The organism is Stenotrophomonas sp. GD03794, from assembly GCF_029842145.1.
Classification (GTDB): domain Bacteria; phylum Pseudomonadota; class Gammaproteobacteria; order Xanthomonadales; family Xanthomonadaceae; genus Stenotrophomonas; species Stenotrophomonas riyadhensis.
Genome location: NZ_JAOCFV010000007.1, coordinates 56,358 through 113,139, shown reverse-complemented (window position 1 = coordinate 113,139; position 56,782 = coordinate 56,358). Strand labels below are relative to the sequence as shown.

Annotated in this window: 51 protein-coding genes and 4 pseudogenes (1 of these 55 running past the window's edge); 26 read left to right on the top strand and 29 right to left on the bottom strand. The window is 61.1% G+C overall.

Annotated features, from left to right (window positions below):
• The first annotated feature begins 42 nt into the window (after positions 1-42).
• Positions 43-567: a hypothetical protein gene (locus N5D91_RS06320; RefSeq protein WP_180854240.1), complete on the top strand. Its 525-nt coding sequence runs from the start codon at positions 43-45 to the stop codon at positions 565-567.
• Positions 568-745: 178 nt separating this feature from the next.
• On the opposite strand, the gene N5D91_RS06315 is transcribed toward N5D91_RS06320, so the two are convergent.
• Positions 746-1,387, bottom strand: a complete 642-nt coding sequence (locus N5D91_RS06315; RefSeq protein ID WP_003158902.1) for a substrate-binding domain-containing protein — start codon at positions 1,385-1,387, stop codon at positions 746-748.
• A 121-nt stretch (positions 1,388-1,508) separates the two neighbouring features.
• On the opposite strand from N5D91_RS06315, the gene N5D91_RS06310 reads away from it, so the two are divergent.
• Positions 1,509-1,814 (top strand): helix-turn-helix transcriptional regulator, encoded by a 306-nt coding sequence (locus tag N5D91_RS06310; RefSeq protein ID WP_003158903.1) that lies wholly within the window; start codon positions 1,509-1,511, stop codon positions 1,812-1,814.
• A gap of 98 nt (positions 1,815-1,912) precedes the next feature.
• Here the strand turns inward: N5D91_RS06310 and N5D91_RS06305 are convergent, their stop codons facing one another.
• From N5D91_RS06305 to N5D91_RS06290, 4 genes are all read right to left on the bottom strand, one after another.
• A complete protein-coding gene (locus N5D91_RS06305; protein ID WP_176031468.1) occupies positions 1,913-4,261 on the bottom strand; it encodes a S8 family peptidase in 2,349 nt (782 codons plus the stop codon).
• Between the two features lie 139 nt (positions 4,262-4,400).
• Complete coding sequence (locus tag N5D91_RS06300) at positions 4,401-5,432, bottom strand: AAA family ATPase (protein WP_003158906.1); 1,032 nt, start codon at positions 5,430-5,432, stop codon at positions 4,401-4,403.
• Positions 5,425-5,742 carry a helix-turn-helix transcriptional regulator gene (locus N5D91_RS06295; RefSeq protein WP_023464296.1) on the bottom strand — a complete coding sequence of 106 codons (318 nt, stop codon included), beginning with the start codon at positions 5,740-5,742 and terminating at the stop codon, positions 5,425-5,427. Before N5D91_RS06295 ends, N5D91_RS06300 begins: the two co-directional genes overlap by 8 nt.
• A gap of 134 nt (positions 5,743-5,876) precedes the next feature.
• A complete protein-coding gene (locus tag N5D91_RS06290) occupies positions 5,877-6,767 on the bottom strand; it encodes a LysR family transcriptional regulator (RefSeq protein ID WP_003158908.1) in 891 nt (296 codons plus the stop codon).
• Positions 6,768-7,046: 279 nt separating this feature from the next.
• Here N5D91_RS06290 and N5D91_RS06285 point away from each other — a divergent pair, with 279 nt between their 5' ends.
• From N5D91_RS06285 to N5D91_RS06250, 8 genes are read left to right on the top strand one after another with little or no spacing between them, the layout of a single operon-like run.
• Positions 7,047-7,955, top strand: coding sequence for a WYL domain-containing protein (locus N5D91_RS06285; protein ID WP_003158909.1), 909 nt, complete (start codon positions 7,047-7,049; stop codon positions 7,953-7,955).
• Positions 7,956-7,967: 12 nt separating this feature from the next.
• Positions 7,968-11,189: a helicase-related protein gene (locus N5D91_RS06280; protein ID WP_003160812.1), complete on the top strand. Its 3,222-nt coding sequence runs from the start codon at positions 7,968-7,970 to the stop codon at positions 11,187-11,189.
• Positions 11,186-11,992 (top strand): DUF4391 domain-containing protein, encoded by an 807-nt coding sequence (locus N5D91_RS06275; RefSeq protein ID WP_003158911.1) that lies wholly within the window; start codon positions 11,186-11,188, stop codon positions 11,990-11,992. Before N5D91_RS06280 ends, N5D91_RS06275 begins: the two co-directional genes overlap by 4 nt.
• A gap of 9 nt (positions 11,993-12,001) precedes the next feature.
• Positions 12,002-14,125 (top strand): DUF262 domain-containing protein, encoded by a 2,124-nt coding sequence (locus tag N5D91_RS06270; RefSeq protein ID WP_003158912.1) that lies wholly within the window; start codon positions 12,002-12,004, stop codon positions 14,123-14,125.
• A complete protein-coding gene (locus tag N5D91_RS06265; RefSeq protein ID WP_003158913.1) occupies positions 14,125-16,281 on the top strand; it encodes a site-specific DNA-methyltransferase in 2,157 nt (718 codons plus the stop codon). Before N5D91_RS06270 ends, N5D91_RS06265 begins: the two co-directional genes overlap by 1 nt.
• 12 nt (positions 16,282-16,293) lie before the next feature.
• Entirely contained in the window at positions 16,294-19,299 is a 3,006-nt protein-coding gene (locus tag N5D91_RS06260; RefSeq protein WP_003160810.1) for a DEAD/DEAH box helicase family protein, read from the top strand.
• A gap of 56 nt (positions 19,300-19,355) precedes the next feature.
• The gene (locus N5D91_RS06255; RefSeq protein ID WP_003158915.1) at positions 19,356-21,236 is read left to right on the top strand and encodes an ATP-dependent endonuclease; all 1,881 of its coding nucleotides are present in this window, start codon (positions 19,356-19,358) and stop codon (positions 21,234-21,236) included.
• 2 nt (positions 21,237-21,238) lie between these two features.
• Positions 21,239-21,946, top strand: coding sequence for a DUF2130 domain-containing protein (locus tag N5D91_RS06250; RefSeq protein ID WP_003158916.1), 708 nt, complete (start codon positions 21,239-21,241; stop codon positions 21,944-21,946).
• 6 nt (positions 21,947-21,952) lie between these two features.
• Here N5D91_RS06250 and N5D91_RS06245 read toward each other — a convergent pair whose 3' ends face one another.
• Entirely contained in the window at positions 21,953-22,387 is a 435-nt protein-coding gene (locus N5D91_RS06245; RefSeq protein WP_003131969.1) for a mercury resistance transcriptional regulator MerR, read from the bottom strand.
• 71 nt (positions 22,388-22,458) lie between these two features.
• Between N5D91_RS06245 and merT the strand changes: the two genes are divergently transcribed.
• The 6 genes and pseudogenes from merT to N5D91_RS06215 form a co-directional block, all read left to right on the top strand.
• On the top strand, positions 22,459-22,809 hold the full coding sequence (gene merT, locus N5D91_RS06240; RefSeq protein ID WP_003131974.1) for a mercuric ion transporter MerT: 351 nt from the start codon (positions 22,459-22,461) through the stop codon (positions 22,807-22,809).
• A gap of 12 nt (positions 22,810-22,821) precedes the next feature.
• Positions 22,822-23,097 (top strand): mercury resistance system periplasmic binding protein MerP, encoded by a 276-nt coding sequence (merP, locus tag N5D91_RS06235; RefSeq protein WP_003131987.1) that lies wholly within the window; start codon positions 22,822-22,824, stop codon positions 23,095-23,097.
• A 71-nt stretch (positions 23,098-23,168) separates the two neighbouring features.
• A complete protein-coding gene (merA, locus tag N5D91_RS06230) occupies positions 23,169-24,854 on the top strand; it encodes a mercury(II) reductase (RefSeq protein WP_003158917.1) in 1,686 nt (561 codons plus the stop codon).
• A gap of 17 nt (positions 24,855-24,871) precedes the next feature.
• Positions 24,872-25,237, top strand: coding sequence for a mercury resistance co-regulator MerD (gene merD, locus N5D91_RS06225; protein WP_000995360.1), 366 nt, complete (start codon positions 24,872-24,874; stop codon positions 25,235-25,237).
• A complete protein-coding gene (gene merE / locus N5D91_RS06220; protein ID WP_003132004.1) occupies positions 25,234-25,470 on the top strand; it encodes a broad-spectrum mercury transporter MerE in 237 nt (78 codons plus the stop codon). Before merD ends, merE begins: the two co-directional genes overlap by 4 nt.
• Positions 25,467-26,270 (top strand): annotated as a pseudogene (locus tag N5D91_RS06215) (cyclic diguanylate phosphodiesterase); the annotation flags it as partial. The gene merE and the pseudogene N5D91_RS06215, both read left to right, overlap by 4 nt.
• A 205-nt stretch (positions 26,271-26,475) precedes the next feature.
• On the opposite strand, the gene N5D91_RS06210 reads toward N5D91_RS06215, so the two are convergent.
• From N5D91_RS06210 to N5D91_RS06180, 7 genes and pseudogenes are all read right to left on the bottom strand, one after another.
• The gene (locus N5D91_RS06210) at positions 26,476-27,240 is read right to left on the bottom strand and encodes an IS6-like element IS6100 family transposase (protein WP_023464298.1); all 765 of its coding nucleotides are present in this window, start codon (positions 27,238-27,240) and stop codon (positions 26,476-26,478) included.
• 63 nt (positions 27,241-27,303) lie between these two features.
• Positions 27,304-27,486 (bottom strand): annotated as a pseudogene (locus tag N5D91_RS06205) (GNAT family N-acetyltransferase); the annotation flags it as partial.
• Positions 27,487-27,613: 127 nt separating this feature from the next.
• Entirely contained in the window at positions 27,614-28,453 is an 840-nt protein-coding gene (gene sul1 / locus N5D91_RS06200; protein WP_000259031.1) for a sulfonamide-resistant dihydropteroate synthase Sul1, read from the bottom strand.
• Entirely contained in the window at positions 28,447-28,794 is a 348-nt protein-coding gene (locus N5D91_RS06195; RefSeq protein ID WP_000679427.1) for a quaternary ammonium compound efflux SMR transporter QacE delta 1, read from the bottom strand. The genes sul1 and N5D91_RS06195 overlap by 7 nt, the downstream gene beginning before the upstream one ends.
• A 123-nt stretch (positions 28,795-28,917) precedes the next feature.
• Entirely contained in the window at positions 28,918-29,709 is a 792-nt protein-coding gene (locus tag N5D91_RS06190) for an ANT(3'')-Ia family aminoglycoside nucleotidyltransferase AadA2 (protein ID WP_001261740.1), read from the bottom strand.
• A 69-nt stretch (positions 29,710-29,778) separates the two neighbouring features.
• On the bottom strand, positions 29,779-30,333 hold the full coding sequence (locus tag N5D91_RS06185) for an aminoglycoside N-acetyltransferase AAC(6')-Ib4 (protein WP_003159191.1): 555 nt from the start codon (positions 30,331-30,333) through the stop codon (positions 29,779-29,781).
• A gap of 127 nt (positions 30,334-30,460) precedes the next feature.
• Positions 30,461-30,778 (bottom strand): multidrug efflux SMR transporter, encoded by a 318-nt coding sequence (locus N5D91_RS06180; protein ID WP_279907095.1) that lies wholly within the window; start codon positions 30,776-30,778, stop codon positions 30,461-30,463.
• A gap of 177 nt (positions 30,779-30,955) precedes the next feature.
• On the opposite strand from N5D91_RS06180, the gene intI1 reads away from it, so the two are divergent.
• The 7 genes and pseudogenes from intI1 (at position 30,956) to N5D91_RS06145 (ending at position 40,000) form a co-directional block, all read left to right on the top strand.
• Positions 30,956-31,969 (top strand): class 1 integron integrase IntI1, encoded by a 1,014-nt coding sequence (intI1, locus tag N5D91_RS06175; protein ID WP_000845048.1) that lies wholly within the window; start codon positions 30,956-30,958, stop codon positions 31,967-31,969.
• Positions 31,970-32,159: 190 nt separating this feature from the next.
• Positions 32,160-32,363: a DUF3330 domain-containing protein gene (locus N5D91_RS06170; RefSeq protein WP_033865223.1), complete on the top strand. Its 204-nt coding sequence runs from the start codon at positions 32,160-32,162 to the stop codon at positions 32,361-32,363.
• Between the two features lie 130 nt (positions 32,364-32,493).
• Complete coding sequence (locus tag N5D91_RS06165) at positions 32,494-33,054, top strand: recombinase family protein (RefSeq protein ID WP_003124096.1); 561 nt, start codon at positions 32,494-32,496, stop codon at positions 33,052-33,054.
• A 2-nt stretch (positions 33,055-33,056) separates the two neighbouring features.
• Positions 33,057-35,789: pseudogene (locus N5D91_RS06160) on the top strand (Tn3 family transposase); the annotation flags it as partial.
• A 145-nt stretch (positions 35,790-35,934) separates the two neighbouring features.
• Complete coding sequence (locus N5D91_RS06155; RefSeq protein ID WP_003158660.1) at positions 35,935-38,850, top strand: Tn3-like element IS1071 family transposase; 2,916 nt, start codon at positions 35,935-35,937, stop codon at positions 38,848-38,850.
• 155 nt (positions 38,851-39,005) lie between these two features.
• Positions 39,006-39,233, top strand: a pseudogene (locus N5D91_RS06150) (Tn3 family transposase); the annotation flags it as partial.
• Positions 39,134-40,000: a DUF2130 domain-containing protein gene (locus tag N5D91_RS06145; protein WP_023465076.1), complete on the top strand. Its 867-nt coding sequence runs from the start codon at positions 39,134-39,136 to the stop codon at positions 39,998-40,000. The pseudogene N5D91_RS06150 and the gene N5D91_RS06145, both read left to right, overlap by 100 nt.
• Positions 40,001-40,010: 10 nt before the next feature.
• Here the strand turns inward: N5D91_RS06145 and mobH are convergent, their stop codons facing one another.
• On the bottom strand, positions 40,011-41,873 hold the full coding sequence (gene mobH / locus N5D91_RS06140) for a MobH family relaxase (protein WP_003158656.1): 1,863 nt from the start codon (positions 41,871-41,873) through the stop codon (positions 40,011-40,013).
• 311 nt (positions 41,874-42,184) lie between these two features.
• On the opposite strand from mobH, the gene N5D91_RS06135 reads away from it, so the two are divergent.
• From N5D91_RS06135 to N5D91_RS06125, 3 genes are read left to right on the top strand one after another with little or no spacing between them, the layout of a single operon-like run.
• Positions 42,185-42,502 carry a type II toxin-antitoxin system PrlF family antitoxin gene (locus tag N5D91_RS06135; protein ID WP_003158655.1) on the top strand — a complete coding sequence of 106 codons (318 nt, stop codon included), beginning with the start codon at positions 42,185-42,187 and terminating at the stop codon, positions 42,500-42,502.
• Positions 42,502-42,960, top strand: coding sequence for a type II toxin-antitoxin system YhaV family toxin (locus tag N5D91_RS06130; RefSeq protein WP_003158654.1), 459 nt, complete (start codon positions 42,502-42,504; stop codon positions 42,958-42,960). The genes N5D91_RS06135 and N5D91_RS06130 overlap by 1 nt, the downstream gene beginning before the upstream one ends.
• A 27-nt stretch (positions 42,961-42,987) precedes the next feature.
• The gene (locus N5D91_RS06125) at positions 42,988-43,350 is read left to right on the top strand and encodes a DUF3742 family protein (protein ID WP_003158653.1); all 363 of its coding nucleotides are present in this window, start codon (positions 42,988-42,990) and stop codon (positions 43,348-43,350) included.
• 6 nt (positions 43,351-43,356) lie between these two features.
• Here the strand turns inward: N5D91_RS06125 and N5D91_RS06120 are convergent, their stop codons facing one another.
• The 15 genes from N5D91_RS06120 to N5D91_RS06050 form a co-directional block, all read right to left on the bottom strand.
• Entirely contained in the window at positions 43,357-44,880 is a 1,524-nt protein-coding gene (locus N5D91_RS06120) for a conjugal transfer protein TraG N-terminal domain-containing protein (RefSeq protein ID WP_003158652.1), read from the bottom strand.
• 15 nt (positions 44,881-44,895) lie between these two features.
• Positions 44,896-45,255 (bottom strand): hypothetical protein, encoded by a 360-nt coding sequence (locus N5D91_RS06115; RefSeq protein WP_003158651.1) that lies wholly within the window; start codon positions 45,253-45,255, stop codon positions 44,896-44,898.
• Positions 45,252-46,646, bottom strand: coding sequence for an integrating conjugative element protein (locus N5D91_RS06110; RefSeq protein ID WP_003158650.1), 1,395 nt, complete (start codon positions 46,644-46,646; stop codon positions 45,252-45,254). The genes N5D91_RS06115 and N5D91_RS06110 overlap by 4 nt, the downstream gene beginning before the upstream one ends.
• A 10-nt stretch (positions 46,647-46,656) precedes the next feature.
• Entirely contained in the window at positions 46,657-47,604 is a 948-nt protein-coding gene (locus tag N5D91_RS06105) for a TIGR03756 family integrating conjugative element protein (protein ID WP_003158649.1), read from the bottom strand.
• Entirely contained in the window at positions 47,601-48,047 is a 447-nt protein-coding gene (locus N5D91_RS06100) for a TIGR03757 family integrating conjugative element protein (protein ID WP_003158648.1), read from the bottom strand. The genes N5D91_RS06105 and N5D91_RS06100 overlap by 4 nt, the downstream gene beginning before the upstream one ends.
• 143 nt (positions 48,048-48,190) lie before the next feature.
• Positions 48,191-48,685 carry a DNA repair protein RadC gene (radC, locus tag N5D91_RS06095; RefSeq protein ID WP_003158647.1) on the bottom strand — a complete coding sequence of 165 codons (495 nt, stop codon included), beginning with the start codon at positions 48,683-48,685 and terminating at the stop codon, positions 48,191-48,193.
• A 186-nt stretch (positions 48,686-48,871) separates the two neighbouring features.
• A complete protein-coding gene (locus N5D91_RS06090) occupies positions 48,872-49,624 on the bottom strand; it encodes a thioredoxin domain-containing protein (RefSeq protein WP_031299380.1) in 753 nt (250 codons plus the stop codon).
• A 15-nt stretch (positions 49,625-49,639) separates the two neighbouring features.
• On the bottom strand, positions 49,640-52,510 hold the full coding sequence (locus N5D91_RS06085) for a conjugative transfer ATPase (protein WP_003158645.1): 2,871 nt from the start codon (positions 52,508-52,510) through the stop codon (positions 49,640-49,642).
• Complete coding sequence (locus N5D91_RS06080; protein WP_003158644.1) at positions 52,510-52,950, bottom strand: TIGR03751 family conjugal transfer lipoprotein; 441 nt, start codon at positions 52,948-52,950, stop codon at positions 52,510-52,512. The genes N5D91_RS06085 and N5D91_RS06080 overlap by 1 nt, the downstream gene beginning before the upstream one ends.
• Complete coding sequence (locus tag N5D91_RS06075) at positions 52,931-54,349, bottom strand: TIGR03752 family integrating conjugative element protein (protein ID WP_003158643.1); 1,419 nt, start codon at positions 54,347-54,349, stop codon at positions 52,931-52,933. The genes N5D91_RS06080 and N5D91_RS06075 overlap by 20 nt, the downstream gene beginning before the upstream one ends.
• Complete coding sequence (locus N5D91_RS06070; RefSeq protein ID WP_003158641.1) at positions 54,339-55,271, bottom strand: TIGR03749 family integrating conjugative element protein; 933 nt, start codon at positions 55,269-55,271, stop codon at positions 54,339-54,341. Before N5D91_RS06070 ends, N5D91_RS06075 begins: the two co-directional genes overlap by 11 nt.
• Entirely contained in the window at positions 55,268-55,957 is a 690-nt protein-coding gene (locus tag N5D91_RS06065) for a PFL_4703 family integrating conjugative element protein (protein ID WP_003158640.1), read from the bottom strand. Before N5D91_RS06065 ends, N5D91_RS06070 begins: the two co-directional genes overlap by 4 nt.
• On the bottom strand, positions 55,954-56,364 hold the full coding sequence (locus N5D91_RS06060; RefSeq protein WP_003158639.1) for a TIGR03750 family conjugal transfer protein: 411 nt from the start codon (positions 56,362-56,364) through the stop codon (positions 55,954-55,956). Before N5D91_RS06060 ends, N5D91_RS06065 begins: the two co-directional genes overlap by 4 nt.
• 12 nt (positions 56,365-56,376) lie before the next feature.
• A complete protein-coding gene (locus tag N5D91_RS06055; protein WP_003158638.1) occupies positions 56,377-56,736 on the bottom strand; it encodes a TIGR03745 family integrating conjugative element membrane protein in 360 nt (119 codons plus the stop codon).
• Positions 56,737-56,752: 16 nt separating this feature from the next.
• Positions 56,753-56,782, bottom strand: partial view of a TIGR03758 family integrating conjugative element protein gene (locus N5D91_RS06050; RefSeq protein ID WP_003050225.1) — the end only. It continues 204 nt past the right edge of the window; the window shows 30 of its 234 coding nt (coding positions 205-234); its start codon lies beyond the right edge, outside the window; the stop codon is at positions 56,753-56,755.

Sequence of the window (56,782 nt, the reverse complement as noted above, 5' to 3'; positions counted from 1 at the left end):
CGTGCTTTGGCACCTTCGATCACTCAACCGCGGACGGACACGATGGCGGAATGGACCGGCTATCCCACGATCATCTACACCAACCGCCCCCTCCTTGATCTGGCCAAGGACCTCATGGCCTGTTTCCGGGATACGTTCGGCTATCAGATGGAGGTGGACCGCCTCGGGAACGGCCTGGGCTTCCTGTTCTACCGCGACAGGGACATGCTGGATCACCACCTCGACGTAGGATTCAACGTTGACCGGGCCGGTCGCGGATGTGTTGGCATTGAAGTGGACGAAGTCGACTTCTACGCCAGGCTTTCCCTGTTCGAGTTCGAGGGCGAATCGGACTTCGACCCCTACGACGTCGGCATGATGCTGAGCGGGGTTCTTCATGTCACCGTGGTGCTGCCCGCAGCAACCGAGGAGAACACGTTCTGCTCGCAGGTGCTCAGTGACGTTGAAAATCTGACGAAAATGCCGGCGGGCAGTTCCCGGCAGGAGCGCCTCAAGGAACATCTTTCCGTGATCAAAGCGCTTTCAGCCGAAGCGGATCGGCTGGGTGACCTGCTCGATCAGGAGTGATCGAGAGGCGGGATGGAGCGGGTGAAGGGAATCACCCAAGGCAGCCAACCCATTGATTAATAAAGATTTTTTCTGGTTATTAAAACCAGAAGTGGCCTCTGAATGTACCACATCACCCCTCTTGGCGAAAGGCATAAATCCACCGCCTTCTGCTGGCAGCTACCGACAGCCACTGCGATCAGGAAGGGAGCGCTTTTGCGATCTGCAGTGCCCTGCGCTCGAACCGTTCGGAAACAGGGTTCGCTTGCCCCTGGGGCCTATGCAGGTGCGCCACGATTTCGTAGGGGCCGTCGTCCAGTGGTCGCATGCTGACTCCCCATCCAGGGGCGTGCTTGATACGCGATTGTGCGGATACCCCGACACCGTAGCCGGCAGAAACCCATAGCGCCATCATCTCGAAGGAAGTCACGTACTGAAGGTTCTGCGGGTCAGCAGGCAGACGCGCGAGCAGCCGACGATCCAGCGAAGAACAGGTCTCAGCCTCCCAGCGAAAGATCGGATAGTTCTGGAGGTCGGCGATGGTGAGCGATGCCTGCTCAAGCAAGGGAAGCCTCAGCGGTATCGCAACGGCCATGTGCTCAATCCACAAGGGCTGGGTTTCCAGGGCCGGATCGCTCGCTCCTTGAAGCGACATTCCCACGTCGTAGCGGCCTTCACGAAGCCCATCAAGCAGCTCGTCACCTGCCACTTCAAAGAACGTGATGCTGACCTCGGGTTCTTCCGCTCGTTGCAGCGCGAGCAGCGCCGAGAGCTGAGATGACGATACGCCTGGCGCAATCGCAAGCCTGAGGTGGGCGGGTTGGCTGGTGATGTTGTCCACGGAGAACCTACAGAAGCGACGAAGCAGGTCAAGGGCAAACCAGCATCATAGTAAAGAGAGAAGTTTAACGTCTATATGTTTAACGTGGTTAATTTAAGAGGATTGTTTGACGCTTCTGTTGATGCAGAAGCTTACTATTCAGCCAGGTCGTCCACCTGGCACACCCACATATGAATCCGAACCAGCATTAGCTTTCGGGCGGGCCGTGCGTGCCGCTCGCGTCGCGCAGGGGGTCGCTCAAGACGATTTTGCGTATCAGGCGGGAATATCGCGTTCGCACATGGGCAAGATCGAACGCGGGGAGCATGTGCCGACGCTGCCTTTGATACTGAAAATCGCTGCCGCACTCGGGATAAGCGCCAGCGAATTGATGGCCGCGACTGAAAAGAACCTCAGCGCGGGCAGTGAGCCGCAAGATTCGGCATAGCGGTCGTAAGTGTCTTTTCGGATATTGGCAGCGCAAGCTGTCGCAGCCAACGGCGCCGGGCGGGTGCTTAGCCCGACAGCGGAACACTGGAATGCCTCTTACGTATCGACAACCACAACATTAGCCACAGGGATTTTCTGGGAAATAGCAGCGTAAAGATCAACGTCCGTCTGCTGGGTCTGAATGGATACCACCAAGCTATATCGCGCCGGCAGGCCATAACGTTCCAGCGCAGGCCGTGTCCGCCACCACCCAGCCGAAGGATACACAGCAATGAAGCCACGGCTGGCCAAGTCAGCCGCCGTACCTTTCCAGACATCCTGATGCAGCGAACCACGATGCCGCTGCCGTTCGCCCAACAGCCAATTGGGATCTGAGGGGTTCACAGGGTCACCCTCATCCTCGCGCTGCGCTGCCGCATTCACCCGTGCGACAAAATGCTCGGTGGATGCATCCAGCGGACGCTGCACATCGAATCGCAGGCGATGCGAAGGGTAGTGATACTTCGAGGCCACACCACGTGCCGAAGGATTGGGTTCGATGAAGTAGGAGAGCGTGACACGCATCTCGACGGGCGTGTCCTGCAATGCCTCCAACTCATCCTTCGGCCAAGGCAAGGAATGCAAATTCATGTCGCGCGTCACGACCTTGCCTGAAACCTTCGCGTAAGGCTGTACCACGTCCTCAACCAGCAAGGTCAGCGAGTCTCCCGCGCTCCATAGTGCCCGGTTCAAATCCGGGACTCCCCAGCCGCAATGGCGAATCAAGTGAACGTAATCGTCCTTGTTCGGCACCACGGGCAGGAACATCCCGCGCATGGCCTCGCTCCATTGCGCAGAATGCACCAGCAACGCACGCACGGTTTCCGGCCGGAGGTGCGGATAGGCCGCCATGATCTGAGCCACCATTCCCGCACACAATGCCGACGCGGCACTGGTGGCGTTGCTGGTGGTGAACAGGCGATCCAGCGGCTGGTTGTGGGTCGTCAGCAAGTTCAGGCTGGCCATACCGACCGCACCCAGTTCATCCTTGGCCGTATTGCCTCCTTCCAGCACAACCTCGGGCTTCAACGGCCATGCCCGATCCCACGTTCTGGTTGTCGTCGTGAAGGGGCTGAGGCCGCCGGCTTCGGCGACGGGGCTCAAGGAAGGATGACCTTCCGTGTCGATCTTGTCAGTACAAGCACCCACCGTGATTGCGTTCCATGCCTGGCCGGGGTCATGCACGAGATTGGTGGAAAGGCTATCGGGATATCCAGCCCACGCATTGGGGTCGCGCGTGTTGCCGGCGGACAGCACGAACAGGCGCGGACTTTCACCAGCCCCATCGGTATCCGCAGCAAGGCCATCGACAGCAGCAGACCACGAGGAAGGACGGCCACGGTCACGGTAGTCCGAAGCCGTCACCGCCGAAGCAAACACGCGCGACCGATTCGGCGCAGAGATTTCAGGCCGCGCGACGCCTTCCGTGAAAAGATAAGCGTGGTGGCGCGCATCACCTTCATTCGCACCTTCCGCCGGTATCAGCTTCACCGACTCCAGTCGATGAGGGACATTGATTGAATCAGCAGAGGCCAGAGCATCCGTGAGATCGCCATAGGCAGCCAAGCCCGCCAGGCCGGTGCCATGATCAGCCTCATCATCCACGCCCCAGGCCGGCTCCACGGTATGCAAATCGCTCGCATCCATCAAAGGCGCCAAGAGCGGATGCGCACGAGTCACTCCGGAATCCAACAGGCAGACGCGGGGAGCCGTATCGTCCGACGGCTGCAACCGGGCACGACGCAGCAAGTCGTCCGCCCACGCCTGCTGCTCGCGTACGCCCATGCCATCGAAGAACTCAGCAGTCTCCTTGGCATAGCGAAGTTCAGCCACACAGTTCAGCGTCATCACCGACCGCGAGAACTGCTGCTGCGATCCATACATCAACAGCACCGTGCGTTCGGGGAAATTGACCTGCTTGTCACTGACGACACATTCCGCCAATCGAGCAAGTTTCTTGAAGTCCTCTACAACGATTTGCCGCTGTCCCGCCCCTCGAACCGGAAGCCAGACCTCCCACCAGAAGGCGGTCGCGAGATCGTCAGGCAGCAATTCGGGGGCGTCAGTCCACAGAGCCCTGATTTCTGCTGCCCGGATGGATTCGATGGCATCGATCAGCTTGCGGTGATCTCGCGCCTTGCCGTTACGATCCTTTTTCTCTTCGAGGTAGTCGGAAATGTATTTCTCGAAATGCGCCAGCTTTCCATCAGGGACAAAGACATTGGCGAAGGTCCGGTTGCCCTCGTGACGAACACTGAGAAGCTCAATCCTCTTGCGAGCATCCGCCAAGCTCTCGAACGCCAGCTCAACATCCGGTTGACTGGAAAACTGGATTTGCAAGCCAAGGCCACTTTCCAGTTGCAGTTCCCCTTGAACTCGCACCGCCTCTGCCACAGCAGGCTTCAAGATCTCGATTTGTGCTCGGAGGGACGCACTCTGTTGCGGCCGAGGCAAGGCCGGTACGTTTTGCGTTGGGCCACCGCCCGGAGAATGTGCGGTAAACCCGACGGTCTTTGATGTATTTCGAAGAATGAAGTGTGGGCGTTTAGCTTGTGGCTGATCCGGCATGGTTCGGTACGGCCTTCTTGTGATTCATTCTGAAGCTTAATTTGCGGCGCTCATCGAGAGCGCGTGTCAGCATATCCACCTTCACACACGCCTCGTCGTGCATCACCGCTTCCTTGATGGACTCATCCACTGCACGTTTAATCTCTGCGTAGCTCAAACCCTCCGCTCTGCTTGTAAGCGCCTTGAGTGGAAAAGGTTTGGGCGCGAACTTCCCAAGCCGCGACTGGATCAGCCTGGCGGCTTGCGGCGCACCTGGAAACCGATACTCGATCACATCATCAAACCGGCGGAAAAGTGCGTAGTCAAGGATCTCCACATGGTTCGTCGCTGCGACGATCAGGCTATGGGATTGATCGCTTTCAATCATTTGCAGAAAGCTGTTCAGTACCCGCCGAATCTCACCCACGTCATTGGCCAGCCCTCTTTGCGAGCCGATGGCATCGAACTCATCAAAGAAGTAAACACCCCGCACATCATTGATGGCATCGAATATTTGACGCAGCTTGGCGGCGGTCTCTCCCATGAACTTGGTAATCAGGGCATCCAGCCGAACAGAAAACAGCGGGATACCCAGTTCACCGGCCAGCACAGAGGCCGTCATCGTTTTGCCGGTGCCAGGCGGGCCGACCAGCAACAATTTACGTCTCGGCGACAGGCCATGCTCGCGGATACGCGAATGGTGCTTCTGTTCCTTCATGATGCGGCCAAGCTGTTCGGCCATCTCCGCATCGAGCACCATGTCCGACAGTCGATTCTTTGGGTAGGACACCGTCAGCAAGTTCGCCAGTTCACCGCGTGGACGGGCCAATGGCACCAGTTTGCCCTCGGTGCCATGCGATGAGACACGGGCTTTCGCCGCGTCGATCATGTCGCGCAGTTCTTCGGCAAGCTTGCCATGCCCCACCTTGGCTTCACGAGCCGCGACCTGCATGGCGACGGAATAGAAGTGCTGGTCATCCCGCTCGATATGGGATTTCACCAACGCCTTGAGTTGTTCGGCATTAGCCATAGTGGCCTCCCACCTGCGCTGTCATGTTGGCCGATGCTCCCAGTGATGCCAGCGCAGACTGCATTAACTGATCGGCGACGTGCTCGTCTATCGCACCCAGTTCGCTTTGGTCGGCAGCCAGAACGAACAGCAGGCCGACAGGCACATGCAATGCCTCGGCAATTCTTGTAACCGTCGAAAGTGTCGGGTCGCGCTTATTGTTCTCAAGCATCGACAAGTACGACACGGAGCAATTGGCTCGGTTCGCAATGGTGCTTTGAGAGACGCCCCGTTGCGTTCGGCACAGTCGAATGGCTTGTCCAACATTCATGGCGCTTGCTTTCTCACGGGTTGCGACGAGCGTAAGTACCCTGGAATTTTACCACCAGTGAACATTATTGACGAGACTTCTCCTCCGGATACCGCACTGGCAGGCTTCAGGCAGCCAGTCCTGGCCGCTGCGGATCAATCGTCCGAGTGCGCGCGCAGGCGCGCGATGAATCGTTCCACCGACACCGGCGAGTCCTCGCCGGCGGGCCGTAGCAAGTAGGTCGTGATGACTGCGGAATCCATGGCCAGAGGGCGGATCACCACGTCGGGGCGCAGGCTCGCCGCGATCCTGGTTTCGGTGATGAAGCCTACCCCGTAGCCGGCACCGACCAGGGTGAGCATCATGTCCAATGACGACACGTGCTCGGCGACGTCGGGTGGACGCTCCAAAGGCCGCAGCAGCCGCGCCAGTTCACGATGGTAGCCTTCGCATGCCTGCGGGTCACATAAGACCAGTGGGTAGATCGCAAGCTGATGCAGCGGAACAGCCTTGTGTGAAAGTAAAGGATGCCGGGCGGGCACGGCTACCACCAGCGGATCGTGCCAGAGTGGCTCGGTAACGATGTCGTCGCCGACTTCCGCCGTGTGCGCAAACCCGATCGAGAAGTCACCTGAGCGCAAACCACGCAACTGATCGGCCAACGGCACTTCGGACAGGCGAATCTCGATCTCCGGCTCTTCCTCGCGGCAGCGGGCCAGGAGGGCCGACAGCCTGGGATCGATTGCACCGTCGGATACGGCAATGCGAAGGCTTCCGCTCAGGCCCGCAGCGACCGCCTGTACGTTCTCCTGAGCCTGTTTGAGGACGGCGAACACTCTGCGCACATCTTGCAGGAACGTTGCTCCCGCCTCGGTCAGTACCGTGCCTCGGCGGTTGCGCTCGAAGAGCACCACACCCAGATCATCCTCAAGCTCTTTGATGGCGCGGGACAAGGGTGGCTGTTCGATATGCAGGCGCTCTGCGGCCCGTGTGAAGTGCAGCTCTTCTGCGAGAGCCACAAAGCAGCGAAGGTGTCGCAGTTCCATGGGTCGTGCTCCTGTTCCGTATCAGCGATCTATTCGCACCAGCTCTCGTCCGCAGTGACCTGCTGGATGCACGTCCAGTCCACGTCACTCCTGGCGCGCTGCGCTGGACTGAAGCGCCTGCCAGTCCACGCCGGATCACTCATTTGCGCCTCAAAAATGGTTATCATAATACAGCTAACTAGTGAATCAACTTAGATTTATAGACGTCTTTCCACACAGACCATATACTTTCTGCAGAAATTTACACGAGCATTCGCTAACCCGAACGAGCCAGTCAGGATGCCCCACCAACAGCTTGCCGATCTCACCCAGCCACAGCGTGACCGCCTCGCGTTCGTGGAATTGCGTCTGCGCTTCATTGGGGAGATGCGCCGCCAGGACTTGGTCGCGCGTTTTGGTATCCAGTCCGCTGCCGCGTCCAGGGATCTGGCGCTGTACAAGGACTTGGCTCCGGGCAATATCGACTACGACGGCAAAGGCAAGTTCTACGTCCTGGGTTCGAGCTTCCAGCCGATCTTCGATTTCCCACCCGAGCGGGTGTTGTCGTGGCTGACCCAGGGGTTTGGCGACGGTGAACCGATGCACATCAAGGCGTGGGTGGCCAGCGAGAGCCCGTCCCGGCTCACTCACCCTGACCTGGCAATCTTGGCGAGCGTCACTCGGGCCATTCATTACGAGTGCCCGCTCGGCATCGAGTACCACTCCATCTCAAGCGGTCGCACGGAGCGCGAGATCGTTCCGTTTGCGCTGATCGACAACGGTCTGCGCTGGCACGTTCGCGCGTTCGACCGCAAATCCCAGGATTTCCGGGATTTCGTCATCACCCGGATCAGACGCCCTGTCGTGCTCAAGGGCCAGCCAGTGGCGGCTCACGAGATGAGCGATCAGGACATTCAGTGGACACGGATCGTCGAGCTGGAACTGGTTCCCCATCCGGACCAGCCCCGGCCAGAGATCACCGAAATGGACTACGGCATGCAGGGCGGCGTGCTGCGGATGAAGCTGCGTGCAGCCACGGCCGGGTACATCCTGCGCAAATGGAGTGTCGATTGTTCCCCCGACCATAGCCTGCGCGGCCCCGAGTACCGGCTTTGGTTGAAAGACCACCTTGCCATCTACGGTGTGCGCAATGCTGTGCTGGCGCCGGGATATGCATCGCCAAGTACAGAGGCGTCGATAGACGACTGAACGGGAACGACCATGAAGCTGATCCACAACACCGGTTCGCAGCGCGTCATCGATTTGATCCGCCCTCATCTCAAGCGTGGCAATCAGCTCGGTTGCGTGACGCCTTCGTTCTCTCTTTACGCCTTCGCTGAAGTCCGAGAGGCTCTGTCCACCCTGGAACGGGTCCAATTGATTGTGCCTCCCGACGATGCGGTGCTTGAACTCCTTGGTTCGGAAGGTGACCGTGCCGCGCGCAATCGTCTGCAGGCACGCTGGTTGGCCAATCAGTGCGCGAAGTGGATCAGTGAGAAGGTTGATCTGCGGCGGGCATCAAGATCAGTGCCTCAAGGTGCAGCAGTCATGCGCAGGCTCGATGGAACGCCTGAACAAGTGGTGCTGGGGTCGTTCGCCTTCAGCACATCAGGCCTTGGCCTGACGCCAGGCAACCCATTGAGCTTGATTCAGGCATCGGAATCTGCTGACGAGGCCGCGCAGCTTGCCCAATGGTTCGATCACCAGTGGGCAAATCTGCAAAGCGTTTCTGCCACCGATTCGGAGGACAAGAGCAAAGGGCGTGATGCCGTTCTCGAAGCGCTGCGAGCCCTTGGTGAGCACCGCGACCCGTTCACCATCTACACATTGATGTTGCATCACCTGTTTCGTGACAGTGGCGACGAGATGGATGAAGAGCGCATCGTCAAGTCCGCCACCGGCATTCGCAATACCGTGGTGTGGAAGAAGCTCTTCAAGTTCCAGCGCGACGGCGTGGTGGGCGCGATCGACAAACTCAACCGCTTTGGCGGCTGCATCATTGCCGACAGTGTCGGCTTAGGCAAAACCTTCGAAGCCCTGGCCATCATCAAGTACCACGAACTGCGCAACGACCGCGTGCTGGTGCTGGCGCCCAAGCGCCTGCGCGATAACTGGACGCTTTACAAGGCCAACGACAAGCGCAACGTCCTTGCAGGCGACCGTTTCAACTACGACGTCCTCAACCACACCGACCTGTCACGCGATGGCGGCACATCCGGCGATATCGATCTGTCGCATGTGAATTGGGGCAACTACGACCTGGTGGTGATCGACGAATCGCACAACTTCCGCAACAAGGCCACCCACAAAGGCAAGGAGTCGCGCTACGACCGCCTGATGCGGCGGATCATCCGCGAAGGCGTCAAGACCCGCGTGCTGATGCTCTCGGCCACACCGGTCAACAACCGCCTGGCCGACCTGCGCAACCAGATTGCCTTTGCCACCGAAGGCGATGACACCGCCCTGATGGAGCACGGCATCGCCAGCATCGAGGCCACGACCCGCAAGGCGCAGGCGCAGTTCAACCGCTGGCTGGCGCTGGACGAAGCTGAAAAAACACCGACCCGGCTGGTGGAGATGCTGGGTTTCGACTACTTCACCTTGCTGGACCATCTCACCATCGCCCGCTCTCGGCGGCACGTGGAGAAATACTACGGCACCAGCGAGACAGGCCGCTTCCCGGATCGCCTGCCACCGATCAACATCAAGGCCGACGTTGACCTTGCGGGCGAGTTCCGCGCCATCCGCGACATCAATCAGGAAATCCGCCGACTCACCTTGGCCAGTTATGCGCCGCTGCGCTATGTCCTGCCCCACAAACAGGAAGCCTACGACGCCAAGTACAGCACGCAGATTCGCGGCGGAGAAAGCTTCTTCCGCCAAGCGGACCGCGAAGAAAGCCTGATTCATCTCCTGCGTGTGAACGTGCTCAAACGCATGGAAAGCGCCGTTTCTTCCTTCACCCTGACACTGCAAAGGCAGCTCAAGGACGTGGAGGCCACGCTGGGCCGCATTGAGTCGCATGCCGATGCACTGGAGGAAATCGACATTGCCGACGTCGATATCGACGACCCCGCGTTCGAGTCCTTGTTGGTCGGGCGCAAAGTCAAGGTGCTGCTGGATGACGTGGATCTGATCCGCTGGAAGCAGGATCTGCTGGAAGACCGCAACCGCCTGGCAACCCTGCTGGCGGCTGCCAAACAAATCGATGCCGCCCGCGACGCCAAGCTGACCGCACTGCGCGACTTGATCCAACGCAAGTGCCACGATCCGATCAACCCCGGCAACCGCAAGATCATCGTGTTCACTGCTTTTTCCGATACGGCGCACTATCTCTATGCGCAGCTCGCTCCCTGGGCCAAAAGCACGTTGGGTGTCGATGCTGCGCTGGTCACCGGGAGCGCCGGCATACAGACCACCTTGCCCGGTCTGCGCAAAGGCATGAGCGATGTGCTGTCGGCATTTGCGCCGCGCGCCAAGGAGCGCCCGGCCGAACTGGCCGCTGAAGGCGAGATTGACTTGTTGATCGCCACCGACTGCATTTCCGAAGGGCAGAACCTGCAAGACTGCGACTGGCTGATCAACTACGACATCCACTGGAACCCGGTGCGCATCATCCAGCGCTTCGGACGCATCGACCGCATCGGCTCGCCCAACCAGCGCATCCAGCTCGTGAACTTCTGGCCCAACATGGAGTTGGAGGAATACATCAACCTGGAACAGCGCGTCAGCGGTCGCATGGTGCTGCTCGATGTCTCGGCCACAGGGGAAGAAAACCTGATCGAGCAACAATCCGGCAACGCCATGAACGATCTGGAATACCGGCGCAAGCAGTTGCTCAAATTGCAGGACACCGTCATCGACATGGAAGACCTGTCCACCGGCGTGTCGATCACCGACCTCACCCTGACCGACTTCCGCATCGATCTGGCGCAATATCTGAAGGCGCACCCCGGCAAGCTCGACACCCAGCCCCTTGGAGCCTATGCGGTGACCACGACACTGGATGCCGATATTCCCCCCGGCGTGATCTTCTGCTTGCAAGCCTGCGGCCCGGCAGCAAAGCCCGCCGCATCGTCCGACTACCCGCTCGCGCCGCACTACCTGGTGCATGTCGGCGATGACGGAACCGTATTGCTGCCTTACCCCCAGGCCAAACGCATCCTGGACCGCCTCAAGCGCCTTTCGCTGGGGCGCGAACGACCTGATGAAAGTGCCTGCGCGCGGTTCGACAAGGCCACCAAAGGGGGCGAAGACATGCGCCATGCCCAGAAGCTGCTCGCGGCGGCAGTGGCATCCGTCGCCGGCAAGCACGAGGAACGGGCCGTGGCCAGTCTATTCACGCCCGGCGGCACGCACGCCATGAAAGGCGAATTCGCCGGCAGCGGTGATTTTGAGGTGGTGGCATTCCTGGTGGTGCTGCCGGAAAGGGAGGCAGCATGACGGTCATCGACGCGCACGCCGTTATCCAGGCATTGGGCCTGCCCGACAGTTGCCGGGTAGAGCAGCGCGTCCCCAAGAAACTGCTGTTGGAGAATGGTGTGCCTACGGCGTCCGACAAACGCTTGATCACCGATGCCATTGAAGAAATCCAGTGGTTCGCCGCGCTCAAGCCCAACACCATCGGCGTGCCTGACTACCGGGACGCGCAGCGCGAGTACCTTGAGATCGCAGTGCTGGTTGTGACCTTGCGGGGTACCGTCAAACCCGCCAGTTGCTCGCGGCTGGCTGAACTGGTGCACCGTGCGGTGCCTTATCCGGTGCTGTTGCTGTTGGTTGAAGGACAAACGGTGGCCTTGTCCCTGGCCCACAAGCGCTGGGCGCAGAACGAGGCCAGCAAAGTGGTGCTCGACGGCAGCCTTACGTTGGCCTTGCTATCCCACGCAACCGCCAATGCCACGGCGACCGATGCCGCAGCACGCTCCGAAGCCGAGCATGCCTTCGTGCAATCCCTGTCGATTGCACACCAGCCCCAGACCTCGTTGCACGCCCTCTATCAAGGCTGGATGGATTGCGTGCAGGCCCTGCAGGCTGCGCGGCGGACAGGAAACTACCGAACCACGGCAACGCCGGAGCAGGCGGCGGCGCGTCGGCAGGCGCTGGCCGATTGCGAGCGGCTTGAAGGCGAGATCAGCCGCCTGCGGGCACAAGGCGCGAAGGAAAAGCAGATGGCACGCCAAGTCGAAATCAATCTCCAATTAAAAGCACTGTTGGCCGAGCGTCAGCAGATCGCTCAATATCTCTGAGGAATAGAAGTGAAGGCCACAGAAACCAACCTGCTCAAGTTCTTGAAGAAATCTCCGCAGTTCGTCATTCCCATCTATCAGCGCAATTACTCCTGGACGGAAGCCCAGTGCCAACAGCTGTGGTCAGATTTGCTGAGGTCGGGTCGTGACGAGCAGATTAATGGCCATTTCATCGGTTCCATCGTTTATGTGGAGCGTGGTCTGTCCACCGTCACCACCCAGGAAGCACTGCTGGTCATCGACGGACAACAACGTCTTACCACGTGCACCTTGTTGATTGCAGCACTGGCCAAGCACTTTGAAGCCAATCAGCTGCCTGAATTGCTGGACAGTTTCTCCGCGCGAAAGCTGCACAATTACTACCTGCTCAATCCTGAAGAGGACGGCGAGCGCCACTACAAACTCATTCTGTCGGAAACTGATAAGAAGACGTTGTTGGCCATCATCAAATCCGCACCGATGCCTGCGGAGATCAGTACCCGCATAGAGCAGAACTACACGCTCTTTCAGGCGCTGATAAACAAGCATCAGGACGAGCTCAAAGCCATCTGCCAAGGGTTGGCCAAATTGCTCATCGTCGAGGTGTCGCTCGATCGCACTCAGGACAATCCTCAGCTCATCTTCGAGAGCATGAATTCCACCGGCCTTGAGCTCAGCCAGGCCGATCTGATTCGCAACTACATCCTGATGGGATTGGAGCCAAAGCTCCAGACTGAGCTTTACCAGAGTTACTGGCGGCCGATGGAAAAATCGTTCGGCCAGAAGGCCTACGTGACGCACTTCGATCCCTTTATGCGTCACTATCTCACTGCCAAAACAGGTGAGATTCCCAACGTGCGCGAAGTGTATGCTGCCTTCAAGGCTTTCGCTCGCGCCAGCCAGCTTGATACCACTGCGCTTGTTGCTGATATCCACGCCTATGCCAGCTACTACTGCGCCATGGCGCTTGGTGCGGAAACGGAGTCGAAACTAAAAGAAGCTTTTCACGATCTGCGTGAGCTGAAGGTAGACGTAGCCTATCCCTTCCTGCTTGATGTCTATCACGACTACAAGCAAGCACGGTTGGCTGCGGACGAATTGGTGAGCATCGTTCGCTTGGTTGAAAGCTACGTGTTTCGCCGCGCCATCTGCGCCATTCCCACCAACTCGCTGAACAAGACCTTCCCAGGCCTGAGCCGGACACTGAAAAAAGACCGTTATCTGGAGAGTGTGCGGGCGGCGTTCCTGTTGTTGCCGTCCTATCGCCGCTTCCCAGGCGATGAGGAGTTCCAGCGCGAGCTCAAACAACGCGACCTGTACAACTTCCGCAGCCGTAGCTATTGGTTGCGTCGTCTCGAAAACCATGGACGCAAGGAACGCATCGTGGTTGAGGACTACACCATCGAGCACATCCTGCCGCAGAACGAAGTACTTTCATCAGCGTGGCAGGCGGAACTCGGCCCCGATTGGCAACAGACTCAGCAGAAGTATCTGCATACCTTGGGCAATCTCACCTTGACGGGATACAACAGCGAGTACAGCGACTATCCATTCGCCTACAAGCGCGATCAGGTCATCAATGCCGATGGCAAGAAAATCGGCTTCAAATACAGCGCCCTCAACATCAACGAAGGATTGGGTGAGGTAGAAAAGTGGGATGAAAGTGCCATCAAAACACGTGCCGAGCGCCTTGCTAGAGAAGCCGCCAAAGTATGGGCTGCACCGCAGCTGGATAGCAGCGTCCTTGATGCCTATCGCCCTTCAGCAACCAACGCAGGGCAACACTACGGCATCGACGATCATCCGCACCTGACCAGCGGCACCATTCGCACACTGTTTGATGCCTTGCGCAAAGAAATTTTGGAGTTGGACCCGTGCATCTACGAGGAATACCTCAAGCTCTATGTCGCCTATAAGGCAGAGACAAATTTCGTGGATGTTGTCCCTCAGGCCAGACGCTTGCGCCTGTCGCTGAATATGCCATTCAGCGAGATCGATGACCCCAAAGGGCTGTGCACCGATGTCACCAACCTTGGCCGCTGGGGCAATGGCGATGTAGAAGTCGGCTTGTCCAGCCTGGATGAGCTTCCCTACGTCATGGGCCTGATTCGCCAGTCTTTTGATCGCCAGATGGGCGACCTGCAGGATGCCTGATGCCAAAGAATACCGAGTTTGAGGAGAGTCTCACCATGACCATTAAAAAAATCGATACCACCAGCCCAGAAGCCCAATCCGCCGATCTGGTGGCGGGAAATATCGAACAGCTCAAAGCGCTGTTCCCGGAGCTGATCACCGAGGGCGCGGGCGGCGTGGCCGTGAATGTGGACGTACTCAAGGCGCTGGTGGGCGATGCCACCGTCACCGATGCCGACGAGAAATACGGCCTCAACTGGCATGGCAAGCGCCGCGCCCGGCAATTGGCGCTCACGCCCAGCACGGGCACCCTGCGCCCCTGCCCGGAAGACAGCGTGGACTGGGATACCACCCAGAACCTGATGATCGAGGGCGACAACCTTGAAGTGCTCAAGCTGCTGCAAAAAAGCTATGCCAGCAAGGTCAAGCTGATCTATATCGACCCGCCGTACAACACCGGCAAGGATTTTGTGTATCCGGACAATTTTCAGGACAACATCAAGAACTATCTGGAGCTGACCGGGCAGATCGAGGGTGGAGAGAAGATTAGCAGCAATACCGAGGCCAGCGGGCGCTTTCATACCGACTGGTTGAACATGATGTATCCAAGGTTGAAGCTGGCGAGGAATTTACTGCGAGAGGATGGGGTAATCCTGCTCAGTATCGACGAGCATGAGATCACGAACCTGCGCTCCGTGATGGATGAAGCCTTCGGTGAAGAAAATTTTCTATCCTGCCTTACATGGGAAAAAGGCAGAAAAAATGATGCCAAGTTTTTTTCCAATGGACATGAGTACGTTCTTGTCTACGCAAAATCGCAGAGCTACCTTCGAGAGCAGAAAACGCTGTGGCGTGAAGAAAAGCCGGGTGCCCGAGATATCTGGAATAAATACCTCGAACTGCGCGTTCAGCATGGAATCCAAGACAACCTGATCGAAGAGGGGCTGCAAGCTTGGTATTCCGACTTGCCCAAAGCACACCCCGCTAAAAAGTGGAGCCGCTACAAGCGAGTGGATCAAAACGGGCCGTGGCGGGATCGTGACATCTCCTGGCCGGGCGGTGGTGGGCCGCGCTATGACGTCCTTCATCCCGTTACAAATCAACCGTGCGTTGTGCCGGAGGCCGGTTGGAGATACTCATCTTCCGATGAAATGCAACGCCAGATAAAACTTGGGCTTGTTGAGTTTCGCCAAGACCACACGGAGCCGCCCTTCCGAAAGGCACATATCCGCCCGATTCCTCAGGAGCTTGATTCGGACAGTTCGACTGATGTTGATGCGCCTGAGGAACCAGCCGATATCGAGGATGAAGAAGAATTCGCAACTCAGGTTAGGGGTAGCTACTTCTACAAGCAATCCCAGGTTTCGGTGAAATATCTCCGGACCCTATTGGGGAAGAAAGTCTTCAACAATCCAAAGGATCTGGACGAGATTGCGAAACTGATCCGCTACACCACGTCTGATGACCCTCACGCCGTTGTGCTGGATTTTTTTGCGGGCAGCGGCACGACGGGCGAGGCGACGATGCAGTTGAACAGTCAGGATAACGGGAGCAGACGTTACATTCTTGTCCAACTTCCAGAGTCGCTTGACGCAAGCGACAAGCAGCAAAAGATTGCTGCAAAGTACTGTGGAGACCTTGGACGGCCGCTGAATATCGCTGAGCTCACTAAAGAACGCCTACGCCGTTCCGGAACCAAGATCAAAGCCGATAACCTCGACTGGCAGGGCGACACCGGCTTCCGCGTATTCAAGCTCGACACCTCTAATATCCGAGCCTGGAATCCCAAACCACACGATCTGGAAGCCACACTGTTCGACCATCAGGATCACCTGCTCGAAGGCCGCAGCGAGGCCGATGTGTTGTACGAACTGCTGCTCAAGCTCGGCCTTGATCTTTGCGTACCCATCGAAAAGCGCGGCATTGAAGGGCTAGATGTACATGCCGTAGGCGGCGGCGTGCTGTTGGCTTGCCTGGCCGAAAAAATCACCCGTGAGCAGGTGGAGCCACTGGCCCAAGGCATCATCGCCTGGCACAAGGAGCTGGCACCCGCTGGCCCTGCTGGAAAAGAAAGCACCTGCGTGTTCCGCGACAGCGCCTTTGCCGACGACGTTGCCAAAACCAACCTCGCCGCGATTCTGGAGCAGCACGGCATCCAGAACGTGCGTAGCTTGTAAGGGAGGTTCGCAATGAAACTCCACTTCGAGCCCAACCTCGACTATCAGATGCAGGCCATCGAGGCCGTGTGCGATCTTTTCCGTGGTCAGGAGGTCTGCCGCACCGAATTTACGGTGACCATGAAACTGCCCGATGAGGTGCAGATGTCACTGGGTGTGGCGCAGTCCGACCTTGGCGTTGGCAACCGCTTGACCCTGCTGGACGATGAACTGCTCAAGAACCTCGCGGACATCCAGTTGCGCGGTGGCCTGCCGCCTTCCGGCTCGCTGACTTCCGGCGACTTCACGGTGGAAATGGAGACCGGCACCGGTAAGACCTATGTATACCTGCGCTCGATCTTCGAGCTGAACAAGCGCTACGGTTTCAGCAAGTTCGTGATCGTGGTGCCCTCGGTGGCGATCAAGGAAGGCGTCTACAAGACCCTGCAAATCACCGAGGAACACTTCAAGGGGCTCTACGCGGGCGTGCCCTTCGATTACTTCCTGTACGACTCGGGCAAGCCCGGGCCGGTGCGCAATTTCGCCACTAGTTCCAACATCCAGATCATGGTGGTGACGGTGGGCGCCATCAACAAGAAGGATGTGAACAACCTCTACAAAGAGACCGAGAAGACGGGCGGCGAGAAGCCCATCGACCTGATCAAGGCCACCCGGCCGATCATCATCGTGGATGAACCGCAAAGTGTGGACGGCGGCCTTGAAGGACGCGGCAAGGAAGCGCTGGATGCCATGAACCCGCTCTGCACGCTGCGCTATTCCGCTACCCATGTGGACAAGCACCACATGGTGTTCCGCCTGGATGCCGTGGATGCTTATGAGCGCAAGCTGGTCAAGCAGATCGAGGTGGCGTCGGCCACGGTGGAGGATGCGCACAACAAGCCTTTCGTGCGCCTGGTGAAGGTGGAAAACAAGCGCGGCCGCATCAGCGCCAAGGTCGAGCTGGATAAACAGACCGCCACTGGCGTGCAAAGGACTGAGGTGACGGTCAGCGATGGCGACGACCTTCAGCAGAGCGCCGATGGCCGTGCGATCTACGCCGATTTTCGGGTGGGCGAGATCAATACGGCCAAGGGCGAAGCGTTCATGGAGCTGCGCTACCCCGGCGGCGAAGTGTTTTTGCAGCCGGGTCAGGCCCACGGTGATGTGGATGCGCTGGCCGTGCAACGCGAGATGATCCGCCGCACGATCAAGGAGCATCTGGACAAGGAAAAGCACCTGCGTCCATTGGGGATCAAGGTGTTGAGCCTGTTCTTCATCGACGCGGTGGACAAGTACCGTCAGTACGATGCGGACGGCCAGCCGGTCAAGGGCGTGTATGCGCAGATGTTCGAGGAAGAATATCGCCGTGCCGCCAAGTTGCCGGCCTACCAGAGTTTGTTTGCCGAGATCGACCTGGAGTCCGCCGCCGAAGAAGTGCACAACGGCTATTTCTCCATCGACAAGAAGGGCGGCTGGCTTGATACCGCCGAGAACAATGCGGGTAACCGGGAGAATGCCGAACGCGCCTACAACCTGATCATGAAAGAGAAGGAGAAGCTGCTGTCCTTCAGCACGCCGCTGAAGTTCATCTTCTCCCACTCCGCCCTCAAGGAAGGCTGGGACAACCCCAACGTGTTCCAGATTTGCACCTTGCGCGACATCCAGACCGAGCGCGAGCGCCGCCAGACCATTGGTCGCGGCCTGCGCCTGTGCGTCAACCAGGATGGCGAGCGGGTACGGGGCTTCGAGGTCAACACCCTGACCGTGGTGGCCACGGAAAACTACGAACAGTTTGCCGAAAACCTGCAGAAGGAAATCGAGAAAGACACAGGCATCCGCTTTGGCATTGTGGAGCAGCATCAATTTGCCGCCATTGCCGTGACTGGCGCTGATGGGCACGCCGCACCGCTGGGCATCGAGCAATCAAAGGCACTGTGGGAGCACCTGAAAGCCGCCGGCCATATAGATGCCAAAGGCAAGGTGCAGGATTCACTGAAAACGGCGCTGAAGAACGGCACCTTGGAACTGCCGGCCGAGTTTGATGCGCAGAAAGCCCAGATTGCTGAAGTGCTGCGCAAGGTGTCGGGCCGGCTGGACATCAAGAATGCCGATGAGCGCAGGCAAGTGCCGCTGCGCAAGGGTAAGGATGGCAAGGTCGTTTATCTTAGCGACGAGTTCAAGGCACTGTGGGACCGCATCAAGCACCAGACAACGTACCGCGTGCAGTTCGATAACGCCAAGCTGGTGACGGATTGCATCGCAGCGTTGCAGAAGGCCCCGGTGATTGCCAAAGCACGGCTGCAATGGCGCAAGGCCGACATCTCTATCGGCAAGGCGGGTGTCGCCGCGACGGAGAAAGCGGGCGCGGCGACCGTGGTGCTGGACGAGGCGGATATTGAGCTGCCGGATTTGCTGACCGACCTGCAGGATCGCACCCAGCTCACCCGACGCACCATCGTCAGCATCCTGACGGGAAGCGGCCGCCTGGACGACTTCAAGCGCAATCCGCAGCAGTTCATCGAATTGACCGCCGAAACCATCAACCGTTGCAAGCGCTTGGCCCTGGTCGATGGCATCAAGTACCAGAAGCTCGGCGACCAGCATGTCTATGCGCAGGAGCTGTTCGAGAAGGAGGAACTGACCGGTTATCTGAAGAACATGCTGTTGGATACCCAGAAGTCGATCTACGAGCACGTGGTGTACGACTCGACCCCAGAGCGGGATTTTGCCAACGGGCTGGAGAAGAACGAGGCCATCAAGCTCTACGCCAAGCTGCCGGGCTGGTTCAAGGTGCCCACCCCACTGGGCAGCTACAACCCCGACTGGGCCGTGCTGGTGGAAGAAGACGGTGCTCAGCGCCTGTACTTCGTGGTGGAAACCAAGAGCAGCCTGTTCACCGACGACCTGCGCGACAAGGAAAGCGCCAAGATCGAATGCGGCAAGGCGCATTTCACTGCGCTGGCGGTTGGTGAGAACCCCGCCCGGTATGTGGTTGCGCGCTCCGTTGACGATCTTTTGACCGAGGCGGCAAAAGGATAGGTTCTGTCGCTGTCACGGCGAGAGACGACACAAAACACAAGGAGCAGAGACCCGAAATGAAGATCCAATCCGTTCGCATCCGAAACTTTCGCACGTTGAAAGACGTGACGATTCCGTTCGATTCCGTCACGACCTTCATCGGGCCGAACGGTGCCGGCAAGTCAACGGTGCTTCGTGCGCTCGACTGGTTCTTCAACGGCAAACCCGGCTCGCTGACGGAGAAGGATTGCTCTTTTGGGGCGACTGACGAAGACATCGAGGTTCAGGTCACCTTCGCAGACCTCACCGAAAAGGATCGCGAGGCACTTGGCAAGTACGCGCCGGAAGGAGTTGCCACGTTCACCGCATGGAAGCGCCGATCTCCCGATGGCACCGATGTGCTCTCCGCCAATGCAAAGGGATTTCCGGCTTTAAATGCCATCAAGGCAGCAGGCGGTGCGACTGCGAAGAAAGAGCTGTATGCCACTCTCCGGCGCGAGCGCCCGGAGCTTGACCTTCCTGCGGCGAATACTGGTCCAGCCGTCGAGCAGGCGATGACAACTTGGGAGGCGGCTCACACTGATCAACTGCTCGATGCGCCCGAGGCTTTGCAAACCAATTTCTTCGGTTTCAACAGCGGCGGCAAGATGAGCGGGCTCTTCGACTTCGTCCTGGTTACGGCAGACCTTCGGGCAAGTGAAGAGTCCATCGACGGCAAGGCAAGCATCATTGGGCGAATCCTTGAGCGCTCGATTGACCGAACTGCCGCTGATGAGGCAATCGCGGAAATCGTTGCGGAGTCACGGGCAAAGCAGCAACAAGTCTACGAAGAGAAGTTCAAGGAGCAACTTGGGGCCATCACAACGCAGCTCAACGAGGTCGTCACAACCTATGCGCCAGGCCGGGCAATCACGGTTTCTCCGGCTGAGGTGGAACTCAAGGCACCTCGCACGACGTTCGACGTGGCCGTGCTCGACGGCACCACCGAGACTGCGGTGGAGCGGCAGGGACACGGCTTTCAGCGCACGCTGCTGATCTCGGCTCTGCAACTCTTGGCGCAGTCGGGCGCAGCCTCGGCCGAGGGAGTCATCTGCCTGGCGATCGAGGAGCCGGAACTTTTCCAGCACCCGATCCAGGCGCAGACCTTTGCGAAGGTGCTCAGGTCGCTCGCCGAAGATGCTGGCAAGCGCATCCAGGTGACCTATGCGACGCATAGCCCCTACTTCCTGGAGGCTCGACATTTCCATCAAGTCAGACGGCTGACGAGATCCGCTGACGAAGTCCCGGTGGTGACGGTCCACTTTGCCACGGTTGAGGATGTGAAGGCCAGGCTGAATGGAACAGTGGATGGCGATGTGGTCGATCGCAGGCTCGACCATAACGTGGCCGACCAGCTTGCCATAGCACTCTTCGCGAATCGCGCATTTCTTGTGGAGGGGACAACCGAATCTGCTGTGTTCTACGGTATTGGAGATAGAACTTCCCCCGGCGCCCTTGAGGCAGCAGGAATTTCTATCGTTTCTGTGGGCAGCAAGACATCGATACCCCTCGCGCATGCGATTTTGAAATCTATTGGTGTGCCAGTCTACGCACTGTTTGATGCAGACGGTGGATTTGAAGCGCGAGCCAAAGCCAAAAACAAAAAGCAAGATGACATAGATCGGGAGCGCAACAATCATGCGGTAGAGAACTGCAGATTAATGCGGTACTTCGGCTTGCCTGAAGAAGATTTTCCATCCGCCACCATTTCCGACGTCGCGGCCATTTTTGATGATCATCTTGAAGCGTTTCTGTCTGCGAACTGGGGTGAGTGGATAACTGCCTGCAATAGTGTTGAGGCTGATACCGGAATAAATCTATCGAAAAACCAACTCGCATACCGGACTGCAACACTCCGGTCGGGAGGAGTGGTGCCAGAAATGCTTAAGCAGATTCTTGTCAAGGTGGAGGGTAAGTAATCATGCATGAAATCATCTGCCCTCACTGCGGGAAGGCATTCAAGATCGATGAAGTTGGGTACGCGGACATTCTGAAGCAGGTTCGAGATAGCGATTTCGAGAAGCAGTTGCATGAGCGGCTAGAGTTGGCCGAGCAGGGAAAGCGCAATGCGGTCGAACTAGCTGAAGCCAAGATTGCCAACGAATTGCAGAAGACCTCGTCTGCCAAGGACGCCGAGATCCAGGAGCTGAAGGCCAGGCTTGATGCTGGCGAAGTTGCGCGGCAACTTGCCGTGGCCGAGGCTTTGAGCGCGGTGGAAAAAGAGCGTGACACGCTTGCAAATGAATTGGAACAAGCGAAGCGTGACAAGCAAGCCGTATCCAAGTTGGCAGAGGTCACGCTCATGAGCGAAGTGCAAAAAGCCGCTGCAGCGAAGGAGTCGGAGATACAGGAACTCAAGGCGAAGCTTGACGCTGTTGTCATCGAGAAGAAGCTCGCGATTACCGAAGCAGTCGGCGCGGTCGAGAAAGAACGTGACGAATTGAAGAGCGGCTTGCAGCGGGTAGAACTTGAAAAGCATCTCGCCGAGAAATCTTTGAAAGAAAAGTACGAGACGCAGATCAAGGATCGTGATGACGCAATCGAGCGCCTACGGGACATGAAGGCGCGACTATCGACCAAGATGGTGGGCGAAACTCTTGAGGGGGTCGTCTCAGAAAACGGAAAATAAAGCACGCTAAGGCATAGCCGAACCTGCCAAGCTTGCTCCACCCTGTAGTGACGCGATCAGCGGGCAGGAAACGTTCCCCCTTCGCGCATGGCAGGCGCACACCAACTCAGACAGCACGGCCTCCATGCGCGCCAGGTCAGCCATTTTCTCGCGCACGTCCTTGAGCTTGTGCTCGGCCAGACTGCTGGCTTCCTCGCAATGGGTGCCATCCTCCAGCCGCAGCAGCTCGGCGATCTCATCCAGGCTGAAGCCCAGCCGCTGGGCTGATTTCACGAAGCGCACCCGCGTTACATCCGCCTCGCCATAGCGGCGGATGCTGCCATAGGGCTTGTCAGGCTCCAGCAACAAGCCCTTGCGCTGATAGAAACGGATGGTCTCCACATTGACCCCGGCCGCCTTGGCGAAAACGCCAATGGTCAGGTTCTCCAAATTGTTTTCCATATCGCTTGACTCCGTACATGAGTACGGAAGTAAGGTTACGCTATCCAATTTCAATTCGAAAGGACAAGCGCATGTCTGAACCAAAAACCGGGCGCGGCGCGCTCTTCACTGGAGGGCTTGCCGCCATCCTCGCCTCGGCTTGCTGCCTCGGGCCGTTGGTTCTGATCGCCTTGGGGTTCAGCGGCGCTTGGATCGGCAACTTGGCGGTGTTGGAACCCTATCGCCCCATCTTTATCGGCGTGGCGCTGGTGGCGTTGTTCTTCGCCTGGCGGCGCATCTACCGGCAGGCAGCGGCCTGCAAACCGGGTGAGGTCTGCGCGATTCCCCAAGTGCGAGCTACTTACAAGCTCATTTTCTGGATCGTGGCCGCGCTGGTTCTGGTCGCGCTCGGATTTCCCTACGTCATGCCATTTTTCTACTGATCGGAGTTCACCATGAAGAAACTGTTTGCCTCCCTCGCCCTCGCCGCCGTTGTTGCCCCCGTCTGGGCCGCCACCCAGACCGTCACGCTGTCCGTACCGGGCATGACCTGCTCCGCCTGCCCGATCACTGTCAAGAAGGCGATTTCCAAGGTCGAAGGCGTCAGCAAAGTTGACGTGACTTTCGAGACACGCCAAGCGGTCGTCACCTTCGACGATGCCAAGACCAGCGTGCAGAAGCTGACCAAGGCAACCGCAGACGCGGGCTATCCGTCCAGCGTCAAGCAGTGAGTCACTGAAAACGGCACCGCAGCACAACGGACGTCATTGTCTGGCGCCACAAACGATAAAGGATCTGTTGCATGACCCATCTAAAAATCACCGGCATGACTTGCGACTCGTGCGCGGCGCACGTCAAGGAAGCGCTGGAAAAAGTGCCAGGCGTGCAGTCGGCGCTGGTGTCCTATCCGAAGGGCACAGCGCAACTCGCCATCGTGCCGGGCACATCGCCGGACGCGCTGACTGCCGCCGTGGCCGGACTGGGCTACAAGGCAACGCTAGCCGATGCGCCACTGGCGGACAACCGCGTCGGACTGCTCGACAAGGTGCGGGGATGGATGGCCGCCGCCGAAAAGCACAGTGGCAACGAGCCCCCGGTGCAGGTAGCGGTCATTGGCAGCGGTGGAGCCGCGATGGCGGCGGCGCTGAAAGCCGTCGAGCAAGGCGCGCAGGTCACGCTGATCGAGCGCGGCACCATCGGCGGCACCTGCGTCAATGTCGGCTGTGTGCCGTCCAAGATCATGATCCGCGCCGCCCACATCGCCCATCTGCGCCGGGAAAGCCCGTTCGATGGCGGTATTGCGGCAACTGTGCCTACGATTGACCGCAGTAAGCTGCTGGCCCAGCAGCAGGCCCGCGTCGACGAACTGCGGCACGCCAAGTACGAAGGCATCCTGGGCGGTAATCCGGCCATCACCGTTGTGCACGGTGAGGCGCGCTTCAAGGACGACCAGAGCCTTACCGTCCGTTTGAACGAGGGTGGCGAGCGCGTCGTGATGTTCGACCGCTGCCTGGTCGCCACGGGTGCCAGCCCGGCGGTCCCGCCGATTCCGGGCTTGAAAGAGTCACCCTACTGGACTTCCACCGAGGCCCTGGCGAGCGACACCATTCCCGAACGCCTTGCCGTAATCGGCTCGTCGGTGGTGGCGCTGGAGCTGGCGCAAGCCTTTGCCCGGCTGGGCAGCAAGGTCACGGTCCTGGCGCGCAATACCTTGTTCTTCCGTGAAGACCCGGCCATCGGCGAGGCGGTGACAGCCGCTTTCCGTGCCGAGGGCATCGAGGTGCTGGAGCACACGCAAGCCAGCCAGGTCGCCCATATGGACGGTGAATTCGTGCTGACCACCACGCACGGTGAATTGCGCGCCGACAAACTGCTGGTTGCCACCGGTCGGACACCGAACACGCGCAGCCTCGCGCTGGACGCAGCGGGGGTCACTGTCAATGCGCAAGGTGCCATCGCCATCGACCAAGGCATGCGCACGAGCAACCCGAACATCTACGCGGCCGGCGACTGCACCGACCAGCCGCAGTTCGTCTATGTGGCGGCAGCGGCCGGCACCCGTGCCGCGATCAACATGACCGGCGGCGATGCGGCGCTCGACCTGACCGCAATGCCGGCCGTGGTGTTCACCGATCCGCAAGTGGCGACCGTGGGCTACAGCGAGGCGGAAGCCCACCACGACGGGATCGAGACCGACAGCCGCACCTTGACCTTGGACAACGTGCCGCGTGCGCTCGCCAACTTCGACACACGCGGCTTCATCAAGTTGGTTATCGAGGAAGGCAGCCATCGGCTGATCGGCGTACAGGCGGTCGCGCCGGAAGCGGGTGAACTGATCCAGACGGCGGCTCTGGCCATTCGCAACCGCATGACGGTGCAGGAACTGGCCGACCAGTTGTTCCCCTACCTGACGATGGTCGAGGGGTTGAAGCTCGCGGCGCAGACCTTCAACAAGGATGTGAAGCAGCTTTCCTGCTGCGCCGGGTGAGAAAAAGGAGGTGTTCAATGAACGCCTACACGGTGTCCCGGCTGGCTCTTGATGCCGGGGTGAGCGTGCATATCGTGCGCGACTACCTGCTGCGCGGATTGCTGCGCCCGGTGGCGTGCACACCAGGCGGCTACGGCTTGTTCGATGACGCCGCCTTGCAACGGCTGTGCTTCGTGCGGGCGGCCTTCGAGGCGGGCATCGGCCTCGACGCGCTGGCGCGGCTGTGCCGGGCGCTGGATGCGGCGGACGGCGACGAAGCGGCCGCGCAGCTTGCCCTGCTGCGTCAGTTCGTCGAGCGTCGGCGCGAAGCGTTGGCCGATCTGGAAGTGCAGTTGGCCACCCTGCCGACCGAGCCGGCACAGCACGCGGAGAGTCTGCCATGAACAACCCCGAGCGCTTGCCGTCCGAGACGCACAAACCGATCACCGGCTACCTGTGGGGCGGACTGGCTGTGCTGACTTGCCCCTGCCACCTGCCCATCCTCGCTGTCGTGCTGGCCGGCACAACCGCCGGTGCTTTCCTCGGCGAGCATTGGGTCATCGCGGCGCTCGGTTTGACCGGCCTGTTCCTTCTGTCCCTGTCGCGGGCGTTGCGGGCATTCAGGGAAAGAGAATGAGCGCTTTCCGGCCGGATGGATGGACGACGCCGGAACTGGCCCAAGCGGTCGAGCGCGGGCAGCTTGAACTGCACTACCAGCCCGTCGTCGATCTGCGCAGTGGTGGGATTGTCGGCGCGGAAGCCCTGTTGCGCTGGCGTCATCCGACGCTTGGACTATTGCCACCGGGCCAGTTCCTGCCCGTGGTCGAATCGTCCGGCCTGATGCCTGAAATCGGCGCTTGGGTGCTGGGCGAAGCCTGCCGCCAGATGCGTGACTGGCGAATGCTGGCATGGCGACCGTTCCGGCTGGCCGTCAATGTTTCGGCGAGCCAAGTGGGACCGGACTTCGACGGGTGGGTAAAGGGCGTGCTGGCTGATGCCGAGTTGCCCGCCGAGTATCTCGAAATCGAGCTGACCGAATCGGTCGCGTTTGGTGATCCGGCGATCTTCCCCGCCCTGGACGCCTTGCGGCAGATCGGTGTGCGCTTCGCCGCCGATGACTTCGGGACGGGGTATTCCTGTCTGCAACATCTGAAGTGCTGCCCAATCAGCACGCTCAAGATCGACCAATCGTTTGTCGCCGGGCTCGCCAACGACCGCCGCGACCAAACCATCGTGCACACCGTGATTCAGCTTGCGCACGGGCTGGGCATGGATGTGGTGGCTGAAGGCGTGGAAACATCGGCGAGTCTTGATCTATTGCGACAAGCGGACTGCGACACAGGACAAGGCTTCCTGTTCGCGAAGCCAATGCCGGCGGCGGCATTCGCCGTCTTCGTCAGTCAATGGAGGGGTGCCACCATGAATGCAAGTGACTCTGTCATTTTCAGAAGACGACTGCACCAGTTGATTGGGCGTAATGGCTGTTGTGCAGCCAGCTCCTGACAGTTCAATATCAGAAGTGATCTGCACCAATCTCGACTATGCTCAATACTCGTGTGCACCAAAGCGAGGTGAGCATGGCGACGGAGGCTCTGTTGCAAAGATTGGCGGCAGTCAGAGGTAGGCTGTCGCTCTGCGCCGATCAGGCGGCTGCTGCGAAATGGTGGTTGAGCATGCCCATGGCCTCCGTCAGCGCCGAGGGCCCAATGCCAAAAGCTCTCTCCACAAGGCGCACCTCGCCCCTGATGCCGGGCTGCAGGCACCAGGGGCGAGCCTGTCCTTTGCGCAGGGCTCGCATGACTTCGAATCCCTTGATCGTGGCATAGGCCGTGGGGATCGATTTGAAACCGCGCACCGGCTTGATCAGTATCTTGAGCTTTCCGTGATCGGCCTCGATCACGTTATTGAGATACTTCACCTGCCGGTGGGCCGTCTCCCGGTCCAGCTTTCCTTCGCGCTTCAATTCGGTGATCGCTGCACCATAGCTCGGCGCTTTGTCGGTATTGAGCGTGGCAGGCTTTTCCCAGTGCTTCAGGCCTCGCAGGGCCTTGCCCAGGAACCGCTTCGCTGCCTTGGCGCTGCGGGTCGGCGACAGGTAGAAATCGATCGTGTCGCCCCGCTTGTCGACTGCCCGGTACAGGTAGGTCCACTTGCCCCGCACCTTGACGTAGGTTTCATCCAGGCGCCAGCTCGGATCAAAGCCACGCCGCCAGAACCAGCGCAGCCGCTTCTCCATCTCCGGGGCGTAGCGCTGGACCCAGCGATAGATCGTCGTATGGTCGACCGAAATGCCGCGTTCCGCCAGCATTTCCTCAAGGTCGCGATAGCTGATCGGATAGCGACAATACCAGCGCACCGCCCACAGGATCACATCACCCTGGAAATGGCGCCACTTGAAATCCGTCATCGTTCCGTCCGTCCAATCTCCGCCAAGCATGCTCAAGCTTCACGATTTTTGCAACAGAGCCCTCGCGACTAGGAGCTCGGATCTCAGGACGAAGGTCTCCGCGAATGTCCGGTCGATCCGCGCGACGTCCCAGGCGGGCGTTCCCTTGGCGGACATCCACGCCGCAGCGTCGTGCATCAGCCGCACAACCTCGTCGATATCACCCGAGCAGGCGACCCGAACGTTCGGAGGCTCCTCGCTGTCCATTCGCTCCCCTGGCGCGGTATGAACCGCCGCCTCATAGTGCAGTTTGATCCTGACGAGCCCAGCATGTCTGCGCCCACCTTCGCGGAACCTGACCAGGGTCCGCTAGCGGGCGGCCGGAAGGTGAATGCTAGGCATGATCTAACCCTCGGTCTCTGGCGTCGCGACTGCGAAATTTCGCGAGGGTTTCCGAGAAGGTGATTGCGCTTCGCAGATCTCCAGGCGCGTGGGTGCGGACGTAGTCAGCGCCATTGCCGATCGCGTGAAGTTCCGCCGCAAGGCTCGCTGGACCCAGATCCTTTACAGGAAGGCCAACGGTGGCGCCCAAGAAGGATTTCCGCGACACCGAGACCAATAGCGGAAGCCCCAACGCCGACTTCAGCTTTTGAAGGTTCGACAGCACGTGCAGCGATGTTTCCGGTGCGGGGCTCAAGAAAAATCCCATCCCCGGATCGAGGATGAGCCGGTCGGCAGCGACCCCGCTCCGTCGCAAGGCGGAAACCCGCGCCTCGAAGAACCGCACAATCTCGTCGAGCGCGTCTTCGGGTCGAAGGTGACCGGTGCGGGTGGCGATGCCATCCCGCTGCGCTGAGTGCATAACCACCAGCCTGCAGTCCGCCTCAGCAATATCGGGATAGAGCGCAGGGTCAGGAAATCCTTGGATATCGTTCAGGTAGCCCACGCCGCGCTTGAGCGCATAGCGCTGGGTTTCCGGTTGGAAGCTGTCGATTGAAACACGGTGCATCTGATCGGACAGGGCGTCTAAGAGCGGCGCAATACGTCTGATCTCATCGGCCGGCGATACAGGCCTCGCGTCCGGATGGCTGGCGGCCGGTCCGACATCCACGACGTCTGATCCGACTCGCAGCATTTCGATCGCCGCGGTGACAGCGCCGGCGGGGTCTAGCCGCCGGCTCTCATCGAAGAAGGAGTCCTCGGTGAGATTCAGAATGCCGAACACCGTCACCATGGCGTCGGCCTCCGCAGCGACTTCCACGATGGGGATCGGGCGAGCAAAAAGGCAGCAATTATGAGCCCCATACCTACAAAGCCCCACGCATCAAGCTTTTGCCCATGAAGCAACCAGGCAATGGCTGTAATTATGACGACGCCGAGTCCCGACCAGACTGCATAAGCAACACCGACAGGGATGGATTTCAGAACCAGAGAAAGAAAATAAAATGCGATGCCATAACCGATTATGACAACGGCGGAAGGGGCAAGCTTAGTAAAGCCCTCGCTAGATTTTAATGCGGATGTTGCGATTACTTCGCCAACTATTGCGATAACAAGAAAAAGCCAGCCTTTCATGATATATCTCCCAATTTGTGTAGGGCTTATTATGCACGCTTAAAAATAATAAAAGCAGACTTGACCTGATAGTTTGGCTGTGAGCAATTATGTGCTTAGTGCATCTAACGCCGGAGTTAGACATCATTTACCAACTGACTTGATGATCTCGCCTTTCACAAAGCGAATAAATTCTTCCAAGTGATCTGCGCGTGAGGCCAAGTGATCTTCTTTTTGTCCCAGATAAGCTTGCTTAGCTTCAAGTAAGACGGGCTGATACTGGGCAGGTAGGCGTTTTATTGCCCAGTCGGCAGCGACATCCTTCGGCGCGATTTTGCCGGTTATTGCGCTGTACCAAATGCGGGACAACGTAAGCACTACATTTCGCTCATCGCCGGCCCAGTCGGGCTGCGAGTTCCATAGCTTCAAGGTTTCCCTCAGCGCCTCGAATAGATCCTGTTCAGGAACCGGGTCAAAGAATTCCTCCGCTGCCGGACCTACCAAGGCAACGCTATGTTCTCTTGCTTTTGTAAGCAGGATAGCTAGATCAATGTCGATCATGGCTGGCTCGAAGATACCCGCAAGAATGTCATTGCGCTGCCATTCTCCAAATTGCAGCTCGCGCTTAGCCGGATAACGCCACGGGATGATGTCGTCATGCACGACAAGGGTGACTTCTATAGCGCGGAGCGTCTCGCTCTCGCCAGGGAAAGCCGAAGCCTCCATAAGGTCATTGAGCAATGCTCGCCGCGTCGTTTCATCAAGCTTTACGGCCACAGTAACCAACAAATCAATATCGCTGTATGGCTTCAGGCCGCCATCCACTGCGGAGCCGTACAAATGCACGGCCAGCAACGTTGATTCCAGATGGCGCTCAATGACGCTTAGCACCTCTGATAGTTGGTTCGAAATTTCGATGGTCACCGCTACCCTCATGATGTCTAACGTTTGACATGAGGGGCGGCCAAGGGCGCCAGCCCTTGGACGTCCCCCTCGATGGAAGGGTTAGGCATCACTGCGTGTTCGCTCGAATGCCTGGCGTGTTTGAACCATGTACACGGCTGGACCATCTGGGGTGGTTACGGTACCTTGCCTCTCAAACCCCGCTTTCTCGTAGCATCGGATCGCTCGCAAGTTGCTCGGCGACGGGTCCGTTTGGATCTTGGTGACCTCGGGATCATTGAACAGCAACTCAACCAGAGCTCGAACCAGCTTGGTTCCCAAGCCTTTGCCCAGTTGTGATGCATTCGCCAGTGACTGGTCTATTCCGCGTACTCCTGGATCGGTTTCTTCTTCCCACCATCCGTCCCCGCTTCCAAGAGCAACGTACGACTGGGCATACCCAATCGGCTCTCCATTCAGCATTGCAATGTATGGAGTGACGGACTCTTGCGCTAAAACGCTTGGCAAGTACTGTTCCTGTACGTCAGCAAGTGTCGGGCGTGCTTCTTCTCCGCCCCACCACTCGACGATATGAGATCGATTTAGCCACTCATAGAGCATCGCAAGGTCATGCTCAGTCATGAGGCGCAGTGTGACGGAATCGTTGCTGTTGGTCACGATGCTGTACTTTGTGATGCCTAACGTAGAGCTAACCGGCGCTGCGCGGCTTTATCGCGCAGCGTCCAGAGAGCGAAGCGAACGAGGTTGAGCGCCGGGTTAGCGCGCTGGAACAACATAGACGGTTTTAGTGGGAGAGTTTAAGGGTTGCAACACCTGCAACGATTAGTGCGACGCCCAAGTAACGCCCGATGCTGCTTGGATCACCATAAAAAAGAACGCCAACAACGAACGTACCCGCAGCGCCGATGCCCGTCCAAATTGCATAGGAGGTGCCAATCGGGATCTCTTTTTGCGCAAGCCATAAGAGAAACCCGCTAATCGCCATAAAGGCCAAGGCAACAATGATGCCGGTGACTCTTGTTTCAGCTTCTTGCGCCATTTTGAGACCGACAGGCCAGCCTATTTCAAAAACTCCTGCGAGGAGCAAATACACCCAAGCCATGGCTTTTCTCCTTTTTCTGATATGGAAACTGTAAGCGCTAACTTTGTTTTAGGGCGACTGCCCTGCTGCGTAACATCGTTGCTGCTCCATAACATCAAACATCGACCCACGGCGTAACGCGCTTGCTGCTTGGATGCCCGAGGCATAGACTGTACAAAAAAACAGTCATAACAAGCCATGAAAACCGCCACTGCGCCGTTACCACCGCTGCGTTCGGTCAAGGTTCTGGACCAGTTGCGTGAGCGCATACGCTACTTGCATTACAGTTTACGAACCGAACAGGCTTATGTCCACTGGGTTCGTGCCTTCATCCGTTTCCACGGTGTGCGTCACCCGGCAACCTTGGGCAGCAGCGAAGTCGAGGCATTTCTGTCCTGGCTGGCGAACGAGCGCAAGGTTTCGGTCTCCACGCATCGTCAGGCATTGGCGGCCTTGCTGTTCTTCTACGGCAAGGTGCTGTGCACGGATCTGCCCTGGCTTCAGGAGATCGGAAGACCTCGGCCGTCGCGGCGCTTGCCGGTGGTGCTGACCCCGGATGAAGTGGTTCGCATCCTCGGTTTTCTGGAAGGCGAGCATCGTTTGTTCGCCCAGCTTCTGTATGGAACGGGCATGCGGATCAGTGAGGGTTTGCAACTGCGGGTCAAGGATCTGGATTTCGATCACGGCACGATCATCGTGCGGGAGGGCAAGGGCTCCAAGGATCGGGCCTTGATGTTACCCGAGAGCTTGGCACCCAGCCTGCGCGAGCAGCTGTCGCGTGCACGGGCATGGTGGCTGAAGGACCAGGCCGAGGGCCGCAGCGGCGTTGCGCTTCCCGACGCCCTTGAGCGGAAGTATCCGCGCGCCGGGCATTCCTGGCCGTGGTTCTGGGTTTTTGCGCAGCACACGCATTCGACCGATCCACGGAGCGGTGTCGTGCGTCGCCATCACATGTATGACCAGACCTTTCAGCGCGCCTTCAAACGTGCCGTAGAACAAGCAGGCATCACGAAGCCCGCCACACCGCACACCCTCCGCCACTCGTTCGCGACGGCCTTGCTCCGCAGCGGTTACGACATTCGAACCGTGCAGGATCTGCTCGGCCATTCCGACGTCTCTACGACGATGATTTACACGCATGTGCTGAAAGTTGGCGGTGCCGGAGTGCGCTCACCGCTTGATGCGCTGCCGCCCCTCACTAGTGAGAGGTAGGGCAGCGCAAGTCAATCCTGGCGGATTCACTACCCCTGCGCGAAGGCCATCGGTGCCGCATCGAACGGCCGGTTGCGGAAAGTCCTCCCTGCGTCCGCTGATGGCCGGCAGCAGCCCGTCGTTGCCTGATGGATCCAACCCCTCCGCTGCTATAGTGCAGTCGGCTTCTGACGTTCAGTGCAGCCGTCTTCTGAAAACGACAGACTCGACCACCACCAGTTGCTGCGTGTGCTGCAAGGAAATCCCGCTCGATGCCGCCTTCACCCCGGAAGGCGCGGAATACGTCGAGCACTTCTGCGGGTTGGAGTGTTATCAACGCTTCGAAGCGCGTGCCAAGACAGGGAACGAAACCGATGCCGATCCGAACGCCTGCGACTCGCTACCGTCAGATTGAGGCATACCCTAACTTGGCGTCAGACCATCCGGCGCTAAATCGTCAGAATAGAGTTGCCTTCCGAATTGATTGACATGCGCCGTCAAGGGTCATAGATTTCTTCCTGACACATTTCCCTCAGGAGGATACCTTGCACGGTCAGCGCATCGGTTACGTCCGCGTCAGCAGCTTCGACCAGAACCCAGAACGGCAGCTCGAACAGATCCAGGTGGATAAAGTGTTCACCGACAAGGCGTCGGGCAAGGACACACGGCGGCCCGAACTGGAACGGCTGCTCGCCTTCGTGCGCGAAGGCGACACGGTCGTGGTGCACAGCATGGATCGTCTGGCGCGCAACCTCGACGACCTGCGCCGCCTGGTGCAGGGCCTCACCCAGCGCGGCGTACGCATCGAGTTCCTTAAGGAGCATTTGACCTTCACCGGCGAGGACTCGCCGATGGCGAACCTGATGCTGTCGGTAATGGGCGCGTTCGCCGAGTTCGAACGCGCCTTGATCCGCGAGCGGCAGCGCGAGGGCATCGCGCTCGCCAAGCAGCGCGGGGCCTACCGTGGCAGGAAGAAATCCCTGTCGTCTGAGCGTATTGCCGAACTGCGCCAACGTGTCGAGGCTGGCGAGCAAAAGACCAAGCTGGCTCGTGAATTCGGAATCAGTCGCGAAACCCTGTATCAATACTTGAGAACGGATCAGTAAATATGCCACGTCGTTCAATCCTGTCCGCCGCCGAGCGCGAAAGCCTGCTGGCGTTGCCGGACACCAAGGATGAGTTGATCCGTCACTACACGTTCAGCGAAACCGACCTCTCCATCATCCGGCAGCGGCGCGGCCCGGCCAACCGGCTGGGCTTCGCCGTGCAGCTCTGTTACCTGCGCTTTCCTGGTGTCATCCTGGGCGTCGATGAGCCGCCGTTTCCGCCCTTGTTGAAACTGGTCGCCGACCAGCTCAAGGTCAGCGTCGAAAGCTGGGACGAATACGGGCAGCGGGAGCAGACCCGGCGCGAGCACCTGGTCGAACTGCAAACGGTGTTCGGCTTCCAGCCCTTTACCATGGGCCACTACCGGCAGGCCGTCCAGTTGCTGACCGAGATGGCCTTGCAGACCGACAAGGGCATCGTGCTGGCCAGCACCTTGATCGAGCACCTGCGGCAGCAGTCGGTCATTCTGCCTGCCCTCAACGCCGTCGAGCGGGCGAGCGCCGAAGCAATCACCCGCGCCAACCGGCGCATCTACGATGCCTTGGCCGAACCGCTGTCGGACGCGCATCGCCGCCGCCTCGACGATCTGCTCAAGCGTCGGGACAACGGCAAAACGACCTGGCTGGCCTGGCTGCGCCAATCGCCCGTCAAACCGAATTCGCGGCACATGCTGGAACACATCGAACGCCTCAAAGCGTGGCAGGCGCTCGACCTGCCTTCTGGCATCGAGCGGTCGGTGCACCAGAACCGCCTGCTCAAGATCGCCCGTGAGGGTGGCCAGATGACGCCCGCCGACCTGGCCAAGTTCGAGGCGCAGCGACGCTATGCCACCCTGGTGGCGCTTGCCATCGAGGGCATGGCCACCGTCACCGACGAAATCATCGACCTGCACGACCGCATCCTGGGCAAGCTGTTCAACGCCGCCAAGAACAAGCATCAGCAGCAATTCCAGGCGTCCGGCAAGGCGATCAACGCCAAGGTGCGGTTGTTCGGCCGCATCGGCCAGGCGCTGATCGAGGCCAAGCAGGCGGGCCGCGATCCGTTCGCCGCCATCGAGGCCGTCATGTCCTGGGATGCCTTCGCCGAGAGCGTCACCGAAGCGCAGAAGCTTGCGCAGCCCGAGGACTTCGATTTCCTGCACCGCATCGGCGAAAGCTACGCCACGCTGCGCCGCTACGCGCCGGAATTCCTTGCCGTGCTCAAGCTGCGGGCCGCTCCCGCCGCGAAGGACGTGCTCGACGCCATCGAGGTGCTGCGCGGCATGAACAGCGACAACGCCCGCAAGGTGCCCGCCGACGCGCCGACCGAGTTCATCAAGCCGCGCTGGCAGAAGCTGGTCATGACCGACACCGGCATCGACCGGCGCTACTACGAACTGTGCGCGCTGTCGGAGATGAAGAACGCGTTGCGTTCCGGCGACATCTGGGTGCAGGGGTCGCGCCAGTTCAAGGACTTCGAGGACTACCTGGTGCCGCCCGCGAAATTCGCCAGCCTCAAGCAGGCCAGCGAATTGCCGCTGGCCGTGGCCACCGACTGCAACCGGTACCTGAACGACCGGCTGACGCTGCTGGAAACACAGCTTGCCACCGTCAACCGTATGGCGACGGCCAACGAGCTGCCGGACGCCATCATCACCGAGTCAGGCTTGAAGATCACGCCGCTCGACGCGGCGGTACCCGACACCGCCCAAGCGCTGATCGACCAGACGGCAATGATCCTGCCGCACGTCAAGATCACCGAACTGCTGCTGGAGGTGGACGAATGGACGGGCTTCACTCGGCATTTCGCGCATCTGAAATCGGGCGACCCGGCCAAAGACAAGAACCTGTTGCTGACCACGATCCTCGCCGACGCGATCAACCTGGGCCTGACCAAGATGGCGGAGTCTTGCCCCGGCACGACCTACGCCAAGCTGGCTTGGCTGCAAGCCTGGCACATCCGCGACGAAACCTACGGGGCGGCGCTGGCCGATCTGGTCAACGCACAGTTCCGCCATCCCTTCGCCGAGCACTGGGGCGACGGCACCACCTCATCGTCGGACGGCCAGAACTTCCGCACCGGCAGCAAGGCCGAGAGCACCGGCCACATCAACCCGAAATACGGGAGCAGCCCAGGGCGGACGTTCTACACCCACATTTCTGACCAGTACGCGCCATTTCACACCAAGGTCGTGAACGTCGGCGTGCGCGATTCGACCTACGTGCTCGACGGCCTGCTGTACCACGAGTCCGACTTGCGGATCGAGGAGCATTACACCGACACGGCGGGCTTCACCGATCACGTCTTCGCCCTGATGCACCTCCTGGGCTTCCGCTTCGCGCCGCGCATCCGCGACCTGGGCGACACCAAGCTCTACATCCCGAAGGGCGACGCCGCCTATGACGCGCTGAAACCCATGATCGGCGGCACGCTCAACATCAAGCACGTCCGCGCCCATTGGGACGAAATCCTGCGGCTGGCCACCTCGATCAAGCAGGGCACGGTGACGGCCTCCCTGATGCTCCGAAAGCTCGGCAGCTACCCACGCCAGAACGGCCTGGCCGTGGCGCTCCGCGAGCTGGGCCGCATCGAGCGCACGCTGTTCATCCTGGACTGGCTGCAAAGCGTGGAACTGCGCCGCCGCGTGCATGCCGGCCTGAACAAGGGCGAGGCGCGCAATGCGCTGGCCAGGGCAGTGTTTTTCAACCGCCTGGGTGAAATCCGCGACCGCAGTTTCGAGCAGCAGCGCTACCGGGGGGTCTCCTCGTTTTCAGTGCAATAAGTGACGGTACGCAAAGCTAGCACTGGCGCGGGGGTGGTCTGGGTAGACCGTTGATTTCATTGACTTTCCTGTTCGCTTTGTAAACGGGTATGGTGGCCTCCCACTTTTGAGGTTCACGATGCAGGGTTGGCACACAACGTTTTTGGGGATGCGTGGGCTCCCCCGCGATATCAGCGACTTCGAGATGAAGGCATTTTTCACCTTCGATGGTGCCGAGCGCGACGCAATCAATGCACGCCGAGGTGATTCCCACAAGCTTGGTCTGGCGCTCCATATTGGTTTCCTGCGCATGAGTGGGCGTTTGCTCGGTGCCTTTCGGGTAATTCCAGTAGCCTTGTGGCGCCACCTTGGCAACGAGCTTGGCATTGCAGCACCAGAAGTCGCCTCGCTGAGAGCCATGTATGAACGCGGGCGCACGCTATTCGATCACCAACAAGTAGCCTGCACGGTCCTTGGATTCCAGTGGATGAGCGAGCACCAGCGCCGCTCACTGGTACGTGAACTGCGCGACGAAGTGGCGCGCTGCGCCGACCGCGATCAGCTACTCGTGCGGGCGCGTCAATGGCTGTACAAGAACAAGCTGGTGATCGTGCACGAGCGGGCAATTCGGACACTGATTGCGGCGGCACTTGCCCAGCTTGAAGTTGAAACAGGCACCGCCATCGCCGCCAGCGTTGATCCAGCAACACTTGATCGCTGGCGAGCCTCAGTTTCAGAGCTGCGCCCAGATGGACAAACCCAGCAGAGTTGGCTATGGGCTGCACCGGCGAAACACTCAACCCGCCAAATCAGCGAGGTACTGGAGCGCATCGACCTGCTTTACACGCTGGACGTTCATAAGCACCTGGCAGACATCCCCGATCTCATCTTGCGCCGCTACGCGCGCCGACTTGTCTCCAGGCCGCCCTCAGCCGGAGCCAAGATCAAAGAGCCAGCGCGCACCGTGGAGGTCGCATGCTTTCTTCGGTATTGCCTGTTCACCACCACAGACCAGTTGATCCTTATGGTGCAGCGCCGGATCGCCGATCTGTGGCGTCAGGCTGCCGCCGATGTCCCCGCTACCGTCAATTGGGCCGCAATGTACAAAACGCTGCTCGGCGAACTTGTTGCCTTGAGCGCGCAAGGTGCGGTGCCAGATGCTGAGTTGCGTGCCCGTCTTGAAGCCTTGATCACCGAAACCCAGAAACGCAAACCACCGAGCAGGGCCTCCCTGGTCCGCGAGGGATTGATTGATGGAATTCGCCCCGTGCGGTCGTTGCTCGTCGCCATTGCAAAGCTGCCCTGGCAGGCCACCGGCGAGCATCCTGCCATCGAGTACCTTGCCAAGCTGCAAGCTTTATATCTCAAAGGATCCAGAAAGCTGCCAGTTGAAGTGGTGGCACCAAGTCTGGGAATGATCTGGCAGGTTTCGATCTCCAGCCCAGACCGGGAACGGGCGTTTCAGGCGTTGGAGGTGGCCACCCTGTTTGCCCTGCGCCGCGCGGTGCGCAATGGCTCGGTCTGGATTGAGCACAGCCTGAGCTTTCGGGGTCGTGCGCGCTTGTTCTTCACGGACGAGCGTTGGCAGGCAGAGTCCAAGAAACACTATGCCCGTCTATCGTTACCCAGCAAGGCTGCCACTTTCTTGAAGCCTTTGCTGGCCAGAGTAACTGCCGGTGTCGATGCGGTGGCCGCTGCAGCCCGCAGTGGCGTACTGCGCGTGGATGATGAACTCCATTTGTCGCCATTGCCCGCAGAGGACGAAGACCCAGAAGTGACCAAGCTGCGCGCGGCTTTGGATCACCGCATCGGTGAGGTTCAATTGCCGGAAGTGATTCTGGCCGTTGACGCCCAGGTGCGCTTTAGCTGGATCATGCTCGGACGTGAGCCGCGCTCTACCGACGAGCTGCTGATGGTCTATGCCGGCATCATGGCCCACGGCACCAGTCTGACTGCGGTCGAATGCGCGCGCATGATTCCGCAATTGTCTGCCACCAGCATTCGCCAGGCCATGCGCTGGGCGCGGGACGAACGGCGTCTGAGCCAGGCCTGCCAGGCTGTGCTGGAATTCATGCAGCGACACCCGATTGCCGCCACCTGGGGGCGGTCCGATTTGGCATCTTCTGACATGATGACCATGGAGACCACCAAACGGGTGTGGCAAGCCCGGCTTGATCCTCGGCGCAACACACCTTCCATTGGAATCTACTCCCATGTAAAAGACCGGTGGGGCATCTTCCATGCGCAGCCCTTTGTGCTCAATGAGCGCCAGGCGGGCGTGGCCATTGAAGGTGTCATCCGCCAAGAAAAGCTGGAGACCAGCCAGCTTGCTGTGGATACCCATGGCTACACCGACTTTGCCATGTCACATGCCCGTTTGCTTGGTTTTGATCTTTGCCCGCGGTTGAAGGAACTCAAACAGCGCCACCTCTTTGTGCCACGCGGCACCAAAGTGCCCGCAGAAATCGCTGCGGTGTGCGAAGCCAATGTCGACGTCGCTTTGATCGAAAAGCATTGGGATAGTCTGGTGCACCTGGCAGCCTCGGTCATGAGCGGACATGCCAGTGCGGTGGCAGCTCTTGCGCGGTTCGGTTCTGCCGCCCAGGGCGATCCAATCTATGAGGCTGGCGTGCAATTGGGGCGGTTGCTGCGTACGGCGTTTTTGGCTGACTACTTTGTCAAGGACGCTTTCAGGAACGAGTTGCGCCGGGTGCTCAATCGGGGCGAGGCTGTTAACGCCCTCAAGCGCGCCATTTATACCGGCCGGATCAGCCCGGCGCAGGCCAAACGTGTCGATGAAATGCAGGCTGTGGCCGATGCGTTGAGCCTGATGGCCAACATCGTGATGGCGTGGAATACCTCACAGATGCAGGCGGTCCTGGATCGCTGGTCGAACCGCCGCCAGGTCATTCCACCGGAACTGATCGGGAAGATTGCGCCCACCAGGCTGGAGAGCATCAACTTGCGGGGTGTGTTTCGCTTCCCGGTTGACCGCTATGCTGACCAAATCCTGCCTTCGCGGCCAAATGCATCGATAACTGGCACCAATGGATGAAACCGACCACGGTTTGACGCCACGAATCGCAGATTTGAAAGTGAACAGGAAAGTCAATGAAATCAACGATCTACCAACACCACCTCCGCGCCAGTGCTAGCTTTTCGTACCGTCACTTATTGCACTGAAAACGAGGAGACCCCTACCGGGCTAGCGGCCTCAATCTGGTAACGGCTGCCGTCGTGTTGTGGAACACGGTCTATCTGGAACGGGCTGCGCACGCGCTGCGTGGCAACGGCCATGCCGTTGATGACGCGCTGTTGCAGTACCTGTCGCCGCTCGGTTGGGAGCACATCAACCTCACCGGCGATTACCTCTGGCGCAGCAGCGCCAAGATCGGCGCGGGCAAGTTCAGGCCGCTACGACCGCTGCAACCGGCTTAGCGTGCTTTATTTTCCGTTTTCTGAGGCGACCCCTTGAGCAACATTGCGAGACCGAGTTCAATCGAATTCGCGCCACCGCATTTCCGAGGGCGTATTTCGAGAAGGACAACGATGCGCGCAGCGGCAGCAAGGGAGACTACATCTTTCGCGACTCCGATGAAGCTGGCACCGAGATCGTCTCGATCATGTTCGAGATGAAGAACGAGAATGACGAAACTGCCACCAAGAAGAAGAACGAAGACTTCCTGAAGGAGCTCGACAAGGATCGCACCGAGAAGGGCTGTGAGTATGCGGTGCTAGTTTCTCTACTCGAACCGGACAGTGAGTTATATAACACTGGGATCATTGATATGTCCCACCGCCACCCGAAGATGTACATTGTTCGGCCGCAATTTTTCATTCCCATCATCACGCTGCTGCGAAATGCGGCGATGAATTCGCTCAAGTACAAATTGGAACTGGCGCTCGTGAAGGCGCAAAACATCGATATCACGAACTTCGAGACCCAGCTGGATACGTTCAAGACCGCATTCGCGAAAAACTACGACCTCGCCTCCAGGCGATTTCAGACAGCAATCGATGAAATTGACAAGTCGATCGACCACCTACAGAAGACGAAGGAGGCCCTGCTTGGCACCGACAGGAATCTTCGACTTGCGAACGACAAGGCGCAGGACGTGACGATCAAGAAGTTGACTCGGGGTAACCCAACAATGGCTGCGAAGTTCGCCGAACTCAAGGACGGCGGATCTTCTGATGCTGAATGAGTCTGGTCATTCACGTCGGAAGCACGGCCAAGTAGGGATTGTTTGGTGGCACGTCACCGAATACCGATTGCGGCTGAAGAAGCAGGTAGCCGTGTAGCTTGCGCGATTTTCGCGGCCCGGTGACTTCGCAAGTCCAAATATTCAGTCCGCTAGCTTGTTTGCGATGCAGTTGCAGCCGCTCGAAGCGTTTTTGCACCCACCGCCAATCTTGCTGGTTCTCCTGCTTGGCGAATGCGCCTACCTGTGGGTGCTCCTGCGCATAGCGCTGGAAGACGCCTGGGCTGACCAGGTAAGCGGTATCGCTCACCGTATGCACGAGCGCCTTCGCATCGTTGATGATAAGCCGGCGTGATGCGATGCCCTGTTGCAGCCATGTCATGAAGTGCTCGCCGGAGGGCCGCGCCGTTGAGGGCGATGTCGCAGCCGTGGGCATAGACGTCGGTGAAACCGTGACCATCGCTGGCATGGACGCCTCGGGGCGCGTGGCAGGCGTCATGCTCGAAACGACTTCCGCATCTTGCTGGGTGCCGCTCGAATCACCCATGCCAACCATCGTGAGCATGTCCTCCAGCGCGTCGGGCAAGGCCTGGTGGGCCGTGGGCGGCGGAGCCAAGGCAGCGGCGCTGCCGCCTTCCCAAGGTCGGGGCCCCTGGTCTTCCTGGGCGGGCTTCATCACGACCGCAGGCGGGGTAGCTGGCGCACTGGCGTCGTTTTCTGCGAGCGTCGCGTCGATCGCCACCGTACCGGCAAAAGGTGCTGGCCGCTCGCCGGATTCCCAGATCAGCGCCGGCGCCAGTCGCAACAAGGTGAATGAATGGGACCAGCCCGTCGTGCTGATCACGGTCGCGCGCCAGACTGCCTTCCCGTCCGGCGTGGGCTTCAACATGCCGTGATCCTGCAGCACGTTGAACACGGCGGTGTTGTTCGCAGGGATGCCGTCGATGCCCTGGGACAGCAGGTGTGCGCGCAGCTTGTCCGAGACCGTCTTGCTCACCAGCCACAAGCCGTCTTCGGTGAGCCAGCCATCGGAGGCCTCGGGTTGGTTCAGCTTCAGCTCCTCCTTGAGCAGGTAACGCAACCCGTCCAGCAGCTTGCGTTGCAGTGCGTGCTTGGGCGCGACCATGGCGCGGGCAGGATCGCCGCCCAGTTCCAGGGCGACCGAAGCGCGATCGGCCTGCACGACGAGTTCGCCAAGCACCCCAGCGTGTTCGTATTGGCCGGCAAGAACATAAAGCAGCGGTCCCCAGAGCGCGGGGTAGCCGCTGAGCCAGTCCAGGATTTGGCGATCGAGCAGTTGGTGGTGGAGCAATCCCGTCGCGGCGCTGTGCAGGCGGTACTCGCGATCATCGCGGTAGCGGAAGCGGTACGGCTGCTGCAACGGGCCGTGCCAAGGGTGCCAAGTGCTGCCGTCGGCCAGTTCGACATGCAGATCGACGGCGATCTTGCCGATGTCATGCAGCAGCGCAGCGTAGGCGACGGCGGCGGTCCAGGCCTCGGACTGCGCCGCTTGGTCTTCGGGGTTGGCGCCGATAGGTAGCAGATGGGACTGCCGTAGCTTCAGGCTGTAGGCGACGATCTCCAGGCCATGGTCGAGCATGCCGCCGGGGTACGCATGGTGATGGGCCTCCGATGCAGGGAACTGCTGGACCAACTCGGCGTAGCACTCCAGCGGAGCGCGATAGAGGATGGCGAACTGCTTGCGCGACAGCGATGTGCGCTGCCAGATGTGTTCCAGCAGCTTTTGCCGGCGCGGTATCGCCAGTAGGGATGCGGCCGACTCGGGCCGCAGCAGCCCTTTCGGAAGATCAGTGGCTGGCGTTGGCGACGGAGCGGCAGCGACCGAGGCCCGTTTTCGCTGGAACAGGGAGAGCATGAGGGTGTCCTGATGGCGGGCCGACCGGGAGGCCTTTTTGCTTTTTCGAGGTAGGGCCTTTCCCCTTGCACTCCATTCCCTTCCCCTTTCGGCCTTTTGGCCCTTAACAGCCTTTGGGTATAGGGCGCCAGGCGTTGATCGTCCACCACCAATGCGGGTTGCAGCGGGGCCGGATTGATGCGGGAAGGCGGGCTGTTCCCAGCCTACGATGGGCCGATTCTTGGACTCGGGAGGACGCCATGAGGCCCCACCGCATTGACGATGTAAGGAAGTTTCCTTACAATGCAGGCATTGCCTCCAGGAGAACCGCCATGCCTGCCATTCATGAAGTTGCCACGCTGACCTCCAAAGGCCAGATCACGCTACCCAAGTCAATCCGGCAGGCGCTTGGCGCCGATACCGGCAGCAAGCTCGCGTTCGAGCTGCGTGGCAGTGAAGTCGTCGTGACCCGTGCTGATGCCGAGCACGAAGACCCCGCCATTGCCGCGTTCCTGACCCTTCTGGCCCGCGATATTGAGGCTGGCCGGAACATTCGCGGGTTGCCGAAGGATCTGGCTCGCACGATGCTAGAGCATGCGGGCCACAAGGTGAGCCTGGCCGACGATTTCGATGAGGACGTGGAAATTTGATGCAACAGCATGGCTGGACGCTGCTGTTCCACGACAACTTGATCGAGCAGATGATGAAACTGCGCGCAGCTGTGCTGCGTGCGCAAGAGAGCGACCCGGAGCGCTTCGGGTCCAACGCCAACGTCAAGTTCTTCCGGGCCTTGGTCCAGTTGATGCAAGATGTGGTGCCGGGCGATCCAGCCCGCGACGAATATCGTCAGGGCAACACCATGGGGCCGGCTTATCGCCATTGGCGGCGGGCCAAACTTGGAAGACGGTACCGGCTGTTCTTCCGGTACGACTCGAAGGCGAAGGTCATCGTATATGCCTGGGTCAACGACGAGCAGACCTTGCGGTCATCGGGCAGCAAGTCAGATCCATACGCAGTGTTCGAGAAGATGCTCGGGCGGGGAAATCCGCCAGACGACTGGAACGCATTGGTACAGGTAAGCAGGCAGGATTGGAGCAAACTGGAGTAGGCATTCCTCACGTAGCAGGAGACGACCATGAACACGACGACCCGAATCAGCACCTCGGAGCGCCTCGGCCGCACCGTCGGTCGTGGATGGCGCACTTATGTGCGTGGCGAGCGACGGTTGTCGAACTGGCTCGCCTCCAAGGGGGTGCCGGTCGTTGGTGCCGCTATGGGATTGTGGGTGGTCAAGCTGGTCGCACTTGGTGTGCTGCTGTACACCGCGTCTTGGCTGGCGCTGCTGCTGGTGGCCGCGGTGGTGGCTGCATGGGTGGCGCGCAATGCGGGCCTGGACGACGACCCGACCGAGCCGGAATGGCGCAACGGGCCTGCTGGATTCGGTCTGTACACCTACGATGGTTTCCGAATCGATCCGCACATCGAGGACGACGAGTAGCGCTGCTCACTTTTTTGAGATGGCATTGATCGCAATGCCTCCGCCCTTGCCTCCGGCAGCCTTGGCGTCCCCCGTTGCCCCGGCGAGGCCTTGCAGGACATTCCCGGCGCGAACACCCGCCCAAGCCAAGGCCATGATCCAGAACGTGGGCAGCACGATGAACATCGTGCCCATGACGAACATCAGAAGCATGTCGCCGAAGGCATTGTTCAGCCCCACCAACGGGTCGAAGTTGGTGTGCGGCCGGTTCCAGCCGAACCCCCAGCCATAGAGCGCATCCAAGATCGTTGAATCGACCCAGCGTGCGAGCTGGAACCAGAAATCCACGAAGAACAGCGCGAACTGCACGACGCTCACGGTGACGACCGTCTTCAGGTCATAGGTGCCCACGACCAGCACCAGCGGGATGCAGATCACGAGCGCCATCTTGAGCAGCGCGAGCACCATGGGCAGCGCCTGGCGCACCACGTCCATCGCCGGGAACGCGGCGACCGCCCCCACGGCCATCCCGACGTCGCCAGCCGCGCGCGTCACGATGTTCGGCAAGGTCTTGTCGATCTGGCCGCCGTAGTCGGTATAGACCGAACCCTGGTTGAGCTTCTGCTGCCGTGGCGAGGCAATCGCGCGGATCACGGAATCGTCCACCTCGGCACGGCTCAGGAATCCGGCCCAGCCCGCCAGGCGATTCAACAGGCTCGGGTCCACCTGCCCCAGCAGCCGCGCACGCAGGCCGTTGCTGCCGTCGGCCCACCACTGCCTGCAGTTCGGGTAGCCGCCACCGCTGGCCACTTGCGCAAGCCCCGCATCGCGGGTGCTGTCGTAGGGCCAGTCGTCGCGCGGCGTGCTGGAGCGGTAGGTGTCGTAGTAGCCGCTCGTGTCCGTGAAGAAGTGCGAACCGATCCAGGTCACGTCGTGCATCTGCGTCTCATCGAGGTTCGGGCGCTGCATGAACAGCTTGGCGCGCGCCGGCCCGTAGCAGTCGCGCGAGAAATCCGCCACCTCCTGAGCCAGCACCGGATCGTCGATGCGCGTGGCGTCGATCTCCATGCGCATCTGCCGCAGATCGGTGCCGCACGGGATTGCGGCCACCGAGGCCCCCGTGACGGCGCGCGAGAGCGCGTGCATGAAACCCCACCAGACCGGCACCTTGGCACTCTGGTTGTTGATGGTGCTGAAGGACTGCGACCAGCCGGTATCCGTGGGCTGCGGCACGCTGACCTGGCACTGGGCCGAGCGCGAGCTGTCGTACTGGATGGTGTTGAGATCCACGTCGATGAACGGGATGCCCGCAAACATCACCACCACGATGGCGACGAACACCCGGTTCTCGATGCGCGCAGCCGAGAGCACACCCTTGTTGCCTTCGTCGGCTCCCTCCGAGCGGGCCTTCAACCATTCCTGCACGATGATCGCAACGAACGGCAGCGCGAAGACACCGCTGGAGACCAGCACCGCCCAGATGCCGTTATGGACGATCCAGGACACGAGGGTCAGGTAGTACTCCAGGTAGTCGGTCGTGAAAAGCGTCATGGCCCGAATCTCCCTTCAGCCCTGCATCAGCAGGCTGGCTTCCAGCACCACGATGGCGAAGACGCCGGCGATCTCGCTGCGCACCAGGCGGCGCCGTGCCTGCCCATCTGTCCCGTTTTGTTCCTCGCGTGCCAGCAGCCGGCGGCGCATCCAGACCCAGCCATAGGCCGTCGCCCCATACAGGCACAACCGCCACACCAGGAAGTAGCCCGCGGCAGCCACCAGCCACTGCTCCCATCCAGCAACGCTGCCGACGAGGTAGATACCGACGATGTTGGCGCCCACGGCCGCGGCGACGAGCATCACCGCCCACAGCAGTGCCTGCCCCACGCGCCGGCTGAACAGCCAGCGCGGGCGCCACGAGGTCGTGCTCATGGCCGGCTCCCTGGGTTGCCCTTCTGCAACTGGTCGAGGCGGTCGGGCACCGGGTCGCCTTCGTAGATGCCGCGCGAGCCGGCCGCGCGCGTGCCGTGGCGCTGGATGATGGCCATCGGCGAGTTGTTGGCCAGCTCGCGGCGCAGTTCCAGTTCGGTCTTAAGGTTGCGGATCTCCTGGTCGAGCGTGTCGCTTTCGTGGTTCACCGCCGCGACCGCCAGCTGGTTCGCCGCCACGTTGGGTTCCTTCTTGCCGGTCAGCAGCGTGCGCTGGAGCAGCAACGCTTTCTCCAACACCGACGACAGCGCGACCTCCGATGCCAGGCGCCGCGCCAGCAGCTCCTTGTCCGGCTCGTCACGCAGCGCCTCGATCACGCCCCGCGTAATGGGCAGCGAGGTGCTGCCGGCCGCACGCAAGTGCTCGAACGTCGTGTTGCGCGTCCCCGAGACCAGTTCCTGCAGGGCTTCCAGTTTCTCCTCGTACTCCTCCTGGATCAGCGGCGTCAGTCCGACGCCGGGCACCGTCTCGGTCTTGGTGCAGGCATCGCAGGTGCGCTGCACCTGTTCCCCAAGCACCCGTGTCGCCCATTCGGTGGCCTGCTGCGGCGACGTCCAGGTCTGGCAGGACAGGCTTGCGCAACTGGTGGGCGCGATGGAGGACGTGTCAGTCACGCCGCGGCCGTTGACGAGGTTGTAACCCGCGCGGGTCACGTCGCCGACCACCCGGACGGCGGGCTGGCCCGCGCCACCGGCATTGCTGCCGCCGACCCAGGGCACGCCATCGTTGCCACGGCGCGTTTCGGCCTGCTCGATCGCCGACACGGCATCCGTGCTCGACACCGCATCGCGCAACGCCATGCCTTCGGCCATCTGACTCCAGCCCAACTGGCCGCCCGCCGTGTCGGCCATCCTCTCGGCCATGGCGCGGCACGTCAGCTTCGAGCGGTCGAAATCCAGCCGCGCCTGCAGCACGCCGTTGGTCAGCAGGTTGTACAGACCGGGATCGGCGCGCTGGATGATCAGCGCAGGCAGGGATGCCACGGCGCTCGTGGCGCTCTGGATCACGTTGCTCATGATCTGCTGGAAGCCGTTCGTGATGCCGTTGAGCTGGTTGCGCAGCGTGGTCTGGATGCTCATGTCGCCGCAGATGAGATTGCTGTTCCAGCCCACGCCGACCCCGATCGAGCGCATGCCGGCGGCGCGGCCCATGGATACCGCGCTGCCGCCGCCGATCGAGTACATGACTTCATCGCCGATGACGGGGCCGCTGGTCTGGAAGCCAGCCTGCGCCCACGCGAGGCCGCAGCCCAGGGCGAGCGCGCCGGCCAGCACTGTGGGGCGCAGCAGGCGGCATGCCTTGGTGGAGAGGTTCATCAGTTCAGGACGCTTCATCGCCGTACCCTCATTGGAAATCGACGCTGCCGAGGAACACCTGGCCCCGGCGTTCGCAGCACGAATAAGGCCGCCACAGCGCCCAGGCGTAGTCGCCTTGCTGGGCCTGGGTCAGGAAGCCGCTGCGCGGGAAGACCGTGCAGGACGAGGACAGGACGGGCGTGAGTTCCTGCCACTTGCCGGTCGAGGCATCGCCTTCCATCAGCGCGCCGGCAGGCCAGTAGCCGGGCCGCGAGTTCGCGAGCAGCGGCTGGTAGACGTGGATCTGCCCGCGGCGCGTGACGACATCGCCGGCGCGCTGGGCCACCACGGCGCCAGCCTTGTGGTCGTCGGCCTGGTGCAGGAAGCCGCCGCGCGGATACACGTTGCCCCACAGGTTCAGCGTGGTGCGCGCGCCGACCTCGCGCCTGCCCGGAATCAGCGCCTCCGGGTAGGCCATCTCGGGCACGTTGTAGCGCCAGGCCAGCGTGTCCAGGGTGCTGAGCAGGTATGGCATGAACGCCGTACCCGCACCCTCGCAGAAGTAGCCCGACGATGAGACGAACTGGTTGAACACCTCGACGCCGGGGTGGCCGATGACGTCCGCGTTCTTGAACTTGGCGAGATTGTTCTCGTGGTCTTCGTTGGTGGTGCCGTCTCCGCCGGCCTGGGCCGAAGGGTTGGGCGTGCTCATCGGACGAACTTCGACCCAGGGGTTCTCGCCGGTGTTGCTGTAGCTGGAGACGACCGCATCCGGGATGTAGTGGCGAACTTTGATGGACGTGCGCACCGTGCAGCCCGTCCAGGTGCAGTAGAGCCAGTAGCAGATGCCGACGACGCGGTATTCGAGGCAGTCTGGCGATGCCACTGAGCCAACGATGGTTGCGGTGTTGAGGGCGTAGCTGCCCGTGGCGCTGAGCAGCAGCACTGAGGCCACGCCAGCACGCAGGAGGCGCATCCGCTCGAAGGGGCGGGTCATGGCTGCGGCCTCCGGTGTTGCGCAACGCGCGCGACGGCACGGGCCACGTCCGGCTCGCCATAGACCACGTAACGCTGATCCACCACGACTGCCGGAATGCTGGTGACGCCCAGGCTCCAGGCGTCGGCGACGCCCTGGTATGCGGAAGCGATGCGGCGCTGGAGGCCGGCACCGCCGTTGTTCAGGCGGCGCTTGACGATGGCCGTGGCCTGCTCGGGATCGGCGGGCAGCTGTGCGGAAAGCTCGGCTTCGATGCGCTGGCCTTCATCCAGCTCGATCAGCCGCTCTCCACCCATAGTCTTGACCGGGTGGCGGCTGTCGGTGACGACCACCACATCGGCGGCGAAGGTGGCTGGGCTGAAAACGGCCAAGGATGCCGGCAGTGCAACGGCCAGGCCAAGGGTTCGCCAGCCGGATGCGAAGCGGAATAAAGATGCTGGCATGTCGCGTGCCCTGGAAGTTGATCAGAGCCATAGTCGAACGCGAACCCGCTGCCGCCCCAACAAACAATGCGCATCGCGGGCACCCCGCATACCTTTTCGGTGCTGTCGCATGGAAAAAGCGGAGGCCGAAGCCTCCGCTGTGATTACAAAAGACCAGACTCGGCGAACGAGTACGGTGCGCCTTGACCAATCACGAAATGGTCGAGTACCCGCACGTCGATAAGCGCCAAGGCCGTCTTCAACTGCTCGGTCAGCAACCGATCCGCATTGGATGGCTCGGTGGTGCCCGAGGGGTGCTGATGCGCGAAGATGACCGCAGCGGCGTTCAGTTGCAACGCTCGCTGCAGCACGACACGTGGATAAACCGAGGTCGCATTGATCGTTCCATGGAACATCGGCTCCACGGCCAGCACGGCGTGCATGCTGTTCATGAACACGACGACGAATATTTCGTTGGGCTCGGCGACCAGCTTCAAACGAAGGTAGTCCCTGACCGCTGCGGGCCGCTCAAGACGTGGCCCTGCTTTGAAAACCCGCCGCTCCAGCAACACGATGGCTTGCTGAACGATCCAGTCCTCGTTCTGAATAGAAATATCGGAAAGCGACTCCAGGCAGGAGTCATTGATGACGACAGACATGGCGAACCTCCAGGCAGGGAAATCGGAGAGCGCACATGCCCCTGGAGGGCAGGCCCTCCAGGGAATGGAACAACGGAACAAGGTGCATCCATCACCGCTGCTGCGGTGATCGTTCGCGCCCAGGATGCGAGGCGAACGGGTGACGGTCAGCGCAGCGTGCTGCGCCGTAGCCTCAAAGACCGCAGGCTACCTGGGCATGTCGCCGACAACGTCGGCAGGCATTTCGGTGGTCGGTGGAGCGGCGGCATCCTCAGCCACCAGCATGTCCATGGCCGACAGCAGTGCATCGCCTTCGATCGGCCCCTGCAACACGACTGCCTGATCGGTTTGGCGATCCTGCAGACGAATCGAAGGCGTCGCGGTCACGCCGCCCTTGGTGGCTTCCTCGGCCTGAGCGCGAATCACCCTATCCGGTCGCTCGCTGGCCAAACACTGCTCGACGGCTGGGTTGAGGCCGGGATAGCGCAGACCCTCGGGCAAGCCCAAGCCGTCGCTACGTGTGTGCGCATAGATCCATTCAATGGCCTGCCAGAACGCAGCATGCCCGCCACTTTCGGCGGCGCACTCGGCCAGGCGTGCCTCGGCGGAGGCGGCCGGTTCGTGCGCGGCCAGCGGCTGGTGGTGCCATTGCAGAGCTACGTCCGCGTTGGCACCCACCCAGCGCTTGAGCTGCGGGAAGTACGCTCGGCAGAACGGACATTCGAGGTCGGCATAGAGCGTCAGCGTGAAACGGCCCTGCGCGTTGCCCATCTGCCAGGGAGGCCCGGCCACCTGCGCGGTGCTGACCTGCGCGGGAGCCTGCAACGCGGGTTCACTGGGTGCGCGGGACACGAGCCAGATCAACAGCAGTGTGATCAGTCCAATCGCCACGAACCAGGGCCAGCGCCGATGGCGGAGCGCCTGTACCGGCATAGGAATGGAAGGACGTTTCGGTTTCACGGCATTCTCCGGCTGCTATTGCGGCAGGCCCAAGGCTGGCGACTCGATGCCACGCGCCTGGTCGATCTTCTCGGCCACCTTGAAGGCCGCGTCGAGTTCACTGATGCCGTGTTGCTGCATGAGCTGGTAACGCTCGGCTTTTTCCTCGGGTTCGGTCTGCGCGAGCGCGAGATAGAGGCTCGGTGGCACGGCCCGAAACAGCACTTCAAGGCTCTTGGAGAGGATGACGCCCTCGGTGAACTTCCCTGCTTCCTTGCGCGCGGAAAGCATCAGCGCCTTCTGCGCAGGCGAGAGTTCGCGGAACCGCGCGATCTTCTCCACCTCATCGGGCGGCATCGACAGGCAGATCCACCACTCGATCATGTTGAGCATGGGCTCTGCAGCGCGCGGCAAGTCGTCGATGTTTTGTGTGGCGAGCCAGAACCAGGCCCCCAGCTTGCGCCACATCTTGGTGATCTTCACCACGTAGGGGGCGAGCAGCGGGTTCTTGGTGATGATGTGTCCTTCGTCGGTGACGTTGATGATCGGGCGGCCCAGGTACTGATCGCGCTCGGCAATGTTGTTCACCGTGCTGATCAGGCTGATGTAGGCAATGGAGAGCTGCGCGTTGTAGCCCTCGCGGGCATAGGTCGCCAGATCGACCAGGGTGATGTCGGCTTCGGGCCACGGCGAACCGTCGCGGTCGAACATTTCGCCGTCCGTGCCTTGACAGAACATGTCCATGGCATCTGCCATCTCCAGCAGCCGCACGCGCCGCATCTCTGGCAGCGTTGGGTCCTGGCCGCGCTCGCGCAGCGCGTTGCGCACGTCGCGCGTGAGCACCGTGCGCTTCTCGGCCACGCAATGCTCGGCGGCGTCGAGGATGCACTGGCGGATGAGCGAGCGATCGGCCCGCGTCATCCGGGCCTCTTCTTTATCCTCGCCGCCGGTGATCATCAGCCGTGCGGTGATTTCCAACTCGCCGAGTACGTCGCGCTGCTCGTCCGCTTCCATGGCCGATGCATCGGGTGGCATGTCCTCGTCCAGCACATCGGCATCCAGCGTCTGCACGTCGCTCGGCGTTTCGATCAGCCGACGCGCGTCGGCGAACGGCGCCAGGCTGATGCCCGAGCCGGGGGCCAGCTTGACCCGGTTCACAGTCAGGCCCAGGCGCTTGGCGAAATCGCTGAACAAGCCGAAGCTGTTGCCGGCTTCCACGATGAAGAGGCGCGGCCGGTAGATGGCCGTGACCTGGTTCAAGAGGTTGTTGAGCGTTGCGCTTTTGCCGGAGCCGGTGGGGCCGAACAGGAACAGGTGCGCGTTCATCTGCCGATCCAGGCGGTTGAGCGGGTCAAAGGTGATCGGCCCGCCGCCTCGATTGAAGAACGTATTGCCCGGATGGCCCGTGCCCTGGCTGCGGCCCCAGGCCGGTGAGAGGTTCGCCACGTGCTGGGCGAACATCAGTTGGGTGAACCAGTTCCGTCGATCCTGGCTCGGGTTGTAGCAGCACGGCAGCCAGCGCAGATAACTGTTCAAAGGCGCGACTTCATCGTCCTCGCGCACGGGCTGCAAACCGGCGTTAAGCATCACGTTCGCCAGATCAAGGCCGCGCCGGTCCAGTTCGGCTTCATCCCGGCCGCGCAAATAGAACGCCAGTGTTCCCCGGTACAGCTTGTGCGCGCTGCCGATCAGCGAGCGGGCCTCCTGCACATCCTTGAGCGTCTGCTCCGATGCCAGTGTTTCGCCGACTGCCTTCTTCGCCAGGTGGTTCAGGTGCGATTCGAGGATGTCCTGGGGTGTCGCCACCATGGTCAGACACATCGTCGTGTCCTCGGGCATCTGATCGAACAGCGTATTGATCGCATCGCCTTTGCGGGTTTCGCCAGTCAAATGCCCCGTGCCGGGCGGCATGCGCAGCCGGTCAGTGACCAGCACACGATGCGGCATGCCGTCGAAGTGCCAGGTGCCGTGATCCGCGTCCGAGCGTGGCTGGCTGAAGAAAAGCCGCTGGCTGAAATCCCGCCCGCTCGCCAGCTCGATCTCGCCGTCTTCTGTCTCGTCGGGGTAGCGTGCCAGCGCATAGAAGCGTTCGCGGTCCTCGATCCCAGGGCCGAGCAGCGTGGGACGCGGGTTGAACCACCGCAGCAGCCAGTCATGGACGTCGGCCGCGGCCATGCGCCGGGCCTGGATGCCGGCGTTCGCCAGCCCGCCACACAAGCGATCGCAGACGATGTTCAGCATCTGCTCGGGCGTCTGGCCGCGGCGGTTCGCCTGCCCGGTGGCCCGGCGATAGACGACCATGCGCACGCGCCGCGTCTGGCCGCGCCAGCGCAGCCGTGTGACCACCGTGTCCTCGAACAGCCCGCCGGGCTTCGCTACCGCGCGCAGGTGGTGTCCGAAGAAGCGAAGGTAGAACTCGGTGAAAGCCGTATTGCGGGCGCGCGGCTGCACGTAGTCGCGCAGGGTCTGCATGTACTGGTCGAAGCTGGGTTCGTCCTGGGCGTAGAGCTGGAGTACCCAGGGGTTCTCGTCCAGTTCATCGAACGAGTCCTGGAGCGCGTTCTCCAAGGCGTCGCGGGCATGCGCGAGCCAGCCGGGTTCCCGGCCCTCGGTGCCCAGCGGCACCAGCTCGTAGAACGCCGCGACCGATTGCCCGTCTTCCAGCAGCATCGACTTCGACTGGGGCAGGAACTCCACCCAGGGCAGGAATTCCGCGAACGACGGCGCAACGTCGTACAGCGCCTGCTCGTCGGCCACGGTCGCCGGCCTGTGGCCATGGACCGCCGTGCCGGGTTCGGGGATGCCGGCCTGACGCAGGGCCTCGACGTGGCGCTGCCAGCCGTCCGGCTGCTCGTCATCGTCTGCGTCGGATGCAGTCAGCTTCGGCCAGGGGAGTTTCCAGCGCATCAGTAGTCCTCCACGCGCTCGCCGGGCATGGCGTACTGCACGCGCTGGTACAAGGGAAAAACCGTCGTATAGCCCGGCACGGGCACCGGGTCCGTGCCTGCCAGGTGCGGGTACACGTACATCACCAGGTCGGGATTCGGCAGGCGCTGGAACTGGCGATAGACCTCGTTGCGCGCTGTGCGCGTGTAGCGCATCTGCTCGGCGGGCGCGGCCTGTACATCCATCTCGGTCAGCGGCCGGCGCAGGCTCTGGCGCGCGTCGAGCAATTGCCTGCGTGCCACCTGGCCGGCGCCACCGCCGCCGTCACCGGCGTTCTGCTGCCAGATGTCCATCATCGTGCTGTCGCCGTGGGGCAGCAGCTTTTCCTTGCTGGTGGCGCAGCCGCCGAGCACCGCGACGGCAAGGGCCAGCGCCAGGCCCTTATTCAAGTTCGAGAGCATGGCTTTCTCCTGCACGGTGATCGACCTTGCGACCTTCGGGATCGAAATCGATGGCGAGCGGCTTTTCGAGGTGGACGGCGACCTTTGCGCCGGGTTGGACATAGACGGCGGCGAAGGCCTGGCCGTACAACTTGTTCACCCAATCGGCCATGTCCCGAACGCCGCCGGCCAGGATGCGGCCCACGGCTTCGTTGCCCGAGATGCCGACGCTTCCGATGGAGCCATCGGCGCCCACGTAGGACATCTGACCGCTGTCGCTGTCGATGAGCGAGGCGACGCCGGCACCCGCCGCGGTGATCAGCGCCTGTGAGCCGAGGTACTGCTGGGCGTTGCTGCGCCGCTCTCCGCTGACGCAGGGAATGCCATAGGGGTCGCTGATCCAGCCCAGGCCGTCGCGCTGCTGGTTGTTCTGCTGGTTGCCCTCGCGGTCTTCGGGAATCGTCCGAATGGTCCCGTCATGGAACACAAAGGTGATGCTGCGCACCTGGCCGCGCACGCAAGAGAGCGTCCAGTCACCCGAGGCCGTGCCGGAAAACACGGCGCCCGCCACGTCGGGAATGTCAATTCCGTTTGCCGTGAGGTTGTCGGGACCGACCAGGACTTTGAACGGATACGGATCGTTGACCGTACCGTCGATCGGCACGCGGCCGATCAGCGCCGTCATTGCCACCGATCCCATCAGCGTCGAGTTGGTCGGCACCGTATAGACCGGCTTGGCGCTCTTGACGCCTGCGGCGCGGGCGCCCGCGTTCGCCACGGTTTGTGCCGTGGTTTCCAGCGTGCTCTGCGCGGGGCCGAAGCTCGTCGGAAAGCTCATGCCGCCACCCGTGCCACGACTGCCGTTACGCCCATCAGTGGGCTTCGCGTCGTCCGGCTCGACCCAGCGCACGCCGCCTTCCATGCCTGCCTCGTCGCCGTTACGCAGCCCCAGGCCCACGGGTAGATCGGCGTGGCCGCCGCCGCGCCCGCCGATGCCTTCCAGGCGCCGCTGCAGGTCGGCGAGCAGTCCCTCGGTCTGCTGGCGCTCGCTGGCTGCCTGCTGCTGGTCGCGGCGCAGGTTGGAGCGCTCGGTCTCCAGCGCCGAATTGATGCGCTGGTCGATGGCGTTCTCGCGCTGGCGCAGGCGCTGGTTCTCTTCGCGCTGAGACTTGTTGTCCAAGAGCGTGGTCTGAAGCTCGGTGCGCAATTGCTTCACCTGCGCCACCAGGGTCGCCACGGTATCGCGGGGGGTATCGCCCTCGATGCCCAGCGCCTTCATCTCCTCGGGCGTGAGCTGGGCGCCGGCATCGGCTGCGGGCTGTGTCGACGTGCTCCCACCGGAGAACAGCCGGATGGCGACGAACAGCACCAACAGGGCCACGGGGATCATCAGCCACTTCAGGAGTCCGTTACTGCGCATGGCGAGTCTCCTTGCCATCCGCGGCCTCGTTGTCCCGTGTCTCGATTTGCGGCTGCGGCAGATGCGCAGCCGGGTCGAAGCGGTGGATAGCGGGCAGCAGCGACTGCGCGAGGCCACGCCCGCGCGTCACCAGGTACAGAACGGTGGTGTCCTCGGGCGTTCCGCGTGGACCCAGCGCCTCGTGCTGGAAGCTGGCCGTGAGGAAATCGCCTTGCAGCACACGCGGGTCGAGGGTGATCCAGCCGCTGCTGCCGTTGGTGAGACGCACGGCGGTGACCCACTGGTCTTCCAGCCGCCACGACGCGAGCGCGACCGCGCGCACCGGCAGCGTCGGCATCAGCGTGGTCAGGTCCATGTCGCGGCGCAGATTGACCCGCATGACACCCGGCAGCGCCTCGACCGTACGCAGCGGCGCATAGAGGTTCTGCGCGGCGAAGCGCGTCAGCGCGACCGAGACCGGGGTTTCGCGCCGCGCCGTCCGCGCGCCTGCCTGATTCTGGGTGTGCGCCGGGGGCGCGTCGGCACCCTCCGGCTGATCGCCATAGCGCGCCGGGGTGCTGTTGCCCTCGACGATGCGCACCGGCTCCAGCTCGGCTTCGCCGTCCTTGGCCGGCTCGGCGGCGATGTCCAGCAGGATCAATGCGCCCGTGTCGGCGTCCTGCAGTTGCAGCCGTGTTGGTTCGATCGGCGCACTGGCGCGCAGGTACACCGCACCGCCCGCGCTCTGCACGCGCAGACGTTCGCCCACGCCGGCAGGCACGCCCACGCGGACGTTCCTGTCGATGAACACGATGCGCTCCTGGCCGACACGCAACGGCACGGCCAGCGGCAGACGTTCCCAGCGCAGGATCTCCACCGCATGGGCGACAGGTGCTGCGACTACGACCAGCAGCCCCAGCAGTGCGAGTACAGGATGCTTCATGGGGTTTCTCCTTGGGGCGCTTGCGGAGCCAAACCACCGGGCGCCGGGCGCGTCGGCTCCGGGGCGCCGATGCGCTGCGGCGCCCCTTCGTAGCAGTCGAGTACCAGGCCGAACGGGTTGCGGGCGGGATCGATGTCCACGCGCGTGACCTTGATGGGGTAGCGCACCAGGGCGCGCTTGACCTGTTCCGCGCCGTAGTACTCGTCGGCGCTGATGTCCAGTGTCACCACCCAGTCGCGGTCGGAGACCACGCGCACGCGCGTCGTAGGGTCGTCGCCGTAGCCACGGCCCGGGATTTCGTAGATGCCGCGCACGCGCTGGCGCAACTCACCCGTGCTGCGGCGGTAGTCGTAGTCGGCTCGCAGGAAAGCCTGGCAGGACGGCGTGAGATACGGCGAGAGTGTGTGAAGGTTGCGTGCGTAGTCCTCTTCGCCATTCGTGGGCCAACGGTGGAGGGTCTGAAACACGTAGAACGTGAACGCATAGACCGATTCGGGCGGCACTTCCCACCACTTGCGGGTACTGCCGGAGCGCAGATCAGGCGGGACGTGGATGGTCAGGTCGCGCGGAGCGCTCCACCAGCCGCCGCCCATCACCAGGGCGACGATGACCAGCGCGCCAGCACCCAGGCGAAGCGTCTTGATGTGCGCCTGCAGATGGGTGATCTCGTTCTTGAAGCGGCTCATCGTGCCCCCCTTGCAGCAGACCTTCGGGTGGTCCAGAAGCCGGAGCGTGAGATCAGCACATGGCCGCCCACCCAGCCCGCCACCAGCGGATAGCGCGTGGCGATGCGCCACTGGAGTTGCCGATACAGCCAGGTGTCGGGACGCCCACGCTTGAGGCGACGCAGGATGCCGCCCCCGATGAACACGCCGAAGGCCACGCCCAGCACGACGAACGTGGGCGCGAGCGCGATCGTGCGGAACACCCAGGACAGCGGCGCACCGACCAGCAGGCCGGCGGCACCGGACAGGCCGCAGCAGATCCACAGCTCGTCGGCGGTGAGGCCGCGCACGACAACGGGATGGCGGTTGAGCCGGTGCGGAAGGAACGTGACCGTCCCGTCAGCACGGACGTGCTGCTGCTCGGACATACCGGCCTCGCCTTACAGGATGCCGGTGGCTTCGGTGAGCAGCCAAATGCCGATCACGAGCAGCACCGCGCCGATGGCGACCGTGAGGCCGAATTGGCCCCAGGTTTTGCGACCAGTGTGGATTTCCGCGTAGGTGCCGTAGGCGTGGTAGCACACGCCAATGAACATCGACGCCACAACCAGCAGGGCCACGAGCATGATGATGTCGTAGCCGTAGTTCCTGATCGTCTCCATGATGCCGCTGCCGGCGCCCCGGGTCGGGTTCTCCAACTGCGGCAGGCCTTGCGCGAACGACAGCGCCGGCAGCGCGGCGGCGCCCAGAGCCACGGTGGTGCGCTGGACAAAACGGGAAGTGAGGATGCGGTTTTGCATGGTCAGGCCTTTCAGGTCAGGAGAGGAGGAAGAAACTCAGGACGAG

Excerpts from the sequence above, each read along its gene's own strand:
- N5D91_RS06120 (WP_003158652.1), bottom strand. The coding sequence starts at position 44,880 with ATGACGCTTTTCACGACCGACTACCTGGAGTACTACCTGACCCTCGTG.
- N5D91_RS06255 (WP_003158915.1), top strand. The coding sequence starts at position 19,356 with ATGAAGATCCAATCCGTTCGCATCCGAAACTTTCGCACGTTGAAAGAC.
- merP (WP_003131987.1), top strand. The coding sequence starts at position 22,822 with ATGAAGAAACTGTTTGCCTCCCTCGCCCTCGCCGCCGTTGTTGCCCCC.
- N5D91_RS06070 (WP_003158641.1), bottom strand. The coding sequence starts at position 55,271 with ATGAAGCATCCTGTACTCGCACTGCTGGGGCTGCTGGTCGTAGTCGCA.
- N5D91_RS06075 (WP_003158643.1), bottom strand. The coding sequence starts at position 54,349 with ATGCGCAGTAACGGACTCCTGAAGTGGCTGATGATCCCCGTGGCCCTG.
- N5D91_RS06210 (WP_023464298.1), bottom strand. The coding sequence starts at position 27,240 with ATGACGGATTTCAAGTGGCGCCATTTCCAGGGTGATGTGATCCTGTGG.
- N5D91_RS06285 (WP_003158909.1), top strand. The coding sequence starts at position 7,047 with ATGCCCCACCAACAGCTTGCCGATCTCACCCAGCCACAGCGTGACCGC.
- sul1 (WP_000259031.1), bottom strand. The coding sequence starts at position 28,453 with ATGGTGACGGTGTTCGGCATTCTGAATCTCACCGAGGACTCCTTCTTC.
- merD (WP_000995360.1), top strand. The coding sequence starts at position 24,872 with ATGAACGCCTACACGGTGTCCCGGCTGGCTCTTGATGCCGGGGTGAGC.
- N5D91_RS06300 (WP_003158906.1), bottom strand. The coding sequence starts at position 5,432 with ATGGCTAATGCCGAACAACTCAAGGCGTTGGTGAAATCCCATATCGAG.
- N5D91_RS06290 (WP_003158908.1), bottom strand. The coding sequence starts at position 6,767 with ATGGAACTGCGACACCTTCGCTGCTTTGTGGCTCTCGCAGAAGAGCTG.
- N5D91_RS06190 (WP_001261740.1), bottom strand. The coding sequence starts at position 29,709 with ATGAGGGTAGCGGTGACCATCGAAATTTCGAACCAACTATCAGAGGTG.
- N5D91_RS06105 (WP_003158649.1), bottom strand. The coding sequence starts at position 47,604 with ATGACCCGCCCCTTCGAGCGGATGCGCCTCCTGCGTGCTGGCGTGGCC.
- N5D91_RS06100 (WP_003158648.1), bottom strand. The coding sequence starts at position 48,047 with ATGCCAGCATCTTTATTCCGCTTCGCATCCGGCTGGCGAACCCTTGGC.
- radC (WP_003158647.1), bottom strand. The coding sequence starts at position 48,685 with ATGTCTGTCGTCATCAATGACTCCTGCCTGGAGTCGCTTTCCGATATT.
- N5D91_RS06250 (WP_003158916.1), top strand. The coding sequence starts at position 21,239 with ATGCATGAAATCATCTGCCCTCACTGCGGGAAGGCATTCAAGATCGAT.
- N5D91_RS06310 (WP_003158903.1), top strand. The coding sequence starts at position 1,509 with ATGCAGAAGCTTACTATTCAGCCAGGTCGTCCACCTGGCACACCCACA.
- N5D91_RS06080 (WP_003158644.1), bottom strand. The coding sequence starts at position 52,950 with ATGCTCTCGAACTTGAATAAGGGCCTGGCGCTGGCCCTTGCCGTCGCG.
- N5D91_RS06195 (WP_000679427.1), bottom strand. The coding sequence starts at position 28,794 with ATGAAAGGCTGGCTTTTTCTTGTTATCGCAATAGTTGGCGAAGTAATC.
- N5D91_RS06275 (WP_003158911.1), top strand. The coding sequence starts at position 11,186 with ATGACGGTCATCGACGCGCACGCCGTTATCCAGGCATTGGGCCTGCCC.
- N5D91_RS06265 (WP_003158913.1), top strand. The coding sequence starts at position 14,125 with ATGCCAAAGAATACCGAGTTTGAGGAGAGTCTCACCATGACCATTAAA.
- N5D91_RS06130 (WP_003158654.1), top strand. The coding sequence starts at position 42,502 with ATGCAACAGCATGGCTGGACGCTGCTGTTCCACGACAACTTGATCGAG.
- N5D91_RS06110 (WP_003158650.1), bottom strand. The coding sequence starts at position 46,646 with ATGAAGCGTCCTGAACTGATGAACCTCTCCACCAAGGCATGCCGCCTG.
- N5D91_RS06260 (WP_003160810.1), top strand. The coding sequence starts at position 16,294 with ATGAAACTCCACTTCGAGCCCAACCTCGACTATCAGATGCAGGCCATC.
- merE (WP_003132004.1), top strand. The coding sequence starts at position 25,234 with ATGAACAACCCCGAGCGCTTGCCGTCCGAGACGCACAAACCGATCACC.
- N5D91_RS06180 (WP_279907095.1), bottom strand. The coding sequence starts at position 30,778 with ATGGCTTGGGTGTATTTGCTCCTCGCAGGAGTTTTTGAAATAGGCTGG.
- N5D91_RS06280 (WP_003160812.1), top strand. The coding sequence starts at position 7,968 with ATGAAGCTGATCCACAACACCGGTTCGCAGCGCGTCATCGATTTGATC.
- N5D91_RS06245 (WP_003131969.1), bottom strand. The coding sequence starts at position 22,387 with ATGGAAAACAATTTGGAGAACCTGACCATTGGCGTTTTCGCCAAGGCG.
- N5D91_RS06115 (WP_003158651.1), bottom strand. The coding sequence starts at position 45,255 with ATGAGCACGACCTCGTGGCGCCCGCGCTGGCTGTTCAGCCGGCGCGTG.
- merT (WP_003131974.1), top strand. The coding sequence starts at position 22,459 with ATGTCTGAACCAAAAACCGGGCGCGGCGCGCTCTTCACTGGAGGGCTT.
- N5D91_RS06135 (WP_003158655.1), top strand. The coding sequence starts at position 42,185 with ATGCCTGCCATTCATGAAGTTGCCACGCTGACCTCCAAAGGCCAGATC.
- N5D91_RS06155 (WP_003158660.1), top strand. The coding sequence starts at position 35,935 with ATGCAGGGTTGGCACACAACGTTTTTGGGGATGCGTGGGCTCCCCCGC.
- mobH (WP_003158656.1), bottom strand. The coding sequence starts at position 41,873 with ATGCTCTCCCTGTTCCAGCGAAAACGGGCCTCGGTCGCTGCCGCTCCG.
- N5D91_RS06295 (WP_023464296.1), bottom strand. The coding sequence starts at position 5,742 with ATGAATGTTGGACAAGCCATTCGACTGTGCCGAACGCAACGGGGCGTC.
- intI1 (WP_000845048.1), top strand. The coding sequence starts at position 30,956 with ATGAAAACCGCCACTGCGCCGTTACCACCGCTGCGTTCGGTCAAGGTT.
- N5D91_RS06060 (WP_003158639.1), bottom strand. The coding sequence starts at position 56,364 with ATGTCCGAGCAGCAGCACGTCCGTGCTGACGGGACGGTCACGTTCCTT.
- merA (WP_003158917.1), top strand. The coding sequence starts at position 23,169 with ATGACCCATCTAAAAATCACCGGCATGACTTGCGACTCGTGCGCGGCG.
- N5D91_RS06065 (WP_003158640.1), bottom strand. The coding sequence starts at position 55,957 with ATGAGCCGCTTCAAGAACGAGATCACCCATCTGCAGGCGCACATCAAG.
- N5D91_RS06085 (WP_003158645.1), bottom strand. The coding sequence starts at position 52,510 with ATGCGCTGGAAACTCCCCTGGCCGAAGCTGACTGCATCCGACGCAGAC.
- N5D91_RS06125 (WP_003158653.1), top strand. The coding sequence starts at position 42,988 with ATGAACACGACGACCCGAATCAGCACCTCGGAGCGCCTCGGCCGCACC.
- N5D91_RS06055 (WP_003158638.1), bottom strand. The coding sequence starts at position 56,736 with ATGCAAAACCGCATCCTCACTTCCCGTTTTGTCCAGCGCACCACCGTG.
- N5D91_RS06320 (WP_180854240.1), top strand. The coding sequence starts at position 43 with ATGGCGGAATGGACCGGCTATCCCACGATCATCTACACCAACCGCCCC.